The sequence below is a fragment of the Sorangium sp. So ce836 genome (genome assembly GCF_028553905.1).
In the GTDB taxonomy this organism is placed as follows: domain Bacteria; phylum Myxococcota_A; class Polyangia; order Polyangiales; family Polyangiaceae; genus Sorangium; species Sorangium cellulosum_D.
In genome coordinates this window covers 4,560,685-4,618,355 of record NZ_CP102233.1, presented here as the reverse complement: position 1 = coordinate 4,618,355, position 57,671 = coordinate 4,560,685, and the positions used below count along the sequence as shown (strand labels likewise).

Sequence of the window (57,671 nt, the reverse complement as noted above, 5' to 3'; positions counted from 1 at the left end):
GCGGGTAGAACCCGCGCGCCCGCCGTTCCCGGTCGATGTCCGACACGGAGTAGATCGACGTGACGACCGCGATGATGCCCGAGAGCAGGACCATCAGCGCCGAGAAGAGGTCGACCACGAAGGTGATGCCGTACGGCGCGGGCCAGCCGCCGAGCTGGGTCGACTGAATGCCCCCCCGGTGCACCGCGCGGAGCAAGGCGACGCCGACGGCGAGCTGAAGGGCGCTCCCGATGAGGCCGAGCGCGGGCTGTCTCCCTGTGCGCTGGAAGAAAAGGAGCGAGAGGGCCGCCGTGGTCATGGGGACGAGGACGGGCAGGACGAGGAGCACCTTCATGGGCGGGTCGATTCGAGAGAGTCGATGTCGTCGCTGCCCATCGTCCGATGAACGCGATGAAGGAGCACGACGGTGAACGCGACGACCGCGAAGCTGATGACGATCGCCGTCAGGATCAGCGCCTGGGCCACGGGATCGGCCGGCGGCGCCTGGAAGCCCCCTCCACCCCTGGGGATCAGCGGCGGGCGGCCGCGGACGACGCCGCCTGCCGTGAGGATGAGGAGGTTCGTCCCGTGCCCGAGCAGCACGAGGCCGAAGGCGAGCTTCACGATGCTGCGCCGGAGCATGAGAAACAGCCCCGACGCATAGAGCCCGCCGACGACGATCGCGAGGAGGACCGTCATGCATTCATCTCCGCGGTCATGAGGACGATCATGAGCACCATGCCCATCACCGCGGCATACACGCCGACGTCGAACATCACCGGCGTCCCCACCGCGACGTCGCCGAGCCCCGGCACGGGGACGGTCGCCCACAGGCCTTGCAGGAAGGCTCCGCCGGCCACGAGCCCGATGACGCCCGAGAGCAGGATCGTCGAGAGCCCGAGCCCCATGAGCGTCTGGGGCGCGACGCGGAGCAGCCGGCGCGTCGAGGGGACGTCGTACGCGAGGACGTGGAGCGAGAACGCCGACGCGATGATGAGCCCGCCGACGAACCCGCCCCCGGGCTCGTGGTGACCGCGGAGGAGCGCGTAAATCGAGACGATGATCAGGAGCACCATCAAGACCGGCGTCGCGGCGCGCAGGATCAAGGAGGGCATGGCTCACGCGCCCTTCCGCGTACGGGTCGCGAGCAGCGCATAGACCCCGATCCCGGCCATGCAGAGGACCGTGCACTCCCCCAGCGTGTCCATCGCCCGGAAATCCACGAGGATCACGTTGACGATGTTCCGCCCGTGGGCCTCGGCGTATCCCTTCTCCACGAAGAACTCGCTCAGGCTCGGCTCCGGGGAGAGCGTCGACGACATGAGGATCAACAGGGTCACCGTGGCCCCGAAGATCACGGAGACGATGGCGTCCGGGAGCCACACGCGCGCGGAGGATCGGGGCACGAAGCGCGGCAGATGGTGCAGGACGAGGACGAAGATGACGATCGTCAGCACCTCGACCATGATCTGCGTCAGCGCGAGATCGAGCGCGCTGAAAATCACGAAGACGAGCATGACGCAGATGCCGATCGCGCCGAGCGCGGCGACGACGGCGAGGCGCGATTGCGTGCGCGTCGCCATGGCCGCGGACCCGAGGATCACGCCCGCGAGCACGAGCTCCGGGAGCTCCACGTTGAGCGACGGGACCTCGAAAGGAAGGCTCCGGAGCAGCGGCGTCCCGACGAGCACGACCGTCGTCAGGACCGTGACGAGCAGGTAATGGCGCAGATGCCCCGTCTGGAGGCGCCTGGTCAGCCACTCCGCGAACCGGAGGAGCCCCGCGAAGGCAGCGTCGTAGACGCGCGCGGGGCCCCACGCCCCGAGGCGCGAGGCGGCGTCGAGGAGGCGCCCTTCCCGGCCGGAGAGGACACGGAAGAGCCCGAGACCGGCGAGGAGGGTCGCGACGCTGAGCCCGAGCACGGGGGTCAGGCCGTGCCACAGGTGCAGTTCGAGCGGCGCGGGTCGGCCGAGGATGGCGGTCGCCGCGAGGCCCGGGAGGTCGCCGAGGAGCCGCGGCGCCACCCCGAGGACGAGGCTCGCAGCCGCGAGCACGGCAGGCCCGAGCCACAAGGACGGCGGCGCTTCGTGGGGGAGCGTGGGCGCCGCCGGGGGACCCCCGAAGAAGGGGCGATGGGCGGCGACCAAGCTCACCACGACCAGCAGGGCGCTCGACAGGACCGCGGCCCCGGCGAGGACCGCCGTCATCGAGGGCGACGCGAGGACGGCCTCGTAGAAGAGCTCTTTCGACAGGAAACCGAGGAGGGGCGGCGCCCCCGCGCTCGAGATCGCCGCCAGCGCGGCCGCCGTCGCGGTGATCGGCATCCGCCGCGCGAGGCCCCGCAAACGGGTGACGTCGCGGGTCCCGGTCTCGTGGTCCAGGGTCCCCGCGGTCATGAAGAGCGCGCCCTTGTACAGCGAATGCGCGGCCAGATAGACCACCGCCGCGGAGACGGCCGCCCGGGTCCCGATGCCGAGGAGCATCGTGAGGAGGCCGAGGACGCTCACGGTGGAATAGGCGAGGATCCGCTTGAGATCCTCCTGCGTGACCGCGAGCGCCGCGCCGGTCACCATCGTGGCGGCGCCGAAGCCCGTCACGACGAGGTGCCATTCGCGCGTCGCGCCCAGCGTGGGATGCAGGCGCGCGAGCAGATAGACGCCGGCCTTCACCATCGTGGCCGAGTGCAGGTAGGCGCTGACCGGCGTGGGCGCCTCCATCGCCCGAGGGAGCCAGAAATGAAAGGGCACCTGCGCCGATTTCGTGAAGGCTCCCGCGAGGACGAGGAGCAGGATCGGCAGGTAGAGGGGGCTCTCGCGGACCACGTCCCCCGAGAATCGCGAGATCTGCGTCTCTCCGGTGACGACGACGAGGAGGACGAGGCCCGCGAGCATGGCGAGCCCGCCGCCGCCCGTCACGAGGAGCGCCGTCAAGGCGGCTTTGCGCGCCTCCGGCCGCTCGTGGTCCCACCCGATGAGGAGATACGAGCTCACGCTCGTGAGCTCCCAGCACACGAAGAGGAAGATGACGTCGTCGGCGAGCACGAGGCCCGCCATGGATCCCGTGAACAGGAGCAGATAGGCGTAAAACCGCCCGAGCCGCGGGTGCGAGCGCAGGTATTCGCTCGCGTACACGAAGATCAGCGCCCCGATACCGCAGATGAGCCCCAGGAACACGAGCGAGAGCCCATCCAGCCTCACCGCGAGCTCCACGCCGAGCGACGGGATCCACGGCAGCGACGCGTGATGGACCTCCCCCTCGGCGAAGAGCCTCGGGGCGAACTTCATCGCGAGCACGAGCGCACCGAGCGTGAGCGCCGCGAAGAGCCAGCCGGCCGAGCGACCGAGCCGGCGATAGAGGGCCGGCGCCAGCAGCGCTCCGACGAATATGCTCAGGACAGCCCACAGCATCGCAGCAGGTCCCCGTTCGATGCCGGCGAGGGCCCGAGGCGGGCCCCGGCGCGCTGCGCGTCAGCGGAAAAGTCGGTCGCGAGGACGAGCGTCATGCGCGTGGCTCCCGTTCCGAGCGAGCACGAGCGGCTCCAACCGCCCTGTCGACGAGATGGGTGGAGCCGGAGCTCTCGGGGCGCAAGCTCCACCTCGGCGGCCGCCTGCGCCTGGCCGGCAGGCGGGCGCGTCAGTCTCTACCGGTGGTCCTCGCGCGGCGGAGAGATCCATTCTGCCCTGAGGTCCCGGCGGCCAGCTCGCCTGCCCGTGCGTCGCCGACACGCGTTCGCAGCGCTGGATCGGGCGCGGTCCTTGCGCGCCGAGGGCGCACAGTCGCGCCCCGCGTGGGGCCCCGCCAAGGAGGCATCGAATGTACGTTCTTTTCATCCTGGTGCTGCTCGGCGCCGGAGCAGCCCTGATCGCGTGGGGGATGTGGATGCGCAGGCGCCTGCCCGTCGCGGCGGGAGCGCTGCTCGCGGCAGGCACGCTCGCGTTCTTCGGGTTCCTGAGCTTCTGGGGCGAGTACCTCTGGTTCGCCGAGCTCGGTTACACCGCGCGCTTCTGGAAGGCGACGCTGGCCCGGTTGCTCTCGGCGCTCGTGGCCGCTTCGCTCGGCGGGCTCCTCGTCTTCCTGCTGACGCGCCCTGCGCGGTCGCCCGGCGCGCGCCGCGTCCCGACGCTGCTCGGCGCGGCGCTCGGCGCCCTCTGGGGCTTCTTCGGCTGGGAGGTGATCCTGCGCTTCCTCGCGCAGGTGCCCACGGCGCAGCGCGACCCCATCCTCGGCCGGAGCACGTCGTTCTACCTGTTCTCGCTGCCGTTCTACGATGCTGTTACCTTCCTGCTGTGGGCCCTCGCGCTCTTCGCGCTCGCCGGGGCGGCGGTCGACGCGGGCCTCGCGTCGGCGCGGCGGACGGCCCGTCATCCCACCGCGGAGCACGCCGCGGCGCCCCCTGCGGGGCACGTCACGAGGCCCCCTGCGGACCTCCCCGCGGAGCGCGCCGCGGCGCCGAACATCGTGGCTCCCGCCGCGGACGCCGCGCCTGCCGGCGCCGCGCGGTACCGCGCGGTCTTCTTCTCTCTCGGAGCGCTCGCGCTCGTCGTCGCCTGGGGACGGTGGCTCGCGGCCTATCACCTCATGTACTCGTCGTCGGGCGTGGTCGTGGGCCCTGGCTGGACCGACGTCCACGTGCGCCTGCCCGCCACCCGCATCGTCGCCGTCATCGCGGCGCTCGTGGGCATCGCGCTCTTCCTCCCGCCCGTGCAGCGCGCCCTCTGCCGCGCCGCCGCCGTCGAGCGCGGCGCGGGCCGGCGCGCCCTGGCGTGGCTCGTCGCGCCGCCGGCGCTCCTCGTGGCGGTGCCGTGGGCGCTCGGCATGCATGCGCTCCCGGCGCTCGTCCAGTGGCTCAAGGTCGTGCCCAACGAGCTCGCGCTCGAGCGCCCCTACCTCGCCCACAACATCGCGTTCACCCGCGCGGGGTTCCGCCTCCACGACGTCGAGGTCACCGAGTTCCCCGTCTCCGACCGGCTCACCCGCGAGACCCTGGCGAACAACCGGGATCTCCTGGCCGAGGTGCGCATCTGGGACCCGCGCGCGCTCGACGCCGTGATCCAACAGTTCCAGGCGATCCGCCTCTATTACGAGATGCCCGGCATCGACATCGATCGCTACGCCGTGGGCGACCGCTACCGGCAGGTCATGCTCGCCCCGCGCGAGCTCAACGCCGAGAACCTGCCGCGCGATCACCAGACCTTCGTCAACCGTCGCTTCAAGTACACGCACGGCTACGGCGTCGCGATGGCCTCGGCGCACGACTTCACGCGCGACGGGCAGCCGAACCTGCTCGTGAAGGACATCCCGCCCGTCTCCGCCTCACCCGAGCTCGCGATCGAGCGGCCGGAGATCTATTACGGAGAGACCACCCACGGCTACGTGGTGGCCAACTCCAGGGAGCCGGAGTTCGACTATCCGAGCGGCTCGGAGAACGTCTACACGCGCTACGCGGGCACCGGCGGGATCGCGCTCGACGGCCTCTTCCGCAAGCTCCTCTTCGGGTGGAAGCTCGGCGGCACGAGCCTCCTCGTGTCCGGCATCCCCACGGACGACAGCCGGGTGATGTTCCGCCGCGAGGTCCGCGAGCGCGTGGGGGCGATCGCCCCCTTCCTGGCCCTCGATCGCGATCCGTACATCGTCGTCGCCGGCGGGCGGCTCCACTGGATCCTCGATGCGTACACCACGTCGAGCTACTACCCCTACAGCGAGAGCTTCTTCTCCGCCGAGGGCGCCGGGATGAGCGGGGCGCGCGCGCCGGGCGACGCGGGCGGGCGGGCAGGGTTCACGCACCACCTCCGCCGCGCGAACTACGTGCGCAACTCGGTCAAGGCGGTGGTCGACGCCTACGACGGCTCGGTGCGGCTCTACGTCTTCGAGCCGGAGGATCCGATCGTCCAGGTCTACAGCCGCATCTTCCCCGGCCTGCTCCTGCCGCGCGAGGAGATGCCGGCGGAGCTCCGCGCGCACGTGCGTTATCCGGAGGATTTCCTCCTCGCGCAGGGGCTCGTCTACGCGAAGTACCACATGAAGGATCCCGAGGTGTTCTACAACCAGGAGGACCTCTGGGCGCGCGCGACCGAGAAGTATTACGACGAGGTCCAGCCGGTGGAGCCCTATTATGTGATGTGGAGGCCGCCGGGCGAGGGGCGGCCCGAGTTCACCCAGATCCTGCCGTTCACGCCGAAGGACCGGCAGGTGCTCATCGGCTGGCTCGCCGGCATGTCCGACGGCGACAACTACGGGCGCATGCTCGCGTACAAGTTCCCGAAGGACACGCGGGTGCTCGGCACCCAGCAGATGGACACGAAGATCGATCAGGATCCGGTGCTGTCGGCGCAGCTCTCCCTGTGGAGCCAGCGAGGTCAGAAGGTGATCCGCGGCAACGCGCTGGTGATCCCTGTCGAGGACACGCTCCTCTACGTCGAGCCCATCTTCCTCCAGGCGGACACGGCGGCGTATCCGGAGCTCCGCGTGGTGGTGGTGATGCACGGCGACCGGATGAGCTACGCGAGCTCGCTCGACGCGGCGCTGCGCGGGCTCATCGAGGGCGGGCCGCCCCCGGAGCCGGCCGCGGCGGGCCTGCCCGGCGTGCCGGAGGGCCCCGGCGCGCGCGGCGCGACCGACGCGCTGGCGCAGCGGGCCAACGACGCGCTCGCGAGCTACCTGCGCCTGCTCGGCGAGCGTCGCTTCCACGAAGCCGCCGCATCGCTCGAGGCGCTGAGCCGGACGCTCGAGGCGCTCCAGGGTAGCCGCTCCGCAGACCGCGTCTTTCCCCTGGCCAGCTTCGGTTGCACGCTACGCGACGTCCGATGAGGGGCGTGCCCTCGCCGAGCGAAGAGGAGCGTGCGATGCCAGGAAGCAGAGAGCTGGTGCAGCTGCGTGCGGAGCTGTCGAGGTATCGTGAGAAGAAGAGCCGTGGGAAGTACCCGAGCGAGCTGCGAGACCGAGCCGAGGCGTACGCCAGGGAGCGTTCCCGGGCGGGGGCGACGCCGGCCGAGATCGCCACGGAGCTCGGTGTCCACAAGATGACTGCCGACCGATGGGTGGCTGGCGGTGAGCGCGCAGATGATGGTGCGTTGCCAGCGACCACCAAGGCGGCTCAGCATGTTCCGTTCCTACCCGTCGTGGTGCGCCCGGAGCGCCGAGAGGCGCCGCCTTTGCGGCTCAACGTCGCATTTACCGATGGGACGCGGATGCAGGTATGTGGGATAGGCGCGCGCGACCTCGTGGAAGCGATCGAGGCGTTGCGGAGGGGGCAGTGACCCCCGCGACGATAGCCGTGTATCTGGCCGTCGGTCCAGTGGACTTGCGTGGCGCGTTCGACCGGCTCGCCGCGATCACCCGGCAGGTGCTGTGCCTGGACCCAGCCAGCGGCGCGCTATTCTTGTTCTTCAACAAGAGGCGCAACCGACTGAAGGCACTTTGGTGGGACCGCAACGGGTATACAATTCTATACAAGCGTTTCTCGAAGGGTGCATTTGCTCTGCCCTCGTTCACCGAGGCTGACGGCAAGTGTATCGAGCTGTCAGCACAGGACTTCGCGCAGCTGCTCGCTGGTCTACCCGTGGAAGAGCTGGCAAGCCGCCGCCGGCTGGTCCACTGAGGCGTCTGCGCCGGCGCTCGTCCACCACGCTGCCGGCGCCAGCGCGGCCCGATGGCGGCCGGCTCAGCCTGATACGGAGCCGGCTCAGCCTGATGCGGAGATGGAGCAGGGCGCGAGTTGCATCCTCCCGAAGACCTCGCGAGAGCGCGGCGTCGAGGGCGCACCATGTTTGCCCCGCGTTCCCATTTTCAACAAAGGATTCTCATCAAAAACAGCCAAAAGTGCCTGCGTAAGGTACTTGCCAGGAGCCAGCGGAGGGGGCATCCATGGCGCGCCTTGACACGACCCGGTGAGACCGAGCTCCCGCAGGCGGCGGAGACAGAGCGCCTTGACGGCACGGCGCTCGTGCTCGGCTATCTTCAGGCCAGGGGACAAGGACAGGGGAGCCCCGCCGACCCCGCGTCGGTGGTCGACGCGCTGCTCCGGCGGGTGCAGGAGCTCGAGGCGAAGCTGGCCGAGCTTTCGACGGCGGAGCAACAGGCCCAAGAGCTCGCTCGCTCTGTCGAGTCGCTCAAGGCGTACAATCAACAGCTGCAGGAGACGATTCGGACGTTGGAGATCGGGTTCCGGCGCCACGTCTCCGAGCAGATCTCGCCTGACCAGCTGCGGCTTTCGCTGGCCGGCGAGCCAGACGCCTGTCCGGCTCAAGCTTCGTCGCAGGCCGAGACCCACAGCGCCTCGCCTGAGGCGGATCGGAGCGACGGCAGCATCCCGCCGCCGGGCCTCGCGAGCCCGGCGGAGCGTGGGGGGACCGCAGAGTCCTGCTCCAGCTCGGATCCCGGAGGTGGCAAGCGAGTTCAGCGCCACGAGCACGGGCGCCGTCGCATCGGTGTCATCCCGAGGGTGATCATCGAGACGCTGCCGCCGGAGGTGCTGCTCCAAGGTAGCGAGCGCTTCGAGCGTGTGGGCGTCGAAGACAGCTCGGTGATCGGCCACCGGCGCGGCGGCCCCGTGGAGATCGTCTGGCGTCGCCCCAAGTACGTGGCCAAGGCGGAGGCACCGGCGGCGAGCCGCGGAGCGGGCGAGGAGCCTGCTTCTTTGCCAGCCGCAGAGCCGGCCTTCAAGCGCGAGCTCGACGAGCCCCTCGTCGTGCGGGAGCACGAGCTCTTGGGGATCCCCGCGGACACGGGCTTCAAGCAAAGCCCCTTCGTCGACGGCGTCCTCGTACGCTACACGCCCGAGTCGGACGCTGCGGAGGACAGCGGCGGACCTGTGAAGATCGCCTCGCTGCCGGAGCGCCCGATCGCCAGATGCCTTGCCGATCCGAGCCTCTTGGCCCACCTGTTCGTCCACAAGCTCGACTACCACATGCCATACTACAGGCAAGAGGTGGAGTCGGAGCGCCACGGCTTCCGCATTGGCCGCGGCAACATGACACGCTGGCAGTACGACTGTGGCGGCATTGCGATGCGCATCGCCGATGCCATCTGGAGCGACGCGCTCTCGCGGTCGTGGTTCGCCATGGATGCGACGGGCACCGCCATCCGGGCCAAGGACAAGCACCGCTATGGGCATGTCTTCGTCCTCGTCGCGCCGGGCGATGGGGTGCTGTTCCGCTATACACCGACGTACGACGGTCCCACCGTCGCGAAGCTCTTCGGCGGCTACCAGGGGACGCTCGTCGCCGATGCCTCGGCCAACCACAACGTGCTGTTCGGGCCGGGCAAGGCGCGCGAGGCCGGCTGCTGGAGCCATGCACGAAGGCGCTTCTTCAAGGCGTTCAAGGCCGGGGCGGGCAAGGATGCGGCGTTCGCGCTCCAGGCCATCCAGGCGCTCTTCCGCGTCGAGGAGGAATGCGCCCTGTGCAGCCCGGACGAGCGTCTCGAGATCCGGCAGCGCGAGTCCGCACCGCTGATTGAGAAGCTCTTCGCCTGGGTCGAGGCGCAGCGGCAGGTCGTCCCGGAGCATTCGCCGTTGCGCGAAGGGCTGGTCTATTTGCACAACCAGAGGGAGGCGCTCTGCGAGTTCCTCTCCAACGGGGAGGTCCCCATCCACAACAATGCCAGTGAGAGGGCTCTGCGCCGCGTCGTCAAGGGACGACGCAACTGGCTCTTCCACGGCAGCGACGAGCATGCTGTCCGGGCCTGTGCCGTCACGTCGCTCATCGCGACCTGCCAGATGCACGGGCTCGACCCCGAGCTGTACTTGCAGGAGATCCTGACCGTGGCTCCGAGCTATCCGCTCAGCCGCATCCTCGACCTGAGTCCCAAGAACTGGGTCGCGACGCGACAACGCCTCATCGCCGAGGGGCGGCTCAAGTACCTGGACCTGGCTCGGATCTCCGGCTCGCGGCTCGTCTTCCGCGACCGCTGATCGCGCCGCGTCGCCCGCTTGCGTCGCGCCCACAGTGCTCGTTGCGTCCGGAGCGGCCGAGCCAGGCGCGCGTCCTTTCCGCGTCCGCGCCGAGGTGCGTCGGCTCGTCGAGCCGGTGCTGTCGTCGCTTCGCCCCGCCACCGTCGAGCTCGTCTCGACGGGGCGCCTTCGGTTCGCTTCGCTTCGGCGCTGCTTGTCCGCGCCTCGGGTCGGCCGCCGTTCGCCCACCTCCTCCGCCGACGGCTGGGCGGCGGTCTTGCGGCGCCGCACGCCGGCGGCCTCGGCCGCTCCTGCGCGCTCCTCCTCCTGCTCAGCCGCGCGACGCGGGCGTCCCTTCGCCCTGGCGGGGGCGTCCTCGCGGCCTTGCCATGCGACCTGCGGTGCTGACAGCTTCAGCACCGCTGTCGTCAGGCTCGGGACTTCGACGCCTGCATCCCCGCTCCGTCGCTTCGTCATCGCACCGCGACTGTACGCACGGGGCCGCCTTCCACAAGCACGCTTCGGAACGCGCTCTGCGGAGCGGCTACGCTCCAGGAGCCGTCGGCCTTCCTCGACGAGCGATAGCGGGAGGGCGCCGCGGCGGGGACGAACAGCCGGCACGCCGGACGCGAGGAACTTCGAGAGCTGCTGCGTCTTCGAGCCCCCCGCGCCGGTGACGGCGCCGACCACGGCGCTCACCTGGACGAACTGCTTGATATTCTGCTGGATCTGCTCGTCGAGGATGCGGCGTTCCGTGACCACGATGATCGAGTCGAAGGCGTCCTCGTCGTCCCTCTTCACCGCGGCGAGAGGAGGTCGATCCGCCCGGTCATGGCGCGGACGATGTGGGATTCGAGGCCCTTCTCGCTGGTATCGATGGTCACGCGGTCTCCTCCTCGGCTCAGGTCGAAGGTTCACCCCCGCTCGTGATCGGCCGCGGTGGGGCGCCGATCTGCGCGCGCGCGTGGGCGATGGCCTCCAGGAGCTTCTTCTCGAGGAGCGCGCGCGGGGGCAGCTCCGTCAGGTAGCTCGCCACGCGGATCGAGCCCTCGCTGAGCTGGAGCAGCTCGATCTGCTCCTCGTTCTTGTCGGCGCAGAGGATGAGGCCGAGCGGCGGGTTCTCGTGGGGCTGGCGCTCATGCTTGTCGAGCCAGCGCAGGTAGAGCTCCATCTGCCCCTTGTCGCGGGCGTCGAAGCGGCCGAGCTTGAGCTCGACGGCCACGAGCGCCCGCAGCGAACGGTGGAAGAAGAGCAGGTCGAGGTAGTAATCCTCGGCGCCGATGCTCATCCGCTTCTGCCGCGCGATGAAGCTGAAGCCCTGTCCCAGCTCCAGGAGGAAGCCCTCCAGCTCCCGCAGGATGGCGCCCTCCAGCTCACGCTCGCCAAAAGAGGCGGGCAGACCGAGGAAGTCGAGGACATACGGGTCGCGGAAGATGAGGTCGGGCGTCATCCGGCCGCTCGCACCGAGCGCGGATAGGGCTTCCTGAACGACGGCCTCCGGGCGCTTCGCGATGGCGGTGCGCTCGAAGAGCATGCCGGCGATCTTCTCCTGGAGCGCCCGGGTGCTCCAGCCTTCGAGGCGGCAGAGCTCGACGTAGAAGCGGCGCTGGAGGGGATCGTCGAGGGCGATGATCTCCCGGAGATGGGTCCAGCTCAACTGTGCACGCAGCGCGTGCACAATCTCCGGGTCGGGGAAAACCTCAGCGAAGCGCAGCATGTGGTGGTGGTGAAGGTTGCGCTTGCCGAAGCCGCGGCCGTACTCGGCCGAGAGGGCGGCGGCCACGTCGGCGACGACCTGCTCGCCGTACGCGCCGCCCGGCCCTCGCCGACGACGTGCTCGCGAAGGCGGCGGCCCACCTGCCAGTACAGCCAGACGAGCTCGCTGTTGATGGCGGCCAGCCGAGACGGTCCTGCATACCGCATCTCGTTACCGAAGCCCCTGAGCCTTACGAAGACGCCCCGCCCCACCCGCCGCCTCGCTCACCCGAACAGCGCCACGTACGGCGTGATCCCGAGATACGCCTTCGCCTCCAGCGGCGCGTCCGGCCGATAGACCAGCTTGAGCATGACGCCCTGGCGCAGCCGCGTCGGCCACGCCCGGCCCGGCCAGGGCCGCGCGTCCGCCGGCCAGGCCAGGATCGCGTCACGCTTATCCGGCAAGCACGCGCCGAGCGCGACCAGCCGGTCGAGCGCCGTCGCCCAGCGGAGATCCACGACCGGAAACGAGATCTCCAGGCCCAGCATCGGCTCCACCGCCGCGCCGACGTCGAGGTGGAAGCCGACATGGCTCGTGAACGGAACCATGCTGTCGAGGAGCGCCTCGATGTCCGCGATCGATCCGGGCCAGTCGATCCGCGCCAGGTACGCCGGGACATCGGCCTTCGCCATCGCGACCACCAGGCGGACCGCGGCGCGCTCCCGCACGGCGAGCGGGGCCACGTGCATCGCGCGCCCGCTCGGCGGCAGCCGCGCGATGCACCGGAACAAGGCACCGTCGACGGCGGGCGGCGGGGGCTCTCCGAGCAGGAGCGCGAGCGCCCGCCGGATCACGCCCGCCTGCTCCGGAAGCGCGGCCCCGTCGCCCGTCCGGCCCACCTCCCCCGGCCGCGCCGGCGCGACGCCGCCCGGCACCGCGGGCTCGACGCAGGGAAACGGATACGGCGCCGGCACGGACGACGGCCCCCGCGCCCCGTCGTCAGGAAGGTCGAGCTCGAGCCAGAGCAGCGGGACGCCGCGGTAGAGCGGCGAGCCAGGGTCCGCCCACTCCGCGCAAAACGCGACGACCCGCGCCCACGCCGGCGTCGAGAGCAGGTCCAGCTCGGCGCGCCGCTGCACCAGCGCGCGATGCCCCCCCTCCGCCGCCGTCAGACAGACCAGCAGATCGACCCGCTCGGAGCCGCCGAGTCGGCACTCGACGGCAGCGCAGGAGGCCGCCGCGGGCAGGCCGACCGCCGCCGCCGCGAGCCGCGCGCGCGCCGCCGGGGAGACCAGCGCCGGCGGGAGCAGCGCCGCGCCCTCGGCCAAGAGCTCGCGCACCGGGACGATCACCCTGGCCCTCCCCGCGGGGCCGCGCCGCCCCGGCCGCTCACGCCGGCGTCTGGCGAGCGCGCTTCACGTCGAACGCCCTCGGCAGCGTGCTCTCGGCCCGCCGCGACTTCGCCTGCACGCCGTACGGGCCCGGGACCGCGTTGGCCAGGTTGAACCGCACATCCATCCTCGAGTTCATCCCCGTGACCACGTTCGAGACGACCCCGGAGATGACCGTCGTCCCCTGCACCAGCGAGCACGCCATCGTGCTCTCGAAATACGTGCCGTACACCACGGTCTTGACCTCTTGCCCGTGCACGCCGCTGTTCGGCTCGACGGCCGTGACGTGGAGCACCGGGCCGATCCAGTTGACCACCGGGTCCACCGACCGGATCGGCAGCGCCTCGACCTCCTGCGCGACCGCGTGGGCGATGCGCTTCGGATCGCGGGTCCGCAAGAGCGCCTTCTGCTCGTCCGAGAGGCCGGCTTGCGCCATGACGCGCTCCGGATCCTCGCTGAACGCGGCCTGCAGGTTGGGATCGCGCGCGAGATCGGCGATGAAGAACATCAACATGAGAACCGCTCCACGGCTAGGGTGATGGACGCGGCAAGGGCCCTGCGCCCACGGGCCGCCCGGCGCTCACCGGGACGACGTGCGATAATAGTAGATGTAATTCGATGTATCCCAGTTCGTCTCGACGATGTCCAGCTCCGTCGAGTACGAATAGCGGACCTCCACCTCGTCGCCGGGCCGGAGGCGCTGCGCGAACGAGATCCAGCTCCCGCCCGGGAGCGCGGCGACGTCGCGCCGCGCGACGGGCGCGCCGTTCCGGCGGATCTCGTCGATCTGCTCGATGATCGGGCGAGAGAGCGTGACCACGGCCTGCTCGCGCTGGATGCGGAACGTCTCGGTCGCCGACCGCAATGCCTCCCGGCCCAGGTCGGCGAGCGCGACGGTCTCCTGCACCGTCATCGTCGCCGACGACCAGACGGGCTCCCGGGTGAACCCGCCCCCCTGCCCGAGGTAGATCTGGAGCGGCGCGCCGAGCGCGCTCGGCGGCGGGGCCGGGCCCCAGCGGCCGGCGATCAGATCGAGCACGCCGTCGCCGTTCACGTCGGCCAGCGCGACGCCAGCCCCCCAGCCGGCGCTCGCCGACCTCCAGGTCGAGCCGCGCTGGAGCTCTGGCGCGTAGGCCTCGAATCGCGTCGAGCTCGCGCCCGCGCTCGCGCCCGCCGCCCCCCGCCCGGGCGCGCCCGAGAGCCGCGCGCTGCCAGCACCGAAGTCGCTGTACGAGACCACGAGCCCGGAGGAGGTGCCGAGTCGCCCCGCGTCCAGGAACATCGGATACTGGATGGACTCGCTCGCCGTCCAGGCCGGCTCCCGCGGGAGGGAGATGACGCCGCGATCCCGCAGCACGCCGCGGAAGATCGGCACGCCCGGCATCGCGACGGCGAGATCCAGGAGGCCGTCCCCGTCGATGTCGGCGAACTCCATGCCAAAGCTGTGATCGACCCTCGCGCTCTTCCAGGTCGGCAGCGGGGACAGCGCGCCGCCGACGTTTTCATAGATCCGCGCGGGGCCCGGCGCATACCCCTCCTCGAGCGCCACGGAGGCCGCGAGATCCAGATCCCCGTCGCCGTCCACGTCGCCGAGCGCGCAGCCGACGCTCGAGTACCCGTCCGCGCTGCGGTAGCCCGGCGTCGGCTCCAGCGCGCCGCCGCGGTTCTTGTACACCTTGACGTGCCCGAGCTTCACGGTGCCCGGCTCCCGCGGGCCGACGCTCACCGCGACATCGACCCAGCCGTCCCGATCGATGTCGCCCACGGCGAGCCCGGTGTTGTAGTCGGCGTCCGCCGACGACCAGCTGGGCTGCGGCGGGAAATGGCCCGTCCCATCGTTGTAATAGACGACGATCGGCTTTGTCTCCATGTCGTTGCCGTTCGCGACAACGATGTCCTTGAAGCCGTCGCCGTTGATGTCGGCCAGCCCCAGGCCCATCGAGTACTTCACCTTGTCGTCGTGGGCCGACCGCCAGCCCGGCTCCGTCGAATAGGGCAGCGGCCGGGCGACGAACGGCGAGAGCGCCTGCGCGTCCGATTGCACCGGCTCCGGCGGCGGGGCGAGGCCGGCCTGCGAGGTGCACCCCAGGGCCGCGGCGAGCGCGGGCCAGAGGGCCGCGGCCCTCGCCGGAGGAATCGAGGAGGCGCGCGCGGCGCGGGAGCGCCGAGGGTCCGTCGCGGTCGCCGAGGACGTCGCCATCGAGGTCAGCCTCCTGGGCCGCCGAAGCCCGGCAGGTAGAGCGCGGTCCAGCGATCCGGGCGGCGGATCCCCTGGCGGGCCATCGCCTCGTCGGCCTGCGCGACGAGCGCGCGCCCGGCGTCGCCGCCGAGCAGCTCCCCCCGGCCGCGGCGGGCGCAGGCGCCGTGGAGCGCCATGTCCACCGCGTCGAAGCCGCGCGCCGCGGCGCCGAGCTGCACGAGCGCCTCGCTCGGCCGGTCGCGGAGCCGCGCGACGCCCGCCCGGAGCAGCGCCGCGAGCGGGGCGCCGTCGCGCCGCACCTCGCGCTCGAGCCGGGCCGCGTCCGCCTCGGCCTCCCGGAGGAGCGGCTCCCGGCCGGAGCGCCGCGCCGCGGCCGCCGCGATCGCGGTCCGGGCGCGCAGGAGCAGCATGTCCATGCGGGCCGGCTGGACCCGCAGCTGCTGCGAGCGCTCGATGCCGCGCCACTCGGCGAGCAGCCGCGCGCGCGCCGCGTCGGCCTCGCCCTCGTACAGGTCCGCCAGGGTCTCGAGGCGCAGCGCGTAGAGGTGCTGCACGTGCATCGCCCCCCGCGCCCAGCGGGCGACCACCTCGCGCACGCACCGCCGCGCCTCGGCCGCGTCGTCCGCGGCGAGCAGCGGCACCGCGGACGCGATCGTCGCGGACACCGACGCGAACAGGTTGCCCACCGCCGTCGCGCTGCGGCGCCAGCTCGCCGTGCGCTCCGCGAGCTCCACGAACCGGCCGAGCGCCTCCAGCGCGACCAGGGCGCCGGCCTGCGCCAGGTTGCGCTCCATCTCGACGCCGACGCAGCGCTCCTCGAGCTGCCGCCGGGTGGCGTCGTAGTACTCGAGCGCCTCGCGCCACGCCCCGCGCACGAGGTGCGCCCCGCCGACGTAGATGCGGATGACGCTGCCGAGCCGGCCATCGCCGAGCCGCTCGGCGATCGCCTCGCCGCGCGCGAGCAGCCTCGACCCCTCCTCGATCGCCGACGGCGTCCCCTGGAACGCCGAGATGAGCCCGAAGGCGGAGAGGCCCAGCGCGACGCGGGACGGCTCGCCCGCATCGAGCGAGAGCAGCAGGCTGCGGAACAGGAACACCGTCGAGCGCAGCGGATCGACGTCGGTGAGCGCCTTGCTGACCGAGAGGCAGAGATCGATCCGCGTGAGCACCTCGGGCGGGATCTCGGCCGCGGCGCGCTCCTGGAACGCCTGGCCGCGCAGCCGGATGCGGGCGTAGAGCGCGGCCACGGTCAGGACCGCGCGCGCGGTCGTCGCCGGATAGCCGAGGCCGACCTCGGCGAGGAGCGGGACGAGCGCGGAGGTGCCCTCCTCGAGGTGGCCGCCGACGAGGTACTGCTCGGTGGCGCGCCGGCGCAGATCGAGCGCCACCGCGGGCGGCGCGCCCTCGGCCGCGGCGAGGAAGAGCGGCGCCGCGTCGCGGCAGCGCCCGGCGTTCGCGAGCGCGGTCGCGCGCCGGACCAGGAGATCGCGGCGCGCCTCGGGGGTGTCGCCGGGGCCGCCGCGCCCCCACGCGAGCGCCTGCGCGTAGAGCTCGGCCGCGCGGTCGAAGGCCAGCGCGGCGCTCGCCAGATCGGCCGCGGCGGCCGCGTGCCGCGCCGCCTCGAGGAGCTCCCCGGCGCCGTGGAAGTGGACCATGAGCGCCTGCGGATCGGCGCGCCCGGTCGCCTCGAACGCGCGCGCCAGCCGGGCGTGCCGGGCGGCGAGCGCCGCGGGATCGAGCGCGGCGAGGACGGCCTCGCGGATGCGATCGTGGGTGATCTCGAGGCGCGGGCCGCCGCGGGCCTCCGCGATCCGGACCAGGTTGGCGGCGCGGAGCGGGGTGAGGCACGAGAGCGCGTCCTCGCCGAGCTCCGCGGCCGCGAAGGCGACCTCCTGTTCGATCGGGCATCCGGCGACCGCGACGACCTCGATGAGCCGCCGGGCGCGCTCGGGCATTTCGTCGATCCTGCTCATGAGCACCCGCCGGAGGCTGATGTCGCCTCCCCCCCCAGACGGTGCGAGCGTGCCCCCGTCCCGGCTCGAGAGATACTGGATGAGCTCGCTCACCGACAAGGGGCTTCCCTCGGATTCCCGGGCGATCGCCTGGGCGCGCTCGAGGCGCGCGCCCGCGGCGGGCCCGAGCCGCTCGAGGGCCAGGCGCATCGCCTGCTCGTGCGAGAGCGGCTCGACCGTCACCTCGCGGAGCTCGACCGCGGCGCCGCGCCGGGCCGCGAGCCGCCGGAGCTCGCCGACGGGGGCGCAGCGCTCCGCCTCGTCGCTCCGGTAGCAGGCGATGAGCAGGAGCCGCGGCGCGTCCGGGGGCGAGAGCAGCTCGGCGAGCAGGCGCGCGCTGTCCGCGTCGCCCCACTGCAGGTCGTCGATGCAGATCGCGAGCGGCCGGCGCGCCGCGAGGCGGCGGAAGAGCTCCTTGAGCGCCTGGAACGCGCGCCAGCGCGCCTGCCGCGCGTCCGGCGCGGCCGCGGGCGCGGCGTCGGCCCCGGCGCCGTCGGCCCCGGCGCCGTCGGCCCCGGCGCCCGGGACGGCGCGGAGCGCGGGGAAGAGCCGGGCGAGCGCGTGGATGTCGTCCGGCAGGACGCTCGCCGACTCGGCGGGCGGCATGCGCCGGAGGTGCTCGCAGAGCGCGTCCACGAGGCTGTCGAGCGCCTTGTAGGGCACCGACTCGCGCTCGTGGCAGCGCCCGGCGAGCACGGTGGCGGCGCCGCGCTCGCGCAGCGCGCGCAGGAAGCTCGACGCGAGGGCGCTCTTGCCCATCCCGGACCGGCCGGCGACGAGCACGACCAGGGTGCGCCCGGCGGCGCTCTCGCGGAACCCGTCCTCCAGCGCGCCGAGCTCCCGCTCGCGCCCCACGAGCCGCTCGGCGCCCTCCGGCGGGGCGCGGAGCCACCGGACCGGGTGCGCCGCCCGCTCGCCGTGCAGGCGCAGCACGACCTCGGCGCTCGACGGCCGCGCGGCCGCGTCGCGCTGCAGGAGCGCCGCGCAGAGCTCGTCGAGGTCGCGCGGGACGCCGTCGACGAGGAGCGACGGCGGCATCGGCGTCGACCAGAGCTTGGCCGAGATCGTGTCGACCACCGAGCCCGCGAACGGGAGCGCGCCGGTGAGCGCCTCGTAGAGCATCACCCCGACGCTGTACCAGTCGCTGGCCTCCGTCTCGGGCGTCGAGGTGAGCCGCTCCGGCGGCATGTACGCCGGCGTGCCCACGAGGTCCTCGACGGTCGCCTCGCCCGGCGCCCTGGGCTTGAGCTCCTTGGCGATCCCGAAGTCGAGCAGCACCACGCGGCCGTCGCGCGTCACGAGGACGTTCGAGGGCTTGAGGTCGCGGTGGAGGATGTTGGCGGCGTGGAGCGCCGAGACCCCCTCGACGAGCTGCGCGAAGGCGGCCCGGAGCCGCCGCGTGTCGAGCGAGAAGGCCTGCCGGAGCGGGCGGGGCGGGCTGGACGTGCGCTCGGGCCAGCCGCCGTCGAGGCGCCGCGCCGGGGGCGCTGGGGACGCCAGCAGCGCCTGCGTCACGTCGTCCGGGCCCGCGACGCCGCCGCCGGCCGCGGCGCGCGCCGCGCAGGTGCCGTCGTCCGTCGGGAAGGGGCGCGCGGTGCTCGGCTCGAGCGACGCGCGGTCCACGAACGCGTCCGAGACGACCGTCTCCTGCTCGGCGCGCGCGCGGTGGCTGGGCAGCTGGACGCGCACGAAGCTGAGGAAGTCGATGCCGTCGACGAGCTCCATGGTGAAGCACCACGTCCCGCCGTCGGAGAGCAGCTCGTGCAAGGTGACCAGGTTCGGGTGCACGACGTCGGCGAGGCTGCGGAACTCCTGCTTGAAGCGGAGCAGCGCGCTCGGCTCGGACTGCTGGTAGAGGGCCTTGAGCGCGATCACGCAGCCGTAGCGCCGGTCGACGGCCTCGTAGACGGCGCCGAACCCGCCGGCGCCGAGCTGGCGCCGGATCTCGAAGCGCTCGCTGCGCTCGAAGGCGCGGAGGGGCGTCATGCGCGCCGCCCGGCGCGGAAGGCGGTCCGGCGGCGCGCGGCGCGGCCGGTGGGCGGGCGTTCAAAGCTCGAGATCTTCCACGGCACAGACCGTAGGATATAACAATGGCGTCGGCGCCATCACGCGACAGTGGCGTCGGCGGCCTCGTTGTTCGCCCGGGCACGCGGCGCGGGCGTTCAGGGAACCGGCATCTCGAGCGAAGGCGCGGCGGCGCTGCTCACGGCGACGGGTGAGCGAGCCGGCGTCGAGCGCGATCTCGCGATAGCCGTGGTCGTACCGGGACGCCCTCGGGGTGGTGGCCTAAATTGAACATGAAGGCGGGAAGGCGGGAAGAAAAGATCAATGATCTTCCAGCCTTCCCGCCTTCATGTGAATCACTCCGGGGCAATTAGGCCACCACCGCCCTCGGCCTGGAGCGCCGCGTAATGGGCGATGTGCGAAGGCCGCGAATCGTCGCCTCTATGGTTCGATTTTTCTCTTCGAAGGCTTGGCCCGCGAGCCGACGGAATCGTCGTGCGAAGGGGCACGGCCGGAAGCGTGTTCTGATAGAGAAAGATCGTCTGGGCGCGTCGGGTGCTAGCGCGGCCGAGGGATGCCGAGCCGCTGGCGGCGCTCCCAGAGGGCCTTGCGGCTGATGCCGAGGCGGCGGGCGATCTCGGTCTCGGTCAGCTCGTGCTGGTGCTCGAGGACGAAGCGGCGGAAATAGCCCTCGAGCGAGTCGGACCGGGGCTCGCTCTCGTGCGCGGCCGAGGAATGCGCCGCCGGCGCGGGCTGCGGCGCGTCGTCGAGCCCGAGCAGGCCCACCCCGATCTCGCTGCCCTCGGCGAGGACCATGGCGCGGTGGATGGCGTTCTCCAGCTCGCGGACGTTGCCCGGCCACGGGGCCGCCGCGATGGCGGCGCGCGCCTCCGGCGACAGCGCGAGCGGCCGCTGGCCCGTCGCCCGCGCGCGCCGCGTGAGCAGCGACTCCGCGATGCGGACCGAGTCGCCCGGCCGCTCGCGAAGCGGCGGCAGGCGGATCTCGAGGACCCGCAGGCGAAAGTAGAGATCGCTCAGGAAAGACCCCTCGCGCACCATCGCCACGAGATCCCGCTGGGTCGCCGCGATGAGGCGCACGTCGACGCGCCGGGCCTGCGCCGCGCCCACGCGCCGCACCTCGCCGGTCTGCAGGAAGCGGAGGAGCCGCGCCTGCACGCGCGCCGGCAGCTCGGCGATCTCGTCGAGCAGGAGCGTCCCTCCCTCCGCGGCCTCGCAGAGCCCCGCGCGCGCCGAGAGCGCGCCCGGGAAGGCGCCGCGCTCATAGCCGAAGAGCTCGCCCTCGATCAGCCCCTCGGGGATGGCCGCGCAGTGGACGCGCACGAACGAGAACTGCCGCCGCGGGCTGAGCCGGTGCACGGCGCGGGCGAGCGTCTCCTTGCCGGTGCCGCTCTCGCCGAGCACGAGCAGCGTCGCCTCGCTCGGCGCCACCTTGCGCACCCGCGCGAACACCTCGCGCATGGCCGCCGAGCCGCCGATCATGCCCTCGAGCTCCTCGTCGTCGGGCGCGGGCGGCATCGACGCCGGCGCGGGCGGCATCGACGCCGGCGCGGGCGGCATCGACGCCGGCGCGCTCTCCGCGGGCGCGCCCTGCGCGGCGCGCGCGCCGGCGAGGTGGTGGTCGACCAGGGCGACGAGCTCGGCGTGATCGAACGGCTTCGACAGGTAATCCGCGGCGCCGCGCTTCACCGCGTCGACGGCCGCCTTCACGGTCGCGTAGCTCGTCATGAGCACGACCGGCGCCCCGCCGCACCGGCCGACGAGCTCCGTGCCGGGCGCGCCGGGCAGGCGCACGTCGGCGAGCACCAGATCGAACGCGCGCAGATCGTGCGCCTCCTCGGCCTCGGCGATCGACCCCGCCTCGACGACGTCGTGCCCGTGGCGCGCGAGCAGCCGCCGGAGCTCCATCCGGATGACGACCTCGTCCTCGACCAGCAGGATCCGGCTCACGGCGCCACCTCGGGCCCGCCGGCGCGTGGACCGAGCCCGCCCGCCGCCACGAGCACGGGCGCACATTCCGTGGCGACGGCCTCCGCGTCGTGTCCTCCGCGCATGGGATGAAGGCTACTCAGGAGCGCAACGGATGAACATGTGTGGACGCACGACGCAACGCGTCAACACCGGCGCCCAGCGATCTGCTTTACCGATGGGGTGTCTACCCCCGTGGCCTCGATCGCAGCCCTCGGCGATCACCACGGCTCCCCGGCTCCCCGCCAGGGAAGCGGGGGTCTCGGCTGGGCGCGCGGGATGTCGCGCGCCCGGCCGTGCTCCCCCGTGCTCGGTTCGCGTTATTTGGTGAACAGCGAGAGGTCGACGGCGTCCGCCATCGCTTCGAGGCCAGTCGGGTTCAGGTGAAGCCCGTCATTCTCGAAGTCGAGGTCATCTTGCAGCTTGGCAGGATCGTTGGGGTCGACGACCGCCGGGTCCAGGTCGATGACCGCGTCGTACTCGCCGCTCGTGCGGATCCAGGTGTTGACCTTCTGACGGGCGGCCTCGTGCTCGGCGGAGTAGTACCCGTTGCCCTTGAACGGCAGGATGGGGATTCCGTAAACGAGCATCCCCTTGTCGTGCGCCTTGTCGATGAAATCGCTATAGGCCTCGATCAGAGCGTCGGCGACGTTCGGCGCGCTGTCGTTGCCGATGTCGTTCACGCCGATGAAAATGACCGCCCAGCGAGCCCCGCGCTGGTCCAGGATGTCGCGCTGGTAGCGCAGCTTGGCGGTCGGCCCGAGCCCGCCGGCCAGCACGGTGCCCCCGCCGATCCCCAGGTTCAGCACGGCGACGTTCTCGGTCCCGGGATTGGCCCGCAACCGGCGAGACAGGAAGTCCGGCCAGCGCGTGTTCCCGTCCGTGACCGAGCCGCGGCCGTCCGTGATCGAGTCGCCGAGGATGGCGATCGCCGCGGCCGAGGGATCGGCCATAACGTCGAGGCCCGTGATGTAGTACCAGTGCGCGGTGCTCACCGGCGACGTCAGCGTCGGCGACGAGACCCCATCGCCGGTCTGGATGTACGAGTTCGTCCGTGAGCCCGGGTGCCCGGTGATCCCGCTCGGGACGGCGCCGAACCGGATGGTCACCGCGAGCTTGCTGTTGGGCTTGAGGTTGTAATCGATCGGATCGGAGAAGACCGTCTTGCCCACCGGGATGGTCACCGAATCGGCGCCCATGAATTTCAGGGCCTTGTCGGTGTCCGCATTGATGCCGTCGGCGTTCGTCGAGTCCGCGATGTGCACGGAGCTCATCGTCACCGGCCCGTCGCCGAACTCGTTCGAGAGCAGCAGCCGCACGTTGCTGCCGCCGATCGAGGTGTAAATGACCTGGCGCAGGGTGTTGTTGGCGAGGCCAGGCGCGGGCGGGTTGTTGTTCGTCTCGGTCAGCTGCGGGCCGGTCGTCCAGGTGCCGACCCAGCGCCTCTCCCCGGAGCTGCCGCCGTCGCCGCCGCCGCCGCCCTCGCCCCCCGTGCCCCCGGCGCCGCCGGTGGCGCCCGCTCCGCCTCCGCCAGCGTCGTTGCCGCCGCCGCCGCCGGTGCCGGAAGCCTCCGACCCGCTGGAGCTCGTCGCAGCCCCGGAGCCTCCCGAGCCGCTCGTCGCGCTCGACCCGGTGCTCGTCGCATCGGATCCGGGCGAATCATCGCCGCAGCTGGTGATCGATAGAAACAGCAGTGCGTAAAGAATTTTCCGCATGGTCCTCATCCGACGCTATTCCCCTACAAGTGGCGCCCACGGTGCCACACGCAGGGCCCGAGTGACACCATGTTTCATCGCCGGGCGAGCGCGCTGGAGCCTCGATCCGCGGCATCGCGTTACGATCGGTAACACCGGGGCGGGCGCGCGTTACGCTCCGTAGCATCCGGTCACGCCGGAAACCCACCGTGTTCGCGGACCGGGCGCGCGCGGCCGCGCCGCGGCGCCGCGTGACGCCGGCGCGGAGGCCTGCTGAGATGGGGGCATGCCCCCGTGGAACGACGACGACGCCGCCTCCACCGAGCTCGTGCCCGGGCCGATGCGCCCCGCCGCGGCCGCGGCCGAGAGCTTCGCCCTCTCCGTCATGGCGGGCCCGGACGAGGGCCTCCGGTTCACCGTGGCGCCGGGGCTGCCCGCCCGCGTGCTCGCCGGCACCAGCCCGGCCTGCGACATCACCCTCACCGACCGGCTCGTCTCGCGCCGCCACGCCGCCTTCGAGCTCGCCGGCGCCCGGCTGCGCGTCACCGACCTCGGCTCGACCAACGGCACCTTCGTCCAGGGGATCCGCGTCGGCGACGCGTATCTCCAGGGCAGCGAGCTCGTCCGCATCGGCGAGACCGTGCTCCGCGTCGAGGCGCTCGGCGTCACGCAGGCGGCCGAGCTGTCGCGCGCCGTGCGCTTCGGCAAGCTCGTCGGCGCCAGCGAGGAGATGCGGCGGCTCTACCCGCTCTGCGAGCGCCTCGCGGCCTCGAGCGTCCCCGTCGTCATCGAGGGCGAGACCGGGACCGGCAAGGAGGTGCTCGCCGAGGCGATCCACGAGCAGGGGTCGCGCGCCGCCGGGCCGTTCGTGGTCTTCGACTGCACCGCGGTGCCGCCGACGCTCGTCGAGTCGGCGCTCTTCGGGCACGAGCGCGGCGCCTTCACCGGCGCGAACGAGACCCGCCGCGGCGTCTTCGAGGAGGCGCACGGCGGCACGCTGCTGCTCGACGAGATCGGCGATCTCGATCTCGGCCTGCAGGCGAAGCTGCTCCGCGCCATCCAGCGCTCGGAGGTGCAGCGCGTCGGCTCGAACCGGTGGATCCGCGTCGACATCCGGGTGCTCGCGGCGACGCGGCGCGATCTGGAGCGCGAGATCCAGGCGGGGCGGTTCCGGGACGATCTGTTCTTCCGGCTCGCGGTGGCGCGGATCGAGCTGCCGCCGCTGCGCAAGCGGCGGGGGGACGTCACGGTGCTCGCGCACCACTTCTGGCGGCAGCTCGCGGATCGCGGCGCGCCGTTCCCCCAGGGGTTCGCCGAGCGGCTCGAGGACTACGACTGGCCGGGCAACGTGCGCGAGCTCTACAACGCCGTGGCGCGCCGGGTGGCGCTCGGCGAGGCCGCGCCGATCGAGACAAGCCGGGCCGGGCTGGCCTCTCCGGGCGCGCCGGCCCCGCCCTCCGGGCCCGCGTCGGCGCCCCAGGCCGCCCCGGCGACCGGGCCCGCGTCGGCGCCCCAGGCCCGCGTCGGTGCCCCAGCCGGCCGCGTCGACCGGGCCCGCCTCCTCGGCGCTGCCGCCGGCCACGCCCGCGCCGCCGGCCTCGGCGGGCGCCGGGGCCGGCGAGGGGGCCGAGGCTGCGACATCCAACGACATCATCGAGGAGATCCTCGCGCTCGACCTGCCCCTGCCGCGCGCGCGGGAGCGGATCGTCGAGCACTTAGAGCGGCGGTACGTGCAGCGCGTGCTCGCGCAGCACGGGGGCAACGTCCGGAGCGCGGCGGCCGCGTCGGGCCTCGCGCGGCGGTACTTCCAGCTCCTGCGCGCGCGGCGGTCCACCTGAAGAGGCCGCGCGCGGCGCTCCGGGGCAAGGCGCCGCGCGCGCGGCGGTCCGGCGGACATGCCGCCGCGGCATCCGCCGCGGGCGTGTTATCGTCGCCCCGATGATGCGGGCCCAGGGCGGCGCGTCGGCTGTCGTCCGCTACCTGCTCTTCGACGAGATCGGGGCCGGCGGCATGGCCACGGTGCACCTCGGGCGCCAGCACGGCTCGGCCGGGTTCCGGCGGACGGTGGCGGTCAAGCGGCTCTACCCGCAGTTCGTCCGGGATCCCGAGCTCGTGGCCATGCTCCTCGACGAGGCGCGCGTCGCGGCCCGGATCCGGCACCCGAACGTGGTCGCGACGATCGACGTGGTGTCGAGCGGCGGCGAGGTGCTGCTCGTGATGGAGTACGTGCACGGCGAGTCGCTGGCGCGGCTGCTGCGCGCCGCGACGAAGGACGGCGGCGCGCCCCCGCCGCGCATCGCCTGCGCGGTGCTCGCCGGCGCGCTCCACGGCCTGCACGCGGCGCACGAGGCGACCGCGGAGGACGGCGCCCCGCTCGGCCTCGTGCACCGCGACGTGTCGCCGCACAACCTGCTCGTCGGCGAGGACGGGGTGGCGCGCGTGCTCGACTTCGGCGTGGCGAAGTCGGCCGGGCGCGCGCAGATCACGCGCGACGGGCAGCTCAAGGGCAAGCTGGCGTATATGTCGCCCGAGCAGATCGCGGGCGAGCCGCTCGACAGGCGCGCGGACGTGTACGCGGCCGGGGTGGTGCTGTGGGAGACGCTGACGGGCGAGCGCCTGTTCGAGGGGCGCGGCGAGGCGCTCTCGATCCTGCGGCTCTTGCAGGCGGGCGTGGATCCGCCGAGCGCCCGCCGGCCCGGGGTGCCGCCGGAGCTGGAGGCGATCACGCTGCGCGCGCTCGCGCGTTGCCCCGAGGACCGGTTCCCGACGGCGCGCGAGATGGCGCTCGCGCTGGAGGCGACGGGCCTCGCGGCGTCGACCTCGGAGGTGGGCGCGTGGGTGGCGTCGCTCGCGGGCGAGGCGCTCTCGCGGCGCGCGGCGCTGATCGCCGCGCTCGAGCCGGCGGCGGCCACGCCGAGCACGGCGCCGGAGCTCGGGGCGGCCCTCGGGGCGACCGGGGCGGGCCCGGCGGAGGCGGCCGTGGCGAGCGCGCCGCAGCCGGCCGCCGCCAGCCCGGGCCGGCCGCGCTGGGGCGCGGTGGCGGCGGCGGGCGCGGCGCTCGCGATCGCCGCGGCGGCGATCGGGTTCGCGCGCGCCGAGGCGCCGCCGCGCGCCCGCGCGAGGGCCGGCGTCGCGGCGGCGGCGCGCGCGCGGGTCGCGGCGCGGCCGGCGGCGCTCGCGCACGGGGCGCCGCTCGCGGCCGGCGCGGGCGGCGCGGGCGCGCCGGATGCGTCGGCGACGCCCGCCGCGCCCACGGCGGCCGCCGCGGCGGCTGCGCCGGCCGCGCTCATGACGGCCGCCGCGACGGCTGCGCCCACGGCGGCCGCCGCGACGGCTGCGCCCGTCGCGCCCACCGCGAAGGCGGCCGGCGCGGGCGCGCGGCGGCTGCCGCGCCGCGAGCCCGCGCGCGACGGGTGCAATCCACCGTTCGTGATCGATGGCCAGGGCCACAAGCGCTACAAGCGCGAGTGCTTCTGATGGAGGCCGGATGAACCAGCGCACCTCTCGCCGCTTCCTCGTCGCCGCCGCCCTCTCGGCGCTCGCGTGCCTAGAGCCCGCCCGCGCTCGCGCCGGCGACGCCGAGGCGTGCTTCACGGCCTCGGAGGAGGGCCAGCGCCTGCGCGACGAGGGCCGGCTGCGCGAGGCGCGGGCGCGCTTCATCGCGTGCGGCGGCGCCGGCTGTCCGGATCTCGTCCAGTCGGACTGCGCGGGCTGGCTCACCGACGTCACGGCGCGCGTGCCGACGTTGATCCTGAGCGCCCAGGACGAGCAGGGCCACGACGTGGCCGACGCGCGGGTGACGATCGACGGCGCGCCGCTCGCCGCGCGGCTGGACGGCAAGGCCGTCGAGGTCGACCCGGGCGAGCACGTGCTCCGCTTCGAGCGCGCGGGCAGCGCTCCCGTGGCGCTGCGGCTCGTGGTGCGCGAGGGCGAGAAGCTGCGCCGCGTCTCGGCCCGCCTCGCGCGGCCGGGCGCGCCGGGAGCGGGCGCCGTCCCGCCCCGCGAGGACCGCGCCGCGTCGTCGCCCGCGAGCGCGCTCTTCCTGCCCATCGCGCTCGGCGGCGCCGCGGCCGTGAGCGGCGTCGTCTACGCGGCGCTCGGCCTGAGCGCGCGCGCCGACGCCGACCGCCTGCGGGCGACGTGCGCCCCGCGCTGCACGGAGGCGGACGTCGACGCCGTGCGCGCCAAGATCCTCGGCGCCAACATCGCGTTCGGCGTCGGCGTGGCGGCGCTCGGCGGCGCCGTGGCCGCGCTCGTCCTGCGCCGCGCCGAGCCCGCGGCGCCCGCCGCGGCCACCGCGGTGCACGTCGTCCCCTTGCGCGGCGGCGCCGCCGCCGCGCTCGGCGGCCGGTTCTGAGGCGCCAGGCTCGCCGCGGGCCAGGGGCCGCGGCCGGGCTTCCCGCTCAGAACGAGCCCTCGCGCAGGTTGATGCCGTGCTCGAGGTACGCCTTCAGGCAGCAGGCCATGTGCATCCAGCCCTGACAGTTGCCGTAAGAGGACTGCAATCCCTGCTCGGTCTCCTTCCAGCCCGACTCGGCGATCCGGACCATCGTCGAGCTCGGGCCCAGGGCCTCGAAGTGCATCTCGACCCGCGTGTTGTAGGGCAGCGCGTTCACCGGCTTCCCGTCGCCGCCGTCGCCGGGCTCGCTGGCCGCCCACTCGAAGGCGATGAGCTTGTCGGCGATGACCTGCTTGACGTAGACCGGGAACGGCTTGCCGCCGTCGAAATCGGCGAAGCTCCACATCACGGTCTTCCCTTCGTCGAGCGGGCCGCTCGCGCCGCCCGTCGTGAAATACCCGCTGAGCTTCTTCGGGTTGTAGACCGCATCGAAGACCTCGTGGACGGGCTTCTGAACCTTCGTCTGCACCTGAAACTTGAGCTCCATGACGCCTCCTTGTCGCGGCGATGCCTCGGCCGCGGACCGCGCATGACGCGCGGGTGCACCGGCGCGCCGGCGCGCGGGCACACCGAGGCGCCCGCGCCCGAAAACATCGGCGCGCGGACGCACCGGTGCGCCGCCCGTACGGACCCAGCTTCGCGCGGCGATTGACCGCCCCCTCATCATGTTATATTCTTATAACATGTCAAGCGCGGACCCGGACGACCTCGTCTTCAAGGCGCTGGCCGACGGTCGGCGGCGAGAGATCCTGGACCTGCTCAAGGACGGGCCGAAGACCACGGGCGAGCTCTGCGCTCATTTCGCCGACTGGGATCGCTGCACGGTGATGCAGCACCTCGGCGTGCTCGAGAAGGCCGAGCTGGTGATCGTCAAGCGCGAGGGGCGCCACCGCTGGAACTACCTGAACGTGCTGCCCGTCAAGCGGATCCACGACCGGTGGATCAGCCGCTACGCGTCCGCCGCGGTCGACCTGCTCGATCGGCTGAAGCGGGATCTGGAGACGTGACGCGGGGGCCCGGCGCGCGCGGCAGGCGCACGAGCCGCGGCCTGGCCGGCGGGGCTGGGGTCTTGGCGGGCCGGGCGCGGGGACGCGCCGGGCAGCCTCCAGGTTGAATTTCAATTCTCCCCGGAGGCTCCCGGCAGGTAATGGTCAGTTTTGACCCGCAGTGGTCAACATTGCCCGATGACCGTGGCGACTAGGGATCTCGCCGCGTAGGGTCGGCCGCCAGGAAGTGCAGCCCGCGGGTGTTACGAGCACCCCGGGCTGCGTGGCCGAACCCCGATCACGCGAGGTCCGACGATGCAGTTGTACCTGATCCCATCCGATGGTGGGCAAGGCGAAGGTGCGCCCGCGCGCCGCCGCCGTCCCCGTTCCCCCGCGCTCCGCCTGACTGAGGCGGAGCGCATGCGGCTCCGCGCCGCGGTCCGCTCCCTGCGTTCGCTCTACGGCACCTGGGCATGCCTCGCCGAGGTGATGGGCGTCAGCGCCGGAACGCTCCAGCAGCTCGCCAGCGGCAACGGCGGGTCGCACGCGATGGCCCTGCGCGCCGCGAAGGCCGCGGGGGTGAGCCTCGACCAGATCCTCGGCCGGCCCGTCGTCGCCGGCAGGTGCCCGACATGCGGGAGGGCCGGGTGACGAAGCGGCGGAAGGGAGCTCGCCGCCCGCCTGCCGCACGACATCCCCGGAAGAAGCCGACGATGGAGGCGATCCTGGCCGAACGCGGGATCGTGCTCGCCACGCTCGCGGGCATCCCGAAGCGCGACCGCGCCGACGTCGAGCAGCAGGTGCTCCTCGGCGCGTGGCGCTCCGTGAAGCGAGGCAAGTACCGGCCCGACCCGAGGGACAAGCCGCGCGACGCGCTCCGGAAGTGGCTGCACGGCATCGCCTGGCGGCAGGCCGCGCACTACTTCGACAGCGCGTGGACGCGCCGCGCCGTCTTGCACGCGGAGCCGCTCGGCCTGCTGCGCGAACACACCGGCCCGAGCCTTGAGGCACAGCTCCAGGCGCGCGAAACGCTGGAGGCGCTCGCGCACCTGCCGGACTGGCAGCGGGAGATCCTGCTCGCCGTGGACCTTCCGGAGTCGCTCGTCGCGTACGCGCGGTCCCGCGGCATGCACCCCGGCACAGCGGCGAGCCGGCTCAGGATCGCCCGCGAAGCGCTGGCGCTGAAGCTTCGGCGGTGGCGCCGATGAGCAAGCCAGGCGCTATATACTCGAAACTACAGCACAATGTAGCTGTTAGCAGAAACTAACAAGTGAGCATTGCTGCTCAAAACTAGATAGGGCATGATGCCCCAGGCAGCGCCGGGCGTGTCGCGATCGCTTGACGGTCGGAGCGACGCGTGTGTAGGGTGCATCCGGCAACTGACGTCGCCCAGGTAGCGGAAAAGACAAAAGCCAGCGGGTAGCGACCGCTGGCTCCGTCCCGACACCGAAGCGTCGTCACGGTGGATTAGGCCCCACCGCATCCGAATCTGTATCTAGACTAAGCTAGGTGCAGACGTCAAGGGGCTTGATCCGCTTTTTGCCAGCGGAGCAATCATGGCCCCTCGACGTCACATGAAGTCTGTCCATTCGCAGACTTCAACTGGTCATCTTCTTCTCTTCAAGCTCTCGTTCGACACTTCGGACGAACCGCCGCGCGTGAAGCTGCACCGGTCGATGAGGCAGCTCGTTCTGCCCATCTTCGGTCCGGGCTTCCCTCCGCCCCTCGATCCGAGCCTGCGTCGCGTAGAGCGACCGCGCCGCTATCGGCGTAGCTAGTCGTCCAGGTCACCGAACAACGAGAGCTGCCCCCGCCTCGGCTTCGGGGCGGGCGGCGGCTCCGGCTCTGTGGGCGCCACAGGCGCAGCCGGAGCGGACCCAACCAACCGGAGGAAGCCCCGGCCGTTCGGCAGGGCCCTGGCGGGCGCCGTAGGCGCTCCCGCGGGCGGCTCAGGCAGCTTGAGCGCCTTCGGCTTCGGCGGCTCCGCGGGTGCCTCGGAGAGCGCCAGGGCGACGAGCTCCTCGATGCTCCACACGTGATCAGTCAGTCCGGCCTCCATGGCGGGCGTGACGCGCAGGGCTTCGTGCGGGCGGCAGAAGTTGTAGAACGCCATGTGCAGCGCGACAGCCGCCTTGTGGTGCGGCAGGCGCTTGCTGAAGCCGTTGCAGAGCCGGGTGAAGCGGCGGATGTGCATGCGGATCGTGAGGTTCTGCCGCTCGACGTGGCTCGTGCTGGCGCGCTTCACGTCGGGCACGCCGTAGACGGGCGTGCGCGTGATGAACGGGTCGCGCGGCGGCTCGTACCTGTGATCGTCGTCGCGCCTGGCCTTCCGGCTGTAGTTCTTGACGACCTGGGCGTAGTCGACCGAGCCCGCGAACGAGTCGCCGACCGCGGCGATGTAGGGCTGCCAGCCGTCGCTGTAGAGCTGCGGGACGGTCACCAGCCGGGCGCGCAGATCCGCGATGAAGGCGCGCGTGTTCTCCTCGTCGCGCTTGCCCACGCGGTACGAGATCACGAGCTTCGACGCGCTCGCCATGCCGACGAAGACGTATGCCTCACCGACCTCGGGCGAGTCGCCTGGCTGCACGCGCGCCTGCTTCTTCTGCACGTAGCTCCAGATCTCGTCGACCTGCACCGCGCGGCAGTCGACGTCGCGCACCAGCCGGTTGTGCAGCCGCTCGCAGCCCTCGCCGACGCGAAGCAGCAGCGCCAAGATCGCCGGCTTGCACACCTCCGTGAGCCGTGACGTGGGGCGGATGCCCGCTCCCTCAACAAGATGAGCCACGACCTCGACGCGCTTCGTCATCGGCAGCACGTGTGCCATGCAGGGCCTTGCCTCTCCCCAAGCGGGGGCCCATGCTGCACGTGCGTCGTGCGCAGGGCGGCCCAACCGCTCGGCGTTCCGCAGCCCTGTCTCCGGGGACCAGCCGGGGGCAGGGCGCTTTGCTAAGTACCCTGCAATGTAGCACAGAAAGCCTATGTTTCCCGGAGTTTTCGTGTAGCTATGATGTGGACTGTCATATCCATCTTGCGCGATTACAGCCTGTTTAGCGGCTCTTCTGCGCGGTCAGTCGCGAGCGCTGACGGACAGCGCCAGCCCCGTGGTGGGGTCGCTGCGCGCGTGCGGCTCATCCTGGAGAAGGGGGCGGACGGTGCGCGGGAGAGGACGCTGCGCTTCGGGGGGCGTCGCTCGTCAAGGCGGTGCGGGCTCGGTTGGTCAATTTTGACCACCACCTCCCGGCAGCCTCCGGGTTGAATTTCAATTCTCCGGGGACGCGCCGGGCAGCCTCCGGGTTGAATTTCAATTCTCCGGGGACGCTCCGGGCAGCCTCCGGGTTGAATTTCAACTCTCCCCGGAGGCTCCCGGCAGCCTCCGGGTCGAATTTCGTGAGCCCGTCGGCCCGGACCTCCGCGTCCGGATGACGAGGCGGCCGCCGCCGGCTCAGTCCACGTAGTAGCTGGCCTGCTTTGTGAACATCTCGTGATACTTGCCCTTCAGCCCCATGAGCTCTCGGTGCGATCCCGCCTCGATGATGCGCCCCTTTTCCAGCACGACGATCCGGTCCACGAAGCGGGTGAGCGCCAGCCGATGGCTCACCACGATCGACGTCTTCCCGCCCATCATCTCGCGGATGAGCTGTATGACGTGGTGCTCTGCATCCGGGTCGATCGCGGACGTGGGCTCGTCGAAGATGAGCAGATCGGCCGTCCTCGCGTTCAAGAGCGCCCTCGCGATGGCGAGCCGTTGCCACTCCCCCCCCGAGAGCTCGGTCCCCCCATCGACGCCCTTCCAGAGGACCGTGTCGAGCTCTCCCGCGAGACCACCGAGCCCGACCCTCTTCAGGGCCAACCTGATGTCATCATCGCTGGCCCCGGTTTGCCGCACATCGACATTTTCACGAACGGACAGGGGAAACCTCGCAAAATCCTGGAAGACGGCGCATATCCTGCTCGTGTCTCCGCGCCCGTCGCTGGCATCGAGGTTCGCGGCGGCTCCGTCCCACTGGATCTGTCCCGACGTCGGGCGGTAGAACCCGCAAATCAGCTTCACCAGGGTAGATTTGCCCGACCCGTTCTCTCCGACGACGGCGATCTTCTCTCCTCGAGCGATCAGCAGGTTCACGTCCCGAAGCGCGAGCTCCGCGCTGCCAGCATACCGCAGGGATACGTCCTTGAGCCGGATCCCCGGGACAGGATACCGCTCTGCCTCCGGGCGCGCGTCCCCGCGCGGCGGCTCGGGCAGGTTCAGCAGCTCGGTCAACGGCTTGGTCGCCAGCAGGGCGCCGATGATGTCTCCACCGTTATAGATGGTGACGGCCAGCCCGTTTCGTATCTGTACGATGACGCCGATGAGCAGCGACACGTCTCCGACCGTGAAGCCTCCATTCAGCGCCTCTTTGACGACGTACACGAACGGGACCGACATGCCCAGGCCGCTCAGCAGAGACCAGAGCGATATCTGATACGCTCCTCTCTTGCGGACGGCCATGAGATCCCTGAGGAACGTCTCGTACAAGCTGCTCCACCGCCGGAGGACCCACTCCTGCATGGCGAAGAGCCTGAGATCCTTCGCGAACTCTTGCTGCGTGAGGATTCGCTCGCCGAGCTGTAGCCGATTGAACGTGGACGCGTGAAAGGTCTCGATGTCCCAGCTCTTGCGCTCGTTGGTCGCCTTCGCGTACAGCACGGGGGTCATGCTCGACACGAGCACCAGCGGGATCCACCACTTCAAGCTGGCTGCCAGGACGAGCGCCGGGATCATGCCCAGGACGCCCATCAGCGTATAGGACGACGTATGGACCAGCTCGTTGATCGAGCTCAGGCTGCGGCGCGCGAGGATCACCAGATGATTCAACCTCGGCTCATCGAAGAAGGTGAGCAGCGGTTGCTTCGATATCTCCTCGTTGATCTTCAGCGACACGTTCCTGCGTACACGATCCTTGAACGAGTCGCCGACGAAGCCCTCCATCGCCTCCAGGACGTCTCCGAGAGCGTTCAACACAACGACCAAGACGGCCAGGAGCAACGCCGAGTAGGCCAAGAGCTCGTACGAGGTCTTGGGTCCGGCGCCAGCGATCTTGTCGACGATCATCGCGTTCAGCCAGACCGTGAGGCTGGGGGTAGCCCCAGCGAGCGCCTGAAAGAGGACGAGCGCCGCGAGGCTCCCCCAGGAGGGACCTACGAGCACCTTGAACAGGAGCGGTAGGCGACGGAGGGCCGCGCGGTGAGGATGTTCCTCGTCCGCGAGGACGCCCACGTGGTCGCCGTCGCCGTCGTCGATCGCGCCATCCCGCGCCGGACCGTCGCCTTGGTTGCCTCGTTCGCCGTGCGCTTGCTTCATGTCAGCCATCAAGCAAGCTCCACTTCAGCGTTCGGCCCAGGCCCTCTCAGGCTGCATCTCCTTCCGGGGTGGTCCACGGGGGCGCAGACATCGATGTGCTGGAAGAACGTCTGGATGTCGGAAACTTCATTCTCTCCGACCCTGGAGGACATCATCCGGGAGTCCAAGCACGCTTCGTGCCGCAGCTCGAGCGGCACCAGCCCGGAGACCAAGCCCGAGCGTCCACGTCGTAGTGCCGGCGTCCCCTTTCAAACAGGTTTTCCAAGGATGGACGCGATCCCGCAGATCGTGGCGGCCGGGCGGCAGGAGCTCACGGCCGCTCGCGCCGCCCCTCGGGAGCGGCGATCCGCGTCGCCGACCGGCTCTAGGTTTCCGGGTGCGGTCCGTCGTCGAGGGCCGACAGGTCGAGATCGCGGAGCTGCTCGGGGTCGCCGATGACGTCGATCCCGGCGATCTTCCCCTGCGCGAGCGTGAACCGGAGCACCCGGAAGAGCCGCCCGCGCGGGGCCAAGACGACGCCCACCGCGCCGTCCACGAGCGCAGGCCGGGCGAGCTTGGCGCCGCGCGCGCCGGAGAGCGCCTGCTTGGCGCAGGCGCGCGCGCCGCGGACCTCTTTGCCGGCCGGGGGCGCGGCCGTGGCGTCGCCGCGGAGCACGACGTCCGGGTCGAGGATCGACACGAGCGCGTCGAAGTCGCCGCCGCGCATGGCCGCGAGGAAGGCGTCGACGACCTCGCGCTGGCGGCCGACGTCGGCGTCCGGGGACGGGGGCGCCCCCTGCACGCGGCGGCGGGCGCGGCTCGCGAGCTGCCTCGCCGCGGCCGGGGAGCGGCCCACGATGGTGGCGATCTCCTCGAAGGGCACCGCGAACAGGTCGTGCAGCACGAACGCGAGCCGCTCGGCCGGGGTCAGCGTGTCGAGCACCACGAGCAGCGCGAGGCCGACGGAGTCGGCCAGCACCGCCTCGCGCTCGGGGTCGGTCCCGGCCTCGCGGTCCGCGGCGGGGTCGGGCGCGGCCATCGGCTCCTCGCGCCGCGCCTTGCGCGAGCGCAGCATGTCGAGGCACACCCGCGCCACGACCGTCGTCAGCCACCCGCCCAGGTTCTCGACGCCGCTCGTGTCGGCGCGGCTCAGGTGGAGCCATGCCTCCTGCACCGCGTCCTCCGCCTCGCCCACGGAGCCGAGCATCCGGAACGCCACCGCCCGCAGATGGGCCCGGTGGGCCTCGAACCGCTCCGCCAGCCAACGATGTTCATCCATCCGTCACACTCCCTCGTCCTGCTTCGTCATGGCTGTGACGAACGAACCCTAGCCGATGTGACGACGCGAACGGACGTTCAGCGTCCGGTCACGTTGGCGAGCCCACCCCTCCCCCTCGAGAGGATCACGATCCTGCGGAAGGCACGGAGGAAGATCCCCGCGATGAGCTCAGCGTGTTTGGAGCGTGTCCCGGCGCGCGGCGAGCCATACGGTCCCGGCGGTGGCCAGGAGGGCGGTGGCACCGAGGAGATAGAGCCGGCGCAGGGCGACCGCCGTCTTGTCGGGATCGAAATCGGTGAGCGAGCTCCGCGCGCCGCGCGGCAATACCCAGGCGTCGCTCCCGCCGCCGATCGCGCGCACCGCCCGGCCGAGCCTGCCCTCGGGCGCGATCCGGCCCTGAGCGTACAGGATCCAGCGGCCCAGCGGCGTATGCCCCTTCGGCTTCTGCTCCATCGACGCGATGACGCGGCGGAGCTCGGCGGCCGTCTCGGCCGCGCTCCCCTCGCCCGGCAGGCGGGCCCATTCCCCGTGGCCCGGCAACACCCACGCGAACCTCAGCCATCCGGCCTCGGCCGCCGCGAGCAGATAACGCACCGAGCGGGTCTGTCGCTCCCAATCCTCCCAGCATTGCAATCGATGCGCCACGAGCTGACCCGAGACGCGCGAATAGCTCAGGTGATCGCCGGTGAACAGGAAGCGGCCTCGATAGAGGAGGCATAGCGAGCCCGGCGTGTGGCCGGGCTGCGGCACGATCACGATCTCGGCCTCCTTGGCCGCCTCTCTCGAGAGCGGCTCCCCCTCGGGGGAGAGCGCGCCGAGCTCGTCCCCGAGCTTGATCTCCACGTCGCCGGTCGAGGCCATGTGCTCGGTCTCGCGGAGGTTCACGTCGGCGGCGCCGATGATGCGGCGGCAGCCCGGGAAGCGGCTGGCGAACTCGGCGTGGTGGTGCGCATGATCCCGGTGCGTCAGAAAGAGCCATCGCACGCCGCCGTGCTCCGCGAGCCAGCGGAAGACCTCCTCGCTCGGCTTCGGGGGATCGATCAGCACCCCGCCTCCGTCCCGCTCGATGAAATAGGACAGGGCGCTGATGTTCTTGATGGATGGCTGTCCGACGATCCAGACGTGATCCTCGATGAGGCGCGGAAAACCGCGCCAGGGCGAGCCGAGGGCGCCCCGGCGGACCCGCGACGCGCCCGGCTTGAGCTTGAGGGCGCCGAACGGGCACGCCGCGACCGCCGTCCGCGCCGCCATCAGATCTTCCTGGCTCCGCGGCTGCCGCAGCACCCCCGTGAAGGCGCCCGCCTCGTAGGAGCCCGGCAGCACCGAGAGGCGGCGGCCTTCCGGGAGGTCGCTGGCCGGCACCACCTCGCCGAGGAGCTCCGGCGCGTAGTTCCGGCACGTGCCGGCGCCGCAGCACTTGCGCGTGACGAACAGCTCTCCCCAATCCTCGACCTGCATTTCGTCTTGCATCGCGGTACCTCGTGGACGGCAATCGCTGGTGGAGCGTCTCTCAGCCGAGCTCGGCGCGCGAATCGTGCGAGCTCGAGGGAGGTGCTCGCCGCGCGGCCCGCGCTCGCCGCGGCAGTGTCGAGGGCGACGGTAGCTTCTCCGGCTGCGCTTGACCAGGCGGCGACGTGCTGCGCGACGCCTCCTTAACTCGAGCCAGCATCGCCTCGCGCTCCGGGTCGCGGGCCCGGTGGGCCTCGAACCGCTCCGGCCGCCAACAATTTTCATCCATCGGTCACACTCCCTCGCCGCGCTTCGTCATGGCTGTGACGAACGAACCCTCGCCGATGTGACGACGCGAACGGACGTTCAGCGTCCGGTCACGGTCGGCGAGCCCACCCCTATCCTCGAGAGGATCACGATCATGTTGAAGGCACGGATGAAGAACCCCGCGATGCTCATGCCCGAAGTCGTGCAGCCCATCCACGCCCTGCTCGGCGCGGCGAAGAAGAGCGGCGTGCCGGCGCGGACGCTCGAGCTCGTCCACCTGCGGGTGAGCCAGATCAACGGGTGCGGCTTCTGCGTCGACGTGGGCGCGCGCGACCTCAAGAAGGCGGGCGAGACCGACGAGCGCATGTTCGCCGTGGCGGCCTGGCGCGAGACGCCCTATTTCACCGACGCGGAGCGCGCCGCGCTGGCGCTCGCCGAGGCCGCGACGAGGCTCAGCGATCGCGCGGATCCGGTGCCCGACGACGTCTGGGAGGAGGCGGCGAGGCACTACGACGAGCCGGCGCTCGCGGGGCTGATCCTGCACGTCGCGCTGGTCAACTGCTTCAACCGCTTCAACGTCACCACGAGGCAGATCGCCGGCTCGGTGAAGTGGGAGGCGCGGGCGGACGGTCGCTGAGGAGGCGGGGATAGGGGCCGAGGTTCACCGGCGTTCATTGCGTGGCGAGCGAGCGCATTCTAGGGCGCCGTGTAGGTGGATGCCGCCCACGATCCGCAGGTTGCGGACGTGATCTCGCCCCTGGTCGACGATCTCAGCCCGGAGCTACCGGCCCCCGCGCGCATTCTTCTCGTCCACGAGCTTCTGGATCTCCTCGTCGATGAGCTGCTCCATCCTCTGGGAGAATGCGACCCCGATGGCGTAGTGCGTCAGCTTCGGGAACCCCGCGTCCCCCGGGCTCCCCACCCTCCCACGATACACGAACCCCGGAAGCTTCGAGCGCGAACCGGATGGCGTGGAGGGCGTTGAGGAGCGCCGAGACGCCATCGATCCCGAGACCTCGATCCGACCGAGGCTCGGGGATGCCGTCGATGGTGAACGGGCACGCCCATTCTCCCGGCTGAACCTCCCGAGGCTGGCCGATCGCCACCATCAATCCCGTGAAGATCAACTCATTGGAAGAGGACCGCAAGGGCGCAAGGGACGCAAGGGGAAGAGAAGAATAGATTTCCATCACCGTTCCCTTGCGCCCCTTGCGCCCCTGCGGTCTCTCTTGCTGCTGCATGCCGTGCCCTTCCAGCTTGCTTCCCGCAGCGATGTTCCGGCGGACGGATCAACGGGCTGCGGCGCGATGTCGAGCGATGTCGTGCCGATGGTGCAGAAGCGAACCGTTCTCGAACACCTCACGCGCGACGAGCTGATCTCCATCGCCGACGCGTTCGACGTCCACGTCCAGGATCGGCGGAGCAAGGAGAAGCTGGTGGAGGCCGTGACGGCCTCCAGGAGCGCCACGCTGGCCGCCGTTCTGCCGTCGTACTCGCGGGACCGGCTGAAGGAGCTTTGCTCCCGCGGGGGCTCGCGCCCGAGCACCGCGGCGCGTACGCGCGGGCGGCGCTGCTCGACTGGTACAGGCGGCGCGCCGCGGAGCGCCTGCCCGCGTGGGCCGCGCCGTGGGCGCAGAAGTTCGGGGTGACGTGCCGGCGCCTCGTCGTGACGGACCAGGCGAAGCGCTGGGGGAGCTGCTCCCGCGGCGTCCTCCGGCTCAACTGGCGCATCGTGCAGGCGCCGAGGGCCCTCATCGACTACGTGCTCGCCCACGAGCTCGCGCACCTGATCCACGACCACCATGGGCGGGAGTTCTGGGCGACGCTCGGCAGAGTAATGCCCGACTACGAGGCCAGGAAGGCCCGCCTGGGAGAGCTCGGGCCGGCGCTCCTGTGGTGACGGCGTCTCCCGCGGTCGGCGGCCGCCATGCTCTCTTGGAACCTCTGGGCTGCATAGAACCCGCGCCGGAGCTGTCGATGAATGAGAGCGCGCGCACCAGGCGCATAGCCGCTGCCCGCCGCTTCGACGTCACTGACCTCCCTGTCCGGCCGGTGATGTGTCACTTTCTTTCAACGCGCGCGCGCACCGTTCAGCCAAATCATGGATCTCTCGCGCGGCTCGACGCGCTTCGTCGCTGTCCAAGCCCGGCGCAACCAGCCGATTGATCCGCTTGACCAGCTCGAGATTGTCAGCCGAGAAGTCGGCCGTTCCGACGCCGAGCTTGCCCGCCGCGTGCAGCTCGACGAGCCGCTCATACGCCTTCTCGAACGAAGCGAGACTTTCAAGGACGGTCTGTCGGTTTGCGACCACATAGGCCCACGCAGCTACGACATCGACCGTGTGCGCCCCGCTGTAGAAATCAACCAGCACATCCTGGATATCCATCACAATCCTCCCCGGCGGTGCTCCCGCTGTAGTTCTCTCGCAGGCCGACCTATCCGCAACCCAGGCTCCGCCATGCTTAGTTTGCGCCAGGGGCTCGCGCTTCCTTCGGCGTGCCTCGCTTGACCTCCGGCAGCTCCCGCCGGCGAAACAGCTCCCCGGGTGGGGCGCCGAGCACGTCGGTGAGGTTCACCAGGACGGCGACCCCCACGTTGATCTTGGCGCGTTCGACCTTCCGGAGGGAGCCGAGGGCGATTCCGGCTGCGGTGGCGAGCTGCCGCGCTCCCGCTCCGCCAGCCTGGCACGACGCGCCGCCGGAGCTCAGGGAGCCCGCAGGCCGCCCGTCAACCGCCCCGGCGCCCCGCCTCCGGATCTCCCGCCAGGACTACAGGGGCGTGCTCCAGCTGAGCTCGAGCACGCTGTCGTTGTAGTCGCTGTCGTCTCCGTTCTCGGCGACGATCACCAAGAGATTGTAGCTGCCGATCGTGTAAGGACCGCCCGATTTCAGCTGGCGCGACTTGAGCCACTCTGCGTTGATGTCCGTTTGATACTCGAACTTCACCTGCAGCTTCGCCCTCGAGTTGGCGACGATGGTCGACTGGCCCGTCATGGCATTGCGCTCGCCAGAGCCCGCGAAGACGCACAACACCTCATCGTTGCGAGTCACCGTTATCCGTTGCGTGTGCCTCGAGTTCGTCGTCACCTTGATGGTCACGGTCACACCATCCGGAAGCTCGTCGATTTCACAGGTGTTGCCGTTCAATTGAGGCATCTGCTCATGCTCCTTCGTGGGGATCGCGCGCCGCGGCCGGGAGGACGACCGTCGAGAGCGAGGACGGTCTCGCGGCGTCAGAGGATGGCTATCAAACCTGCCGCAAGCGTGCAACGGCAAACCTCTTCCTGCGCTGGACGCGGTCACAGGCCGACCGATCCGGCTCAGCCGGAGCACGGCGCGCCGCCCCGCGGCGGGGCAGGCGGGTGCCCCGCGGGCCAGGGCGGCTCGCCTTGCGCCGTCCCCGCCGGGCTCGGCGTCCGGTCGCGGAGCCGGTCGGGTGTGGGCGCGGCGGGTACGATGGAGGTTGGAGCTCCCCCTTGAAGGCGCGCCGCTCCGCTCCGGCGGCGGGACACCCCTGTCGCGGCGCGATGCAGAGCGGCTATGCTGCGCGCCATGCACGACCCGGATCCCAGACACGGTGTCCTCGAGCTCCGCGAAAAGGCGAACGGATCCTTCGTGTCGCGGTCCATGGAGACCTCTCAGAGGAGATCGCGCGCTCGATCGCCACAGCCTCCCAGCGCATCGCGGAGAGCGGCCGAGAGGTCCTGGTGCTCGTCGACGTGAGCCGCCTGGAGGCCGTCCCGGATGTCGTTAAGTCCCAGCAGGAGCTGTCGGCGGCGCCCAGGATCGCGCTCACGCCGGAAAGATCACCGTGTCAGCACAACCTCCCCAATTGCATTCTTCTCTTCCTCGTGCGTCCCTATGTGCCCTTGCGGTCCTCTTCCCATGAATCGACTTTCGCCGAATATCACGTGAGCGGCGTCCTACGGGCAGCCCGTCAGGCCGTCGATCCACTGCTCTAGCAGCGCCGCGCCCTCATCGTCGGCGAGCTTGCTGCCGATGGGCGGCATGAAGCTCGCCGAGCGCTGGCTCATGCGCAGCCAGACCACCGACGCGTCGTGCGCGCCCGGCTCGATCAGCGCGAGCCCCGGATAGTCGGTCAGGATCGACTCCTGGTCGCAGAGGTTCTTGCCGGCAAACGGCGTGTCGTAGCGATAGTCCGCGGTACCGTAGCCGGGGCCGCCCGGGCGGTGGCAGTTCGAGCAGTTGACGTGCAGGTAAGCGTCGGCGCGCATCTGCAGCGACGCGCCGGGCTGCGCGTGCGGCGGGAACGGCGGCAGGCTGGTGAGGTTGCCGCTCAGCATGCCGATGCCGTTCAGCGTGTCGAACTGGTTCGCCGTGCGGCCGGTCGACGGATAGAGCTGGCTCACGTTGAGCTGCCGCGTCTCGAGGCCCAGGCTGAAACCGGCGGCGCTGCTGTGGCACTCGAAGCATTGCGCTTCGGTCGGGTAGCTCCAGACGTGGCCGCCGGCGAGCGTCTTGGAGGCGCCGTCGATCGGATCGACCAGGAAGGCCTCGTCCTGCGCGTCGTTCCACCGGTACGTGTAGGCTCCGTACGCGCCGCTCGTGAAGCGCACGAAGAAGCGCGTCTCGAAGTACTGGCCCTGCCACTGGAAGCTCTTGATCGTGACGGCCCCGGGCGGCAGCTCGAAGTCGCCGTCGTCCTTCACGTCGAGCGTCGTGCCGTTCGGCAAAGCGAGGTAGCGCGACTTCAGCGCGCCGTCGGACCAGAACGGCTCGGCGATCGCGTACGGGATCACCCCGGGAGCGAGCGCCGGCGGGTTCGCGACGCTGATGAAGCAGGGGTGGTCGCTGAGGAGGACCGGCGGATCGATCGCGCCATTGCCGGCCACGCACGCGGCGTTCGACGGCCGCGCGTCGAGGCCGAGCTGGCTCCCCATGCAGGTGTCGCAATCCCATGGGCAGCTCGCGCACGTCTCGCTGCCGTTGCAGGCGCGATCGCCGCAGATCGGGCCCGCGTCGGGGAAGCCCCAGATCTCGATCTCGGCGAGCTCGACCGGTCCGCCGACGTTTTGCATGCAGACCGACACGCGCGTGACGCCGGGCACGTCGGCGAAGTCCACGGTATTCCAGGCCGGCATCGCGCTCGGCGTGTCGGTGTACGCGAAGGCGTCCACGTAGCCGCCGCCGGTCTGGACCTGCACCTTCCAGGTGTCGGTATGCCAGGCGCCGTCGTTGTCCTCGAGCAGGCGCGCCGAGCTGATGGTGTAGGAGCCGCCGAGATCGTAGGTGACGCAGCTCGGCGAAACCGCGCTGCTCACCTTGGCGGTCAGGTTGCCGTCGGCGAGGCCGGCCACGCTCGACCAGCCGCCGGTGTCGCTCACGTGGGCCAGCGTCAGCTTGGCGGGTGTGCCGCTGCACGCGCCGCAGTCCGCCGCGCAGCTGCCGCACGTCTCGCCCGCGTCGCAGGAGCCGTCGCCGCACGCGGGGCCGGCGCTGCCGCAGGCGGTCGCCTCGAGATAGAAGCGCTCCCAGGACGTGGCGTCTCCCGTCGCGCAGCTCGTGCCGTTGCCGCCGTCGCCGCTCCGGATCGGGCCGGTGGTGCTGGTGGCCTTCCAGTGCGGCGCCGTGCCGGTGAGCGCCGCGTAGCCCTTGCCGTTCGGGTAGAGGCCGCCGCTCGAGCAGTCGTATTCGGTGAACGCGCCTGCGGTCGTCGACGTCGCGTCCATCGTGAGCTCGTTGGCGACGACGCGCAGGTAATTGCCGGAGCTGCTCTTGAACTTGAAGGCGGCGCCCGACGGCACCTTCTCGAAGATCTGCGCGGCGGCCTGCGTGCCGCCGGGAACGACCTTGTTGGCGGCGTCGAGCACCAGGTAGTTGTTCGTGCGCTGCGAGCGTATTTTGACGCAGCTGTTGCAAGTACCGTTGTCCACGTACTGGCACATGCCGCTCACACACGAGTCCGTGGTGCATGTCGAGCCGTCGTTGCAGGTCGCCGAGCTCGTGCAGCACTGGCCGTTGTCGGTGTACGTGCAGCCGCTCGTGGCGTTGCAGCCGTTGGTCGTGCAGGGGTCGTTATCGTCGCAGCTCAGCTGTGTGCCGGCCTTGCACTGGCCGGCGACGCAGGTCTCCGCGCCGGTGCAGACGTCGCCGTCGCTGCAATCGGCGTTCGTGGTGCAGGCCGGCTGCGCCATGTAGATGCGCCCGACCTTGGCGCCGCTGCCGCGCTGCAAGTAATAGAGCGAGCCGTCCAGGCCGACGTCGAGGTCGACGGGGTTGTTCAGCTCGCCGTTCGAGTCGTCCGCGAAGACGGTGACGCCCGTGCCGTCCTGGTTCATGGACCAGATCTGGCTGGAGCAGTAGTCGGCGAAGAAGTACTTGCCGACGTAGGAGGACGGGAAATTCACGACCGTGGGGTTGTAGAAGGTGCCGCCCGTGATCGCGCAGCGCCCGGCGTCGCGCGGGTAGGAGTACACCGGCGGCACCGGCGAGGGGCCGCCGCCATGGCCGTAGTTCGATCCACGCGTGATGAGGTCGATCTCCTCCGGATCGCCCCCGCCCACGTCGTTGGCGAAGATCTTCCCTGACGCGCGCTCGACGGAGAAGGTGAACGGGTTGCGCAGGCCGTACGCCCAGATGGCGCGCGCGAGGCCGGTGGAGGTGCCGTAGAAGGGGTTGTCGGTGGGGATGCTGCCGTCGGCGTTGAAGCGATGGATCTTGCCGAAGGCGTGGTTCAGGTCCTGGGCGTGCGCCGTTTCGGCGTTGTCGCCGTGCGCGACGTAGAGCTTGCCGTCGTTGCCGAAGTGGAGCGCGCCGCTGTTGTGGTTGCCTGCCGCGCTGAGCGGGGGAAAGTCCACGAGCACGACCTCGCTGCCGGCCACCGCCGCGTCGCCGCTCGCCGTGAAGCGGCTGACGCGGTTGTGCGTGCTGCCGCTGGTCGAGGTGTAAAAGAGGTAGACGTAACCGTTGCTCGCGAAGCTCGGGTCGAGCGTGATGCCGACCAGGCCTCGCTCGTTGACGCTGTCGACCGTGACGGTGACGAACGGCGCGGCGAGCAGCGCGTTGTTCTTGATGACGCGCACCTGCCCCGTCTGCTGCGTGACGAAGATGCGACCATCGGGCGCGATCGCCATCGCCGTCGGCTGGCTGAGCCCCGTCGCGATCACCTGGTGCTGGAACCCCGAGGGGATGACGATGGGCTGCCTCGCTTCGTCGATGCCGTCTCGATCGGGCTGTTCGGGACCCTCCGAGGCACACCCCAGGGGGACGAGGCCGACGACGAGCGCCGACGACAGCAGGATGTGCCTGGTCACCGATCCGAACCCATGGGCGCAGCTGCGCAAAGAGCGCAGACGCGCTGCGGCCCATGGCATGGGGACACGAACGTTATTCTTGCGCATGATAGATGTACCTCGAGCATCATCGTCAGAAGGGTTCACGCGCTCCCGGCGTCCCCGCTTCCTCTCACACGCCTCGTTGCCGGCGCGGGCGGCTTCCGTGATCGAGTCGACGTGCCACCTGAAGATTGTCGCAATGGCCAGAGAGGCGCGATCTTTTCGATGCAGCTGTCCAAAGCTCGTCAAAGCACAGCAGTTTCCCGCCAACGTTTCACATGTGTGCCCTCATGCTCACGCCCGGCTCGCCGTCCTCCCCTGGCGCGGGCGAGCGCAGCCGGAGCCCGCTTCGGCGCCGGGCGAGAAGCGGCGGCCTCATCGAGACGGCGCACGGCACGGCTCCGCGTGGAAAGCCACGCTGGTTGCATCGGTGCCAGCGCGCCGATATAGGGGTATCCGTGGAGGTGCGCGATGAACGGAACCAAGATCGAGATCGAGACGAAGGACGGCGTCGCGGACGCCTATGTATCGCATCCCGGGGGCGAGGGGCCGTGGCCTGCGGTGCTGTTTTACATGGACGGGCTGGGCCTGCGGCCGTCGCTCTTCGCGATGGCGGATCGCCTGGCGTCGAGTGGCTATTACGTGCTGTTGCCGAACATGTATTATCGCTCCGGCGCGTACGCGCCGTTCGAGCCCGCGACGGTGTTCGCCGGAGGGTCGGAGCGCGAGCGCCTGATGGCGCTGGTCAACGCCTGCGATGACGCGGGCGCCATGCGCGACACGGCCGCGTTCCTCGACTTTTTCGACGGGCAGCCCCTCGTCTCGAAAGGCAAGATCGCGAGCAACGGCTACTGCCTGGGCGGCGGGCTGTCGATGTGCGCGGCGTGCAACTTCCCCGACCGGCTGGCGGCCGCGGCGTCGTTCCACGGCGGCCGGTTCTTGACCGATCCGGCGACCCCCGCGCAGATCGCGGCCAGCGTGCGCGCCCGCGTGTACATCGGAGTCGCCGAGGGCGATCGGGCGCACACGGCCGAGGTGACGGCGCGCCTCGAGGCGGCGCTCGCCGCCGCGAAGGTGCCGCACGCGATCGAGCTCTATCCGGGCACCACGCACGGCTTCGCGGTGAGCGACATGCCCGTGTACGATCAGGCCGCGTCGGAGCGGCACTGGGACCGCCTGCTCGGCCTGCTCCGCGAGGCGTTCGCGTGACAGGCTGACCGGCGTGTGACGGGGGCTCACGCGTCCGCCAGCGTTCGCTCGGCGCGTCGAGGGGGTGACGGGCTCGTCAAGCCCGTCGTCGTCGGGAGCGTCGAGGCCCATGGCGTGGCCCCGGCCGACGCGGCGAGGACGGCACGGGCGCTCGGATCAGGTTCCTTCCGGCCACCCTCGCAGGTATGGTTGGGCCGGCTGTCCTGGCCGCCCTCGTCGCCGACTCCCGGCGCGACGACCGGCGAGCTCCGGGCCCGCCCAGGTCACCTTCCACGGGAGCTTCTGATGAGAGAGCGCGCAGCATTCCGGACGACAGAGGCGCTCGCGACGGTGATGGCCGCGGCGCTCGCCCTCGCGTGCGGGAGCGCGGCATGCAACGCGATCTCGGGGGTCGACCAGCTCGACTTCTCGGGCACCGCCGGCGCGACGGGCGGCGGCGCCGCCGGCAGCGGTACGGCCGGGGGTGACGCGGGCAGCGGCGGCACGGGCGGCGACGGCGGCACGGGCGGCGACGGCGGCACGGGCGGCGACGGCGGCATGGGCGGCGCCGGCGGCACGGGCGGCGCCGGAACGGGCGGCGCCGGCGGCACGGGCGGCGACGGCGGCACCGGCGGCGCCGGCGGCGCCGGCGGCGCCGGCGACATCTCTTACGACATCCATTGCGGGAACGGCAACATCGCTGTCGGCGTCCACGGCCGGAGCGGCGGCTCGCTCGACAGCGTCGGCCTGATCTGCGCGCCGCTCGCCGGCGACGGCACCCTGGGCACCGCCTTCCAGACCGTGACCGCCGGCGGCAACGGCGGATCGCCGGGCAGCGTGATCTGCCCCGCGAGCCAGGTCCTGGTCGGGATCAACGTCTGGGTCGACGACAACCGGGCTTACCGGGTCGAGCTGCTGTGCCAGACGGTCGAAGCGTGGAAGATGAGCGACATGAACCTCAATGTCGGCTCCGGCATCGGCCCCGCCAATGGCACAGGTTTCGGGGTCAAGTGCCCGATGGGGACCGCCGTCGTGAAGATCGCCGGCAACGCCGACAGCCTCGTGCGCTCCATCAATCCAAGTTGTCGCACGCTGTGACGGGCCCTTCTCTCGCCGGGCTGCGGCGCTCGTGAGAGCGCCTTACACAATCGGACCGAGCCAGCGACAGGAGACCATGGCAAGGAGCAGCCGCCTCACGATCGCCGCTTCCGGGGCGCCGCGCCCCGGGCCTTCTTCGCGGGCGCGGCGACAGGCGTGCTCCGGAACCACCCGAAGCGATCGAGCGACACGTTGCCGCGCTCGTCGAACTCGACGCCCTCGGCCTCGAGCAGCATGCGCTGGAGCGCGCCGCCCACCGGATCCTTGATGGTGACGGCCGCGCGGTGGCGCGGGCGGCTCCCGAGCACGCGCTGCCACGGCACGCCCGCGCCGTCGCCGGTCTCCTTGAGCGCGGCGAGGGCATACCCGACGTGGCGCGCCGCGCGGGGGTGCCCAGCCATCGCGGCGACGGCGCCGTACGTGCACACCCGCCCGGCGGGGATCCGGCGAATGACCCGGTAGAACGCGGCCCACCAGGAGATCGTGTCGGGGAGCGCGGCGGGCTCTCGACGCCCCCGGCGCGGCCCCGGGGCCACCGCGAGCCGGCGGCCGCCCTCCGGAGCTTGCTTGCGCGCGCGGCGGTCCTTGGTGGCCACGCGGCTGGCCTACCACGGCGGGGCGCGCCTGGGGATCCCTGTTCGGTCATGCCCCGGGGCGCGCGAATGCGAGGCGCCAGGTCAAGGGCAGAACACGATGTCGTAGTCTTCCCCCGCGCAGGCGGCCATCGACTCCTGGTCGTCCCCCGACCAGGAATAGGCATCCTTGCATCGCTCTTCGAAGTACACGGCCACGGGGTTCGTGGGATCGTCCCGGTCGGGGCTCACGCAGGAGATCGTCGCGCCGCTCGCGTCCTCGTAGCGGCCCACCTCCGGGCACCGCGCGAGCAGGCTCTCTGGACACGACAGCGTCCGGCAGTCCGGCAGTCCGACGGGCACGATCGCCAGGGGGAGGTTGTGCGCGTCCACGTGGCTGATGTTGTACCAGTGTCATCTCGGCCAGCGTGTGTCGCCCGCCACCGGGGTCCGACCCGGCATACGCCCAGTAGCGCAGCGACGACAGCGGCTCCTCGCTGGTGCCCACGTCGCGGCACGCGAACCGCCCCGGGCCGAGCTCCCCGCCCTCGATGAGGCTCCCCAGGAACTGGAGCGGCTGGTCGCACCGGTTGACGAAGGCCAGCGTGGTCTTCCCGTCCCCGGCGGCGCGGCAGTCGACCTCGACCGGGTCGCCGGGCGGCTGGCCCGTCGAGGCGCTGCTGGCCTCGCTCGACGAGGCCCCGCCGGTCGAGCTGGACGCGGCGCTCACCGAGGTGGCTCCGCCGCCTGTGGCGCCGGGCGAGGCGTCCTGCCCGGGGTCGGCGCAGCCGGCGTCGAGCAGCGCAAAGGCGAGCGGCACGGCCGCGATCTTCCAAGGTTGCGACATGGCGGTCTTCCTGGCGGCGTGTCTCGGGAGGAGACTACAGAACGTCTGGGACGATGTCCCGCCCGCCGAGCTCGACGCATGGCAGCGGAGCCGGCGACGAAGGCCCGCTGGCCGGCTGCGACGCGGCCCCTGGGCCATCGAGCTCCCTCGCGTGTGCCACGGCACAATCTGGCACGCAGCTCGATCGTGCACCGAGCGGTTGAGTCGCCGCGAGCAGCGCTTTTCGCATTCTTCGGCTCTGGCACCGGAGCTGCATGGCGGTATCGCCATGAACACCCGATCGGCCTTTGTCGCTTTGATTCCACTCATGCTGACCGCCTGCGACCCTGCTTTCTGGGACGGAGGCTCGATCGATATCTCCGACGTCTTCAACGGCGGCGCGCACGATCCGCCGGATTCGAGCGATCCCCCGGGGCCGCCTGGCACGGGCGGCGCGGGCGGCGGCGGGGGTAGCGATCCGGGCCCGCTGACGGCGGCCGTCGCGATGACGCGCGCGCAGCGCGAAGCGCTCATGCAGGCGTATTACGATCAGATCATGAACGAGACCGGCAGCGTGGTCTCGACCGCGGCGGCCGGCGGGCAGCCCGACCAGGATCCCAACGATCTCATGCTGCACATCTCGGACATGGGCGAGTCCTGCGACGTCTATCCCAGGTCTCTCCCGTGCGGTGGGCACTGGCAGCTGCGCTTCGTCTTGCCGATCGCCTACCAGCAGGTCGGCGTATACGATCTCGACGATTTCGCGCTCCACGCCTCCGTCTTCGAGACGGGCGCGCCCCACTCTCCGGCGCCGGACGACTGCCCGAAGGGCGGCGGCACGCTCCTCGGCTCGGGCACGCTCGAGATCCTCGCGATCGACAGCGCCGAGGTGCGGTTCCGCGTGACCACCGGCGCGACGCTCATGGGCGGCAACCCGAGCGGAGAGTACACGGCGCCGCGCTGTCCGTGACGCCGCGGCGACGACGCGCGCCCGGTCAACACGGCACTACCGGGGCACGCGCACCACGCGGCCGCCGCCGGCCTCGTCGATGGCGAAGACGCAGGCGCCCTGCACCGCCACGGCCGCGGGGCGCGTGAGGCCCTCGGCGAGCACCTCGGGATAGCCGCGGCAGCCCGCGGTCGGACAGCGCATGACCGTGCCCCCGCCGCGGTCCGCCCAGTACGCGTCGGCGCCGTCGATCACGAGCGCCGCGGGCTCGCGCAGCGGCCGCGACGGCTCGGCCTGCGGCGCGAGCTCCGCCGCGGCGCACGCGTCCACGAGGTCGCAACGGGAAACGCCGCCCGAAGCGCCGTCCGGGTGGGCCCAGGTCCAGAGCACCTCCGCGTCGCCGAGCGCGATCCGGTCCGGATAGTCGAGCAGCACCGCGATCTGCGCCGCGACGGCGCCGGACGCAACGCCCTTGTCGAGGCGGAGCACCCGGCCGAAGTCGGCACCCGTGCCGCGCTGGACCCAGACGACGCTCCCCGCGTCGCCCGGGGCGACCGCCACGCCGCGCGGGTGCGACTGGCTCGGCGCGAGCAGCTCCGGGGCCGCGCCGCAGCCCTCGGCGACAGGGCAGCGCAACAGCTCGCCGGCGGTGCCGCTCGGCTCGTCGCGCGTCCAGTACACGTGCCGCCCGTCCGTCGCCAGGCCGCGCACGGCCTCGGCCTCGCCCGCGCCGAAGGCGAGGAGCGAGGTCGCGCCCGCCGCGCAATCGGCGACCGCGCACCGCCAGAGCCCGTTGGCGGCGACCCAGACGACGAGCTCGCCGGCGACCGCCAGCAGGCCCGGCGACGGCATGGACGACACGAGATCCTCCACCGCGCCCGTCGCCGGGTCGAGGCGGCGGAGGCGATCGCCCGCGCGGCTCGTCCACACCACGTACGGGCCGGCCGCGGCGATCGCCGCCGGGCCGCCGGCCTCCTCGGCCGCGGCGACCACGCACGGGCCATCGCAGTCCGCCGGCGCGCAGCGCCCCGGGTCGCCGGCGTCGGGGCCGGCCAGGCCTCCGCCGCCGGCGCCCTGGCTGGCCCCGCCGCCGGCGCCCTGGCTGGCCCCGCCGCCAGCGCCCTGGCTGGCCCCGCCGCCGGCCCCCCCGCCGGTCAGGCCGTCGAGGTCGATGTAACAGCCGGGCAGCAGCGCGAGGAGGGCCAGCGCGGCCCCCCGCCGCGCCGCAGTGCTGGACCGACCCCTCACCTCCCCGCCTGCCCCCCACCCGACGCGTCCGGATCGAGGACCGACGTGCGGCTGCCACGCCCGCGCGTGTCGAACGTCCTGAGCTTGACCACGCCGCTCACCGCCACCGGCCCCTCATAAACGGCCGAGTCGGCGTCGGGCTCGGCGCCATCGGTCGTGTAGCGGATCTGCAGCCCCGGGAACGCCACGTTCGCCAGGAGCTGCCCGTCCTCGATGCGCGCGCCCGGCAGCGGAAGCCGGTAGTCCACGCCGCCGCTCAGGCGGTCGAGCCGCGGCAGCTCGCGCTGACCGAGGCTGTTGGCGAAGCGATTCCACGCCTCGGCGAGCAGGCCCGCGCGCGTCGCCCCGTCCTCCTCCGCCGCCCACGCCGGGTCCGGCGCCCAGGCCCGCTCCGCGAGGGCGATCAGCTTCGGGAAGATCAGGTACTCCATCGCCCGCTGCCCCTTCGCGTTCTCGCCCCAGAGCTGCCCCTGGATGCCGAGGACGTTGGCCCGGCCGGCGTCGGTCAGCCTGACGTGGTCCCGGAACATCTGCGCCTGGTCGATCGGATTGCCCATGCGGTCCGCGTGGGCGCTCTTGTAGACGTCGAGCGGCACGAACTCGTACGGCTTGCGCGTGTCCACGAACCCGGCCCAGTAATAGCCCGGCTCCGCAGGATCCTTGTCGTAGGCGAGGTCGAAATACAGGTTGGTGGAATTGGAGAGGACCACCGGATAACCCGCGTTGGCGAGCTTGTAGCCGTTGTCCTCGTCCCCCCACCCCCAGACGTTGTTCCAGACATATGGCCTGAAATTGCTGCTCAGGAACTCGGGGTTCGCTTCCTTGTCGACGCCGCCCTCGGCCTGCACTTTCCTCAAGGCGATCTCCTCCCAGCCTCCGGTCACCAGGCCGTGGGACGCGACGATCGCGCTGAGCTCGCGGAGGAAATGGCTCGCCAGGTCCTCCACGGACTCGACGCCGCCAGACGCCTGGCCGAGGAGGGCCTGGCACGACGGGGACCGCTCCCAGACGCCGTCCGGCACCTCGTCGCCGCCCGTATGGATGGTGGTGAGCGTCGCGCCGGCCTCGGCGTAGATCGCGACGAGGTCGTCCACGACCTTCCGCAGGAACCTGTAGGTGGACTCCCGGCAGGGGTTCACCACGTTGTCGTGCCACATCTGCACGGACATGTACTGGGAGGCGTCCTCCAGGTCGCTGAGCAGGAACTCCTCGGCCTTCTCGAGGTCGCCCTCGGCCGCGAGCCTCGCGTAACGCGCCTCCATGGCCTTGACCGCTGCGCGGGCGTGGCCCGGCATATCGATCTCGGGGATCACCTCGATGTGGCGCGCCTTGGCATGACGCAGGATCTCCACGAGCTCGGCGCGGGTGTAATGGCCGCTGCCGCTCGACGCCGGCGACGCCGGGTCCGGGCCGGAGCCGAACGAGGGGACGATCTTGTCGCGGTCGTCGAGCGTATGGCCGCGCCGGGCGCCGACCTCGGTGAGCTCCGGCAGGCCGCTCACCTCGAAGCGAAACCCCTCGTCGTCGGTCAGGTGGAAATGGAACTTGTTGAGCTTGTAGAAGGCCATCACGTCGAGCAGCTTCAGCACGGCCTCCTTGCGCTGGAAGTTGCGCGCGACGTCGAGGTGCATGCCGCGGTACCCGAAGCGCGGGGCGTCCTCGACCGTCACGGCGCCGATCGCGATCTCGGGCTTCGCGGTCCGGTACGCCTCGACGGGCGCGAGGGCGCGCAGGCTCTGGATGCCATAGAAGACGCCGGCCGCGTCGCTGCCCACGATCTCGACCCCCTCGGCGGTGACCGTGAGGCGATAGGCCTCGTCGCCCGCCTGCTTCGGCTGGCCGCCGACGCCGATCGCGCCCGTCGACAGCGCGATCGCCGCCGTCCCCGGCGGCGGCGCGCCCTCGCGGACCTCCGGCGCGGCGCCGAGGAGCGCCCCGAGCGCCTCCGCCAGAAAGGCCGCTTCGCCCTCGAGCCCGGCAGCGTGGTAGATGGGCACGGCCGACGAGAGCAAGAGCTCTCCGGCGCCCGCCTCGAGGAGCACCGGCGTGGGCACGACCCTGTCCACGTCGCCCGCCGGGAACAGGCGGACAGCGAGGTTCTCGTCATAACGAGACGTCGCCGTCGGCACGGGCGTCATGTCGCCGGGAAAACGATCCGTCTGCTTCTTCTCCACGAACGGCGCGACGGCCTCGGAGCCCACCACCTCCGGCGCGGAGTCCACGCCCTCGCCGTCCGTGAACACGAAGTAATAGCCCACGGGCGCGTCCGTCTCCTTGATGGCCCAGTACGATCCATCGAAGGGGATCACCACGCTCTGCCCCGGTTCCAGCGGCTGGAACGCCTCGGTCGGCTCCAGCTTGAAGAAGTCGCCGTTGATGTGGGTGACCTTCACCCCCGCCGGCAGGCTCTCGGGCAGGATCGAGCGCACGAAGTTGAAATACAGCGCCCAGCCGCTGTTCCCGAGCGCGACCTTCCCGTGGTTTTCGATCGTCAGCTCCGAGCCGAAGCTCACCGCAGGGTTCTTGTGGTTGTCCAGCACGCCCCAGGTGACGGCGAAGTCCGCGCCCGACGGGCGCTCCTGCGCCGAGCCGCCGCCACCTCCGGTGCCGCCTCCGCCGCCACCGCCGCCATTGCCCGTGCTGGTGCTCATCGTGGTGCTCGCCGTGGACGAGGATGTCCCGTCGTCGCCGCACCCTGCCACAAACAGGGCGCCGGCGAGCAGCCCAAATCGGAAAACAGGCCTTCTCATGACGCACTCCTACAGTGTTTTGGTGACCTTCTTAAGCCGCCTCGGCGCGTCGGGATCCAGCCCTCGGGCCTCGGCCAGGGCAGCGGCCGCCAGGTAAAACGCCAGGATCTGACAGAGCGGGTCGAGCAGCTCGTGAGGAGACGCGGGCACCACGAGATCCACCCCCGGCAGCCCGGCCGGGCCCACGAGGATCACCTTCGCGCCCTGCCCCCGGAAATCCTCCGCCACGCGGGCGAGGCCGGCCTGCGCCGGGCCCCGCGGGGCGAAGACGAGCAGCGGGAACCGCTCGTCGATGAGGGCCATCGGCCCGTGTTGCACCTCGGCGACCGTGAACGCCTCGGCGTGGACGCCGCACGTCTCCTTGAACTTGAGGGCCGCCTCCAGCGCGATGGAGAAGCCAGGGCCCCGCCCGAGCACGAGCAGGCGCTCCTCGCCCGAGAGCGCGTCCACGAGCGGGCCCACGTCGCTCTCGCTCGCGGCGGCCAGGGTCTCCGGCAGCGCCTCGAGCGCGTCGAGCAGCGCGGCGTCCTCGCCCCAGATCCCCACCACCCTCGCCATGGCGCTCAGGCTGGCGATGAAGCTCTTCGTGGCGGCGACGCTGCGCTCGGGGCCGGCGCGCAGGGGGATCGTCGTCGCGGCCGCCTGGTCGAGCGGCGAGCCGAGCTGGTTCACCAGCGCCGCCGTCATCGCCCCCGCGGCGCCGCACGCCGACAGCGCGCCCACCACGTCCGGGCTCTGCCCCGACTGCGACACCGCGACCGCCAGGCCGCCCGGGAGCCGCAGCGGCGCGCGGTAGAGGGTCACCACCGACGGCGGCAGGCTCGCGACCGGAACGCCGAGCTGCGTCATCACGAGGTACGCGAGGTAGCTCGCGGCGTGATCCGAGCTGCCGCGGGCGATCGTGACCACGGACGGCGGCGGCGCCGCCCGCAGCCGGGCGCCAAGCTCACGGTAGGCGTCCTCGTCCTGCGCGAGCTGCCGCGCGACGATCTCCGGGGCGGAGCGGGCCTCCGCGGCCATGTTCGAGGTCGTTCGGTCACTCAAGGGGCTCCCCCTCCACGAGGACCTGCCGCAGGGCGAGATCCTCCTCCAGGACCAACAGATCCGCGAAGCAGCCCGGCGCGATGCGCCCTCGATCCTCGAGGCCGAGGTGCTCGGCCGGGAACTGGCTGCACCGGCGCGACGCCTCGGCGAGCGGGAGCCCGAGGTCGACCAGGTTCTTGAAGGCCTGGTGCATCGTCAGGCAGCTCCCCGCGAGCGTCCCGTCGGGGAGCCGCACGCTGTTCTGGCACTTCGCGACGGCGTGCGCGCCGAGCTGGTACGGCCCATCCGGCATCCCCGAGGCCGCGGTGCCGTCGGTCACGGCGTAGAGCCGGGGGATGCAGCGCAGGGCCGCCCGGATGGCGCCCGGATGCACGTGGACGAGATCCGGGATCAGCTCGGCGAAGTCGCCGTGGGCCAGGGCCGCGCCCACCGCGCCGGGCTCGCGGTGGTGCAGCCCGTTCATGGCGTTGAAGAGGTGCGTGAAGCCGCTCGCCCCGGCCGCGAGGGCCGCCACGACCTCCTCGTAGCTCGACAGCGTGTGCCCGATCTGGACCCGCACCCCGAGGCCGGACAGGCGGCGGACGAGCTCCAGGTGGCCGGCGAGCTCCGGCGCCAGCGTGAGCACGCGGATCGGCGCGATGGCGCTCAGCGCGAGCGCGGTGTCGAGATCCCCGCCCACCACGCACGGAGGCTGCGCGCCCAGCCGACCCGGGTTGAGGAACGGGCCCTCGAGGTGGACGCCGAGGACGCGCGCCTCGCCGCGGCGGCGCGCGTCCATGGCGGCCCGGATCGCGCGCAGCGCGGCGGCGATCTCCGGGAGGGGCGCCGTCATCGTGGTGGCGAGCAGGCTGGTGGTCCCGGTCGCGGCGTGCGCGCGGGCCATCGCGCGGGGCGCGTCGCCGCCCTCCATGACGTCCCGGCCGCCGCCGCCGTGCACGTGCAGATCGATGAAGCCGGGCACGATGCGCGGCCCCGGGCCGGGCCCTTCGGCCGGCGCGCCCGCGATCTCCTGGACCCGTGCGCCGAAGTACAGGCGCCCGCGGAGCCAGCCGTCCGGCGTGAGGATGTTGCCCACGAGCTCCACGCCCATCACCCCTTGAGCTTCTGCGCGAGCGCGGCGGCGTACCGCGGCGCTTCCGGGCCGACCAGGAGGTGGACCACCCGGTCGGGCAGGCGCATCACGCCCTTCACGTCGGCGGCCTCCAGCGCCGCCTCGTCGATCGGGTCCGCGTCGGCGAGCTCGACGCGCACGCGCCCGCTCGAGAACCCCTCCACCGACCGGATGTTGGCGGCGCCGCCGAGCGCCGCGAGCCAGCGGTCGATCCACGCATTTTGCCGCGCCGCGGGCGCGGCGGGCCACAGCTCCGGCCGCGCGGCGACCGCCGCCGGCGCGCGGCCCGCGAGCTCCCGCATCTCCTTGGCGATCGACTCGGCCATGGGGCCGAGGATCACCTGCAGGCTGTCGGTCCCCGGGCGCACCACGCCCTTGGCGCCGAGCGCCCTGAGGTCCGCGTCCTTCACGCGATCACGGTCGACCATGACCAGGCGCAGGCGGGTGATGCACGCGTCGATCTCGCGGATGTTGCCGTGGCCGCCCAGCGCCCGCAGGAGCTGCCCGGCGAGCCCGCCGGCGCCCGCCTCGGCCCCGCCGCCCGCCTCGGCCCCGCCGGCCGGCGCGCCCTCGGAGGGCGCCGCCGCGGCCTCGCGGCCCGGCGTGGCCAGGTTGAACCGCTCGATGCAGACGACGAAGAGGCCGTAATAGACGGCCGCGTAGGCGAGGCCGATCGGCACGATCATCCAGCCCTTGGTCGAGAGGCCGTAGTTCAGCGCGTAATCGATGAACCCGGCGGAGAAGCTGAAGCCGTGCTTCACGCCGAGCACGTCGAGCAGCGCCAGCGAGAGGCCGGTCAGCACCGCGTGGACCGCGTAGAGGGCCGGCGCGAGGAACATGAACGCGAACTCGATCGGCTCGGTGATCCCGGTCAGGAAGGCGGTCAGCGCGGCCGAGAACATCACGCCGAAGGTGGCCCTGCGGTTCTCCGGGCGCGCGGTGCGGTAGATCGCCAGGCACGCGGCCGGCAGGCCGAACATCATCACCGGGTAGAAGCCGGCCATGAACACCCCCGCCGAGGGATCGCCGGCGAAGTAGCGGTTCAGATCGCCGGTCACCCCCCCCTTCGCGCCCTGGAACGAGCCGACCACGAACCAGGCGAGGTTGTTGAGGATGTGGTGCAGCCCGGTCGGGATGAGCAGGCGGTTGAGGGCGCCGAAGAAGAAGGCGCCGACCGGCCCCGAGGCCACGATCCAGCCGCCCACCGCGTCGATGCCGGCCTGGATCGTCGGCCAGACGAAGCCGAGGACGAGCGCGAGGGCGAGGCTGGCGCCGCCGGTGACGATGGGCACGAAGCGGCTGCCGCCGAAGAAGCCCAGGAAGGAGGGCAGCTTCGTGTCGCGGAAGCGGTTGTACATCGCCCCCGCGAGGACGCCGGCGAGGATGCCGGCGAGGACGCCCATCTTGATCTTGTCGTCGATGCTCTTCACCCCGTTCGTGATCACGAGGTAGGCGATCATCCCGGAGAGCCCGGCCACGCCGTTCGTCTCGCGCGCGAGGCCGACCGCGATGCCGACCGCGAAGATCAGCGCCAGGTTGTCGAAGATGGCGCCGCCCGCCTGGGCGACGAACGCGATGTCCAGCACGTCGGGCTGCCCCAGCCGGAGCAGGAGGCCCGCGACCGGCAGCACCGCGATGGGCAACATCAGCGCCTTGCCAACGCGCTGCAGCTCGTTGAATCCTCTCATACGACGCTCCTTCTCCGTTGGGCGGGGCGGCCTCCGCGTCGCGCCGCCCCCGGTCTGCTTGCTGGGCTCTCGGGATCAGCCGGGCCGCGCGCCCGGCGCGAGCAGCGCCCGCACCTCGGCCGCGGTCCCCAGGTCGAGCGCGGCCCGCGCGATCTCGCGGCACCGCGCGGCGTCGAGCTCGCGGATCCTCGCCTTCACCTCGGGGATCGCCTGGACGCTGACGCTGAGCTCGGTCACGTCGAGGCCGACCAGCACGGCCACGGCCTCGGGATCGCTCGCCACCGCGCCGCAGATCCCCACGTGGCGCCCGCGCCCCTTCGCGGCCTGCACGGCCCTGTCGATGAGCCGGAGCACCGCCGGGTGCAGCGCGTCCTGCCGGCCGGCGAGCCGCGGGTGCGTGCGATCCATGGCCAGCGTGTACTGGGTGAGATCGTTCGTGCCGATCGAGAAGAAATCGACCTCCGCCGCGAACCTGTCGGCCTGGACCGCGACCGACGGCACCTCGACCATCACGCCGAGCTCCACCGGGGGCGAGCCGGCGCGCCGGCGCTCCTCCTCGAGCACCTGCTTCGCCTCCCGGAGCTCCTCGAGGCTCGAGACCATGGGCAGGAGGATGCGGTGCCCGGCCGGGGCCCGGACCGCCAGGATGGCGCGGAGCTGGCTGCGCAGGAGCGCCGGGTGGAGCGCGCCGATGCGCAGGCCGCGGATGCCGAGGAGCGGGTTGTCCTCCGCGGGGAGCGGCATGTACGAGAGCGGCTTGTCGCCGCCGACGTCGAGCGTGCGGACGACGAGGGGGCGCTCGCCCAGCGCGTCGGCGATCTCCTGGTACGCGGCGGTCTGCTCGGCCTCGGTCGGCGCGGCGTCGCGATCGAAGAACATCAGCTCGGTGCGCAGGAGGCCCACGCCCTCGGCCCCGAGCCGGACGGCCTTGCGCGCGTCGTCGGCGCTCGCGATGTTGGCCAGCACGGCGACGTGGACCCCGTCCCGGGTCACCGCGCGCTCGCCCGCGGCCGCCTCCTGCCGCTCGCGCAGCGCCTTGCGCGCCCCGAGCCGGCCGCGGTAGGCGTCGAGCTCGGCCTCGGTCGGGTGGAGCAGCACCACCGCCCCCTCGGCGTCGAGCACGGCCGCCGCGCCCGCCTCGACGGCGAGCAGCGACGCCGAGGCGCCGACGAGGTACGGGAGGCCGAGCGAGCGCGCCAGGATCGCCGCGTGCGAGGTGGTGCCGCCGAGCACGCTGACCAGACCGGCGACCCGCTGGTCGGCGAGCCGCACGACCTCGGAGGGCGTCAGGCTCTCGGCGACGACGATGCTGCCCGCGGGCGCGGCCTGCGCCTCGCCGCCGCCGACGAGGT

Annotated in this window: 43 protein-coding genes and 1 pseudogene (2 of these 44 only partly in view); 15 read left to right on the top strand and 29 right to left on the bottom strand. The window is 71.8% G+C overall.

Features of this window, described 5'->3' with window-relative positions; genetic code table 11:
• The 4 genes in view from NQZ70_RS17000 to NQZ70_RS16985 are tightly spaced (at most 3 nt apart) and all read right to left on the bottom strand, a layout consistent with a single transcriptional unit that may run on beyond the window.
• A protein-coding gene (locus NQZ70_RS17000; RefSeq protein ID WP_129575140.1) for a proton-conducting transporter membrane subunit crosses the window boundary here: on the bottom strand, positions 1–334 show its 5' end (the start). The gene continues 1,178 nt to the left of window position 1, outside the view; 334 of the gene's 1,512 nt are visible here — the first part of the coding sequence; its start codon is at positions 332–334; the stop codon falls past the left edge of the window.
• Positions 331–678: a Na+/H+ antiporter subunit C gene (locus NQZ70_RS16995; protein ID WP_129575139.1), complete on the bottom strand. Its 348-nt coding sequence runs from the start codon at positions 676–678 to the stop codon at positions 331–333. Before NQZ70_RS16995 ends, NQZ70_RS17000 begins: the two co-directional genes overlap by 4 nt.
• Positions 675–1,094: a Na+/H+ antiporter subunit B gene (locus tag NQZ70_RS16990; RefSeq protein ID WP_129575138.1), complete on the bottom strand. Its 420-nt coding sequence runs from the start codon at positions 1,092–1,094 to the stop codon at positions 675–677. Before NQZ70_RS16990 ends, NQZ70_RS16995 begins: the two co-directional genes overlap by 4 nt.
• A gap of 3 nt (positions 1,095–1,097) precedes the next feature.
• A complete protein-coding gene (locus NQZ70_RS16985) occupies positions 1,098–3,386 on the bottom strand; it encodes a putative monovalent cation/H+ antiporter subunit A (protein ID WP_129575137.1) in 2,289 nt (762 codons plus the stop codon).
• A 406-nt stretch (positions 3,387–3,792) separates the two neighbouring features.
• Between NQZ70_RS16985 and NQZ70_RS16980 the strand changes: the two genes are divergently transcribed.
• The 4 genes from NQZ70_RS16980 (at position 3,793) to tnpC (ending at position 9,889) form a co-directional block, all read left to right on the top strand.
• Positions 3,793–6,786, top strand: coding sequence for a UPF0182 family protein (locus tag NQZ70_RS16980; protein WP_129575136.1), 2,994 nt, complete (start codon positions 3,793–3,795; stop codon positions 6,784–6,786).
• Between the two features lie 35 nt (positions 6,787–6,821).
• Complete coding sequence (locus tag NQZ70_RS16975; RefSeq protein WP_129572580.1) at positions 6,822–7,235, top strand: helix-turn-helix domain-containing protein; 414 nt, start codon at positions 6,822–6,824, stop codon at positions 7,233–7,235.
• Positions 7,175–7,576 carry an IS66 family insertion sequence element accessory protein TnpB gene (gene tnpB / locus NQZ70_RS16970; RefSeq protein WP_129572581.1) on the top strand — a complete coding sequence of 134 codons (402 nt, stop codon included), beginning with the start codon at positions 7,175–7,177 and terminating at the stop codon, positions 7,574–7,576. Before NQZ70_RS16975 ends, tnpB begins: the two co-directional genes overlap by 61 nt.
• Positions 7,577–7,852: 276 nt before the next feature.
• Positions 7,853–9,889 carry an IS66 family transposase gene (gene tnpC, locus NQZ70_RS16965; protein ID WP_165374010.1) on the top strand — a complete coding sequence of 679 codons (2,037 nt, stop codon included), beginning with the start codon at positions 7,853–7,855 and terminating at the stop codon, positions 9,887–9,889.
• An 880-nt stretch (positions 9,890–10,769) separates the two neighbouring features.
• On the opposite strand, the gene NQZ70_RS16960 is transcribed toward tnpC, so the two are convergent.
• From NQZ70_RS16960 to NQZ70_RS16930, 7 genes are all read right to left on the bottom strand, one after another.
• Positions 10,770–11,651, bottom strand: coding sequence for a YhcG family protein (locus NQZ70_RS16960; protein ID WP_165374009.1), 882 nt, complete (start codon positions 11,649–11,651; stop codon positions 10,770–10,772).
• Positions 11,652–11,848: 197 nt separating this feature from the next.
• Entirely contained in the window at positions 11,849–12,916 is a 1,068-nt protein-coding gene (locus tag NQZ70_RS16955; RefSeq protein ID WP_129575133.1) for a hypothetical protein, read from the bottom strand.
• Positions 12,917–12,953: 37 nt separating this feature from the next.
• Complete coding sequence (locus NQZ70_RS16950) at positions 12,954–13,469, bottom strand: hypothetical protein (RefSeq protein WP_129575132.1); 516 nt, start codon at positions 13,467–13,469, stop codon at positions 12,954–12,956.
• Positions 13,470–13,535: 66 nt separating this feature from the next.
• Entirely contained in the window at positions 13,536–15,155 is a 1,620-nt protein-coding gene (locus NQZ70_RS16945; RefSeq protein ID WP_129575131.1) for a VCBS repeat-containing protein, read from the bottom strand.
• Positions 15,156–15,160: 5 nt separating this feature from the next.
• The gene (locus tag NQZ70_RS16940; RefSeq protein WP_129575130.1) at positions 15,161–19,153 is read right to left on the bottom strand and encodes a serine/threonine-protein kinase PknK; all 3,993 of its coding nucleotides are present in this window, start codon (positions 19,151–19,153) and stop codon (positions 15,161–15,163) included.
• Positions 19,154–19,729: 576 nt separating this feature from the next.
• The gene (locus tag NQZ70_RS16935) at positions 19,730–21,139 is read right to left on the bottom strand and encodes a sigma-54 dependent transcriptional regulator (RefSeq protein ID WP_129575129.1); all 1,410 of its coding nucleotides are present in this window, start codon (positions 21,137–21,139) and stop codon (positions 19,730–19,732) included.
• A 338-nt stretch (positions 21,140–21,477) separates the two neighbouring features.
• Complete coding sequence (locus NQZ70_RS16930) at positions 21,478–22,872, bottom strand: SGNH/GDSL hydrolase family protein (protein WP_129575128.1); 1,395 nt, start codon at positions 22,870–22,872, stop codon at positions 21,478–21,480.
• A gap of 265 nt (positions 22,873–23,137) precedes the next feature.
• Between NQZ70_RS16930 and NQZ70_RS16925 the strand changes: the two genes are divergently transcribed.
• From NQZ70_RS16925 to NQZ70_RS16915, 3 genes are read left to right on the top strand one after another with little or no spacing between them, the layout of a single operon-like run.
• Positions 23,138–24,793 carry a sigma 54-interacting transcriptional regulator gene (locus NQZ70_RS16925; protein WP_272828548.1) on the top strand — a complete coding sequence of 552 codons (1,656 nt, stop codon included), beginning with the start codon at positions 23,138–23,140 and terminating at the stop codon, positions 24,791–24,793.
• Positions 24,790–26,328: a serine/threonine-protein kinase gene (locus NQZ70_RS16920; protein WP_237245372.1), complete on the top strand. Its 1,539-nt coding sequence runs from the start codon at positions 24,790–24,792 to the stop codon at positions 26,326–26,328. Before NQZ70_RS16925 ends, NQZ70_RS16920 begins: the two co-directional genes overlap by 4 nt.
• Positions 26,329–26,338: 10 nt before the next feature.
• On the top strand, positions 26,339–27,208 hold the full coding sequence (locus tag NQZ70_RS16915; protein WP_129575127.1) for a hypothetical protein: 870 nt from the start codon (positions 26,339–26,341) through the stop codon (positions 27,206–27,208).
• Between the two features lie 46 nt (positions 27,209–27,254).
• On the opposite strand, the gene NQZ70_RS16910 is transcribed toward NQZ70_RS16915, so the two are convergent.
• On the bottom strand, positions 27,255–27,737 hold the full coding sequence (locus tag NQZ70_RS16910) for an SRPBCC domain-containing protein (RefSeq protein WP_129575126.1): 483 nt from the start codon (positions 27,735–27,737) through the stop codon (positions 27,255–27,257).
• Between the two features lie 196 nt (positions 27,738–27,933).
• On the opposite strand from NQZ70_RS16910, the gene NQZ70_RS16905 reads away from it, so the two are divergent.
• The 3 genes from NQZ70_RS16905 to NQZ70_RS16895 all read left to right on the top strand — a co-directional run bounded on the left by NQZ70_RS16905 (position 27,934) and on the right by NQZ70_RS16895 (position 29,444).
• Positions 27,934–28,257 (top strand): helix-turn-helix domain-containing protein, encoded by a 324-nt coding sequence (locus NQZ70_RS16905; RefSeq protein ID WP_020735210.1) that lies wholly within the window; start codon positions 27,934–27,936, stop codon positions 28,255–28,257.
• A gap of 399 nt (positions 28,258–28,656) precedes the next feature.
• Complete coding sequence (locus NQZ70_RS16900) at positions 28,657–28,887, top strand: transcriptional regulator (protein ID WP_237244456.1); 231 nt, start codon at positions 28,657–28,659, stop codon at positions 28,885–28,887.
• Positions 28,884–29,444, top strand: a complete 561-nt coding sequence (locus NQZ70_RS16895; protein WP_129575124.1) for an RNA polymerase sigma factor — start codon at positions 28,884–28,886, stop codon at positions 29,442–29,444. Before NQZ70_RS16900 ends, NQZ70_RS16895 begins: the two co-directional genes overlap by 4 nt.
• Positions 29,445–30,010: 566 nt before the next feature.
• On the opposite strand, the gene NQZ70_RS16890 is transcribed toward NQZ70_RS16895, so the two are convergent.
• From NQZ70_RS16890 to NQZ70_RS16875, 4 genes are all read right to left on the bottom strand, one after another.
• Positions 30,011–31,042, bottom strand: a complete 1,032-nt coding sequence (locus NQZ70_RS16890; RefSeq protein ID WP_129581398.1) for an IS1 family transposase — start codon at positions 31,040–31,042, stop codon at positions 30,011–30,013.
• Positions 31,043–31,678: 636 nt separating this feature from the next.
• Positions 31,679–33,577 (bottom strand): ABC transporter ATP-binding protein, encoded by a 1,899-nt coding sequence (locus NQZ70_RS16885; protein ID WP_207217872.1) that lies wholly within the window; start codon positions 33,575–33,577, stop codon positions 31,679–31,681.
• A 364-nt stretch (positions 33,578–33,941) separates the two neighbouring features.
• A complete protein-coding gene (locus tag NQZ70_RS16880) occupies positions 33,942–34,835 on the bottom strand; it encodes a sigma-70 family RNA polymerase sigma factor (RefSeq protein WP_129575122.1) in 894 nt (297 codons plus the stop codon).
• Between the two features lie 168 nt (positions 34,836–35,003).
• The gene (locus tag NQZ70_RS16875; protein WP_129575121.1) at positions 35,004–36,305 is read right to left on the bottom strand and encodes an MBL fold metallo-hydrolase; all 1,302 of its coding nucleotides are present in this window, start codon (positions 36,303–36,305) and stop codon (positions 35,004–35,006) included.
• A 403-nt stretch (positions 36,306–36,708) separates the two neighbouring features.
• Here NQZ70_RS16875 and NQZ70_RS16870 point away from each other — a divergent pair, with 403 nt between their 5' ends.
• The gene (locus NQZ70_RS16870) at positions 36,709–37,188 is read left to right on the top strand and encodes a carboxymuconolactone decarboxylase family protein (protein ID WP_129581397.1); all 480 of its coding nucleotides are present in this window, start codon (positions 36,709–36,711) and stop codon (positions 37,186–37,188) included.
• A gap of 144 nt (positions 37,189–37,332) precedes the next feature.
• Here NQZ70_RS16870 and NQZ70_RS16865 read toward each other — a convergent pair whose 3' ends face one another.
• Complete coding sequence (locus tag NQZ70_RS16865) at positions 37,333–37,488, bottom strand: hypothetical protein (protein WP_207217870.1); 156 nt, start codon at positions 37,486–37,488, stop codon at positions 37,333–37,335.
• A 16-nt stretch (positions 37,489–37,504) separates the two neighbouring features.
• Positions 37,505–37,660, bottom strand: a pseudogene (locus tag NQZ70_RS53380) (DUF6968 family protein); the annotation flags it as partial.
• Positions 37,661–38,067: 407 nt separating this feature from the next.
• Between NQZ70_RS53380 and NQZ70_RS16860 the strand changes: the two are divergent.
• Positions 38,068–38,451 carry a M48 family metallopeptidase gene (locus NQZ70_RS16860; RefSeq protein WP_165374007.1) on the top strand — a complete coding sequence of 128 codons (384 nt, stop codon included), beginning with the start codon at positions 38,068–38,070 and terminating at the stop codon, positions 38,449–38,451.
• Positions 38,452–38,580: 129 nt separating this feature from the next.
• On the opposite strand, the gene NQZ70_RS16855 is transcribed toward NQZ70_RS16860, so the two are convergent.
• From NQZ70_RS16855 to NQZ70_RS16845, 3 genes are all read right to left on the bottom strand, one after another.
• A complete protein-coding gene (locus tag NQZ70_RS16855) occupies positions 38,581–38,937 on the bottom strand; it encodes a hypothetical protein (RefSeq protein ID WP_129575119.1) in 357 nt (118 codons plus the stop codon).
• A gap of 382 nt (positions 38,938–39,319) precedes the next feature.
• Entirely contained in the window at positions 39,320–39,706 is a 387-nt protein-coding gene (locus NQZ70_RS16850; protein WP_129575118.1) for a fucose-binding lectin II, read from the bottom strand.
• A 767-nt stretch (positions 39,707–40,473) separates the two neighbouring features.
• The gene (locus tag NQZ70_RS16845; RefSeq protein ID WP_165374006.1) at positions 40,474–43,824 is read right to left on the bottom strand and encodes a PQQ-dependent sugar dehydrogenase; all 3,351 of its coding nucleotides are present in this window, start codon (positions 43,822–43,824) and stop codon (positions 40,474–40,476) included.
• Between the two features lie 492 nt (positions 43,825–44,316).
• On the opposite strand from NQZ70_RS16845, the gene NQZ70_RS16840 reads away from it, so the two are divergent.
• Together NQZ70_RS16840 and NQZ70_RS16835 are read left to right on the top strand one after the other, a co-directional pair.
• Positions 44,317–45,054, top strand: a complete 738-nt coding sequence (locus NQZ70_RS16840) for a dienelactone hydrolase family protein (RefSeq protein ID WP_129575116.1) — start codon at positions 44,317–44,319, stop codon at positions 45,052–45,054.
• A gap of 285 nt (positions 45,055–45,339) precedes the next feature.
• A complete protein-coding gene (locus tag NQZ70_RS16835) occupies positions 45,340–46,131 on the top strand; it encodes a hypothetical protein (RefSeq protein ID WP_272828536.1) in 792 nt (263 codons plus the stop codon).
• Positions 46,132–46,226: 95 nt separating this feature from the next.
• Here NQZ70_RS16835 and NQZ70_RS16830 read toward each other — a convergent pair whose 3' ends face one another.
• Positions 46,227–46,727, bottom strand: a complete 501-nt coding sequence (locus tag NQZ70_RS16830) for an MGMT family protein (protein WP_129575115.1) — start codon at positions 46,725–46,727, stop codon at positions 46,227–46,229.
• Positions 46,728–46,808: 81 nt separating this feature from the next.
• Entirely contained in the window at positions 46,809–47,096 is a 288-nt protein-coding gene (locus NQZ70_RS16825; protein ID WP_237245370.1) for a thaumatin family protein, read from the bottom strand.
• 158 nt (positions 47,097–47,254) lie between these two features.
• On the opposite strand from NQZ70_RS16825, the gene NQZ70_RS16820 reads away from it, so the two are divergent.
• Positions 47,255–48,499 (top strand): hypothetical protein, encoded by a 1,245-nt coding sequence (locus tag NQZ70_RS16820; RefSeq protein WP_237245369.1) that lies wholly within the window; start codon positions 47,255–47,257, stop codon positions 48,497–48,499.
• A 36-nt stretch (positions 48,500–48,535) separates the two neighbouring features.
• Here NQZ70_RS16820 and NQZ70_RS16815 read toward each other — a convergent pair whose 3' ends face one another.
• From NQZ70_RS16815 to ptsP, 6 genes are all read right to left on the bottom strand, one after another.
• Positions 48,536–49,726, bottom strand: coding sequence for a hypothetical protein (locus tag NQZ70_RS16815; RefSeq protein ID WP_129575113.1), 1,191 nt, complete (start codon positions 49,724–49,726; stop codon positions 48,536–48,538).
• On the bottom strand, positions 49,723–52,476 hold the full coding sequence (locus NQZ70_RS16810; RefSeq protein WP_129575112.1) for a family 20 glycosylhydrolase: 2,754 nt from the start codon (positions 52,474–52,476) through the stop codon (positions 49,723–49,725). Before NQZ70_RS16810 ends, NQZ70_RS16815 begins: the two co-directional genes overlap by 4 nt.
• 9 nt (positions 52,477–52,485) lie before the next feature.
• The gene (locus NQZ70_RS16805) at positions 52,486–53,496 is read right to left on the bottom strand and encodes an SIS domain-containing protein (RefSeq protein ID WP_129581396.1); all 1,011 of its coding nucleotides are present in this window, start codon (positions 53,494–53,496) and stop codon (positions 52,486–52,488) included.
• A gap of 16 nt (positions 53,497–53,512) precedes the next feature.
• The gene (gene nagA / locus NQZ70_RS16800; protein WP_129575111.1) at positions 53,513–54,610 is read right to left on the bottom strand and encodes an N-acetylglucosamine-6-phosphate deacetylase; all 1,098 of its coding nucleotides are present in this window, start codon (positions 54,608–54,610) and stop codon (positions 53,513–53,515) included.
• On the bottom strand, positions 54,610–56,319 hold the full coding sequence (nagE, locus tag NQZ70_RS16795) for an N-acetylglucosamine-specific PTS transporter subunit IIBC (protein WP_129575110.1): 1,710 nt from the start codon (positions 56,317–56,319) through the stop codon (positions 54,610–54,612). The genes nagA and nagE overlap by 1 nt, the downstream gene beginning before the upstream one ends.
• A 75-nt stretch (positions 56,320–56,394) precedes the next feature.
• Positions 56,395–57,671, bottom strand: the 3' portion of a protein-coding gene (ptsP, locus tag NQZ70_RS16790; protein ID WP_129575109.1) for a phosphoenolpyruvate--protein phosphotransferase. 1,303 nt of this gene lie beyond the right edge of the window; only the last 1,277 of its 2,580 coding nucleotides appear in the window; its start codon lies off the right edge, out of view; the stop codon is at positions 56,395–56,397.

Coding starts and splice junctions, on each gene's coding strand:
- NQZ70_RS16995 (WP_129575139.1), bottom strand. CDS start 678: ATGACGGTCCTCCTCGCGATCGTCGTCGGCGGGCTCTATGCGTCGGGG.
- NQZ70_RS16990 (WP_129575138.1), bottom strand. CDS start 1,094: ATGCCCTCCTTGATCCTGCGCGCCGCGACGCCGGTCTTGATGGTGCTC.
- NQZ70_RS16985 (WP_129575137.1), bottom strand. CDS start 3,386: ATGCTGTGGGCTGTCCTGAGCATATTCGTCGGAGCGCTGCTGGCGCCG.
- NQZ70_RS16980 (WP_129575136.1), top strand. CDS start 3,793: ATGTACGTTCTTTTCATCCTGGTGCTGCTCGGCGCCGGAGCAGCCCTG.
- NQZ70_RS16975 (WP_129572580.1), top strand. CDS start 6,822: ATGCCAGGAAGCAGAGAGCTGGTGCAGCTGCGTGCGGAGCTGTCGAGG.
- tnpB (WP_129572581.1), top strand. CDS start 7,175: ATGTGGGATAGGCGCGCGCGACCTCGTGGAAGCGATCGAGGCGTTGCG.
- NQZ70_RS16950 (WP_129575132.1), bottom strand. CDS start 13,469: ATGTTGATGTTCTTCATCGCCGATCTCGCGCGCGATCCCAACCTGCAG.
- NQZ70_RS16945 (WP_129575131.1), bottom strand. CDS start 15,155: ATGGCGACGTCCTCGGCGACCGCGACGGACCCTCGGCGCTCCCGCGCC.
- NQZ70_RS16940 (WP_129575130.1), bottom strand. CDS start 19,153: ATGACGCCCCTCCGCGCCTTCGAGCGCAGCGAGCGCTTCGAGATCCGG.
- NQZ70_RS16930 (WP_129575128.1), bottom strand. CDS start 22,872: ATGCGGAAAATTCTTTACGCACTGCTGTTTCTATCGATCACCAGCTGC.
- NQZ70_RS16925 (WP_272828548.1), top strand. CDS start 23,138: ATGCCCCCGTGGAACGACGACGACGCCGCCTCCACCGAGCTCGTGCCC.
- NQZ70_RS16920 (WP_237245372.1), top strand. CDS start 24,790: ATGATGCGGGCCCAGGGCGGCGCGTCGGCTGTCGTCCGCTACCTGCTC.
- NQZ70_RS16915 (WP_129575127.1), top strand. CDS start 26,339: ATGAACCAGCGCACCTCTCGCCGCTTCCTCGTCGCCGCCGCCCTCTCG.
- NQZ70_RS16910 (WP_129575126.1), bottom strand. CDS start 27,737: ATGGAGCTCAAGTTTCAGGTGCAGACGAAGGTTCAGAAGCCCGTCCAC.
- NQZ70_RS16905 (WP_020735210.1), top strand. CDS start 27,934: ATGTCAAGCGCGGACCCGGACGACCTCGTCTTCAAGGCGCTGGCCGAC.
- NQZ70_RS16900 (WP_237244456.1), top strand. CDS start 28,657: ATGCGGCTCCGCGCCGCGGTCCGCTCCCTGCGTTCGCTCTACGGCACC.
- NQZ70_RS16890 (WP_129581398.1), bottom strand. CDS start 31,042: ATGACGAAGCGCGTCGAGGTCGTGGCTCATCTTGTTGAGGGAGCGGGC.
- NQZ70_RS16885 (WP_207217872.1), bottom strand. CDS start 33,577: ATGAAGCAAGCGCACGGCGAACGAGGCAACCAAGGCGACGGTCCGGCG.
- NQZ70_RS16880 (WP_129575122.1), bottom strand. CDS start 34,835: ATGGATGAACATCGTTGGCTGGCGGAGCGGTTCGAGGCCCACCGGGCC.
- NQZ70_RS16875 (WP_129575121.1), bottom strand. CDS start 36,305: ATGCAAGACGAAATGCAGGTCGAGGATTGGGGAGAGCTGTTCGTCACG.
- NQZ70_RS16855 (WP_129575119.1), bottom strand. CDS start 38,937: ATGGATATCCAGGATGTGCTGGTTGATTTCTACAGCGGGGCGCACACG.
- NQZ70_RS16850 (WP_129575118.1), bottom strand. CDS start 39,706: ATGCCTCAATTGAACGGCAACACCTGTGAAATCGACGAGCTTCCGGAT.
- NQZ70_RS16840 (WP_129575116.1), top strand. CDS start 44,317: ATGAACGGAACCAAGATCGAGATCGAGACGAAGGACGGCGTCGCGGAC.
- NQZ70_RS16835 (WP_272828536.1), top strand. CDS start 45,340: ATGAGAGAGCGCGCAGCATTCCGGACGACAGAGGCGCTCGCGACGGTG.
- NQZ70_RS16820 (WP_237245369.1), top strand. CDS start 47,255: ATGAGGCTCCCCAGGAACTGGAGCGGCTGGTCGCACCGGTTGACGAAG.
- NQZ70_RS16810 (WP_129575112.1), bottom strand. CDS start 52,476: ATGAGAAGGCCTGTTTTCCGATTTGGGCTGCTCGCCGGCGCCCTGTTT.
- NQZ70_RS16805 (WP_129581396.1), bottom strand. CDS start 53,496: ATGGCCGCGGAGGCCCGCTCCGCCCCGGAGATCGTCGCGCGGCAGCTC.
- nagA (WP_129575111.1), bottom strand. CDS start 54,610: ATGGGCGTGGAGCTCGTGGGCAACATCCTCACGCCGGACGGCTGGCTC.
- nagE (WP_129575110.1), bottom strand. CDS start 56,319: ATGAGAGGATTCAACGAGCTGCAGCGCGTTGGCAAGGCGCTGATGTTG.